Consider the following 57,671-nt stretch of genomic DNA (forward strand, 5'->3'; position numbering starts at 1 on the left):
ACGGAAGAGACGGACGATGAACGAATGGAGTAAGTAAATCGCTAACGTCTGAATCCCGATTTCGTCAAACCGTTCACCGAAGGACCGTCTTGGGACAATCAGGAGGACGGAGAAAATCATGACCGTACTGACGGCATAAAGGAACAGTTGCGTCGCCGCTCCCTTAAGGAGAGAGACCTCAAACTCACCGTACGTATCCCGGTAAAAGAGCCATGCCGTATCAAAACCGTTTTTTGTCCAGATCGCCATAAAAATCGCAATCGTCAGTGAAACGACGAGACCGACGAGTCGTCCGGCAGGCCCCGTCAACCGATCGCGGAAGCCATCATTCGCTAACCAGCCTCGTTCTTTGACGAGATAGCCCATCAAGAAGAACGGATAAAAGCTAATCACCTTTTGGAGCGACAGGAAGTTCGTGATCGCACCCGGGTCTGCATTGATTAAAAGCGCAACAGCGACACTAATCAAGAGCGGGAAACGTAAAATAAGAAACCCGGGCGTGACGATTTGCCAAATGATAATGCCGAGCAGGTACCACAATGTCCAGCTTGGGACGAGCGGATGAAGTAATCCGTCAATCAGTCCTTCGAGCGTCTTATCGTTTGCATACGCAAGGTAGACTTCATGAATCGACTGCCAAATAAAATAGAGAACGACAAACGAAATGATCCGTTTTGGTCGGACTTGTTTGAAGAAGTACCCGCTCATGAAGATGAAGGCCGGCATGTGCAGCAAATAGATGACATTGTAGGCGATTTGAACCGAATCATTGCCGTCAAGATTACGGAACGTCTCGATCAAGTGACCGAAGACAACCGTGAAAATCAACAAAACTTTGTAATTCCCGAGCCAGTGATCGTAAGCCGGCACGGGAATCGGCTTTGGAGCAACCGTCATTTGTTCTCTCCAAGAATGATTTGATCGACGAACCGGGCACTTGATTTCCCATCCTGATGCTCGAAGAAGTACTCGGCGAACGCTTTGACGTTGTCCATTTCAAAGTCTTCATTTTTAATGCGTTCAATCAATTCGTCCGAATTTTTGACGATTGGTCCGGGCACGAATTCTTCAAAGTCGTAGTAGAAGTCACGTTTAGAGATGTAGTCGTCTAAGTCATAGGCGAAGAACAACATTGGTCGGTTCAAGAGTGAAAATTCGAAACATGTCGAAGAATAATCCGTAATCAAAATATCTGAGACGAACAACAACTCATTGATTTCACGGTGATCCGTCAAATCGATGAAGAAATCAGCGTACAGTTCTGGAATTTCCATCCGACGACGAACGAATGGGTGCATTTTTAAGACGAAGACATACTCTTCGTGGAACGCTTCGTACAAAGCATCTAAATCAAGTTGGTCGAAGTCGTAATAAGCACTTTTTGCGCCATTACCGCGGAAGGTCGGTGCAAACATGATGACTTTTTTCGTTTTGAATGTTGGATATTCTTCATAAATCCGTTCTTTCGCAGCAGCGATGTAGTCCTGGTCGAAGAACATATCCGTCCGCGGAATCCCTGTCGCGATGACTTGATCTTCGCGGAGACCGAATCCTTCAGCGTAGTGGCGCGCGACATTATGTGAACTGACGATTGCTTTCGTATAGTTCCGGTGACTGAGCGAGTTGGCGCTTGGACCACCCGGTTTACCGAGACGGCTGTAACCGAACGTCTTGAATGCTCCGACAGCATGCCATACTTGGACAAGATCCGTTCCTTTACGGATTTTGAGTGGATAGATCATCGGATAGAAATCATCGACGAGAATCGTTTTGGCTGTCGCCAGGTGATACGGCAATGTGAATTTATCACGCCAGTCGCGTCGGGATTGAAGATTCGGTTTGAAGAATGTCTTGACGTCGAGGTTCAAATCGCGTCGCTCGATTTCGTCGAGAATGTAGGCGAAGTTTCCGCTGACATCACTCCGTGAGTCGGAAGCGAGCAAGACTTTGTTTTCCGCGATCGGCTGCGTCCATTTCGTGACGTTGTAGATGGCTTTGAACGTAAACCGACGGAATTTAAAGGCACGCTTGCGGAAATCCTTTTTATATTTGTTGTACCGATCGATCATCCGGATGAAACGTTTTGACTCCCCGCGTTTTAGGGAATGGAAACTTAAGGTGTTGCTATACTCAGAATGTTGGACGACGAGTTCATATTCGAGTTTCAGTAACAGATTGCTATGTTTCGTATCGACACGGTAAATGACCGGAATCAGTGCACGTGTGTCGCCGAATGGGGCTTCATGTAAAATCGATTTGCCTTGGACGATTGCGAAGAAGGCATCAAAATAGCCCATTGGTAAAGGACGTCCCGTCGGTGTGATGTGATTGAGATCTAACTGACCGCTAAACGTTTCCTCGGTCCAATCCCCTTCGAACGGGAAGCGGAGGATGAACGTCCGTTTATTCCGTTTATTGCGGAAGACGATGGCACGTTCAAGCGGAATGGCTGCTTCTGGTGCTTCCGATTGAATGTAGTCATCTTCTCGTTCTGTTTCCTGTCCTTCTTGTGCTGTTGGGTTTTCGAAAAGTAATTGTTCTGCTTGCAAGAATTCAGTTAATCCAAACAAGCGTGCCTCAAAGCGGAATGTCGTACCGGCAAGCTCTAAATAGTCGACTTTCGCTTGTAAAGTCGGCATCAGTGTTTCTTCTGTCAAAACAATCTCTCCTCACGTAAATGATTACAATGTATTTACACAAAAGTAATAGGTTTTTAAAATCACCAGGAACATAGTATAGTTGTATTAGAAATCACCAATCATTATATCGTGACAAAGCAAAAAAAATAGTGCTTTGTATATTTTTTTTGTTTTTTTCGTCAAGTGTGATCCGATTATCCGACTCTATTCGAAGATATACCCACATCGCTGGTAGGTGGAAACCAAAAAAGATTTTTGATAAGGGAGGGAAGCAGGTTGTTTCATGACAGCGCCGTCACGCGACGGATGGGACATCTGCGATACAAGATGATTTATGCAGCAATTTTAGCCGGGGGAAAAGGAACACGCATGGGGAACGTCGATCGTCCGAAACAATTTCTTTCAATTGGGGAACGTCCGATTCTCGTCCATACGGTCGAAAAATTCTTATTGAACGATGATTTTGACCGTGTCATCATCGTCACACCAACAGCGTGGATTAACTATACACGCGATATCTTAGAAAAATACATTGGACAAGATGAGCGCATCGTCATCACGGCTGGTGGAAATGACCGGAACGAATCCATCATGGCGGCGATCAACTGGATCGACGAAAAGAATGGCATCACAGATGAAGATATTATCGTAACGCACGATGCGGTCCGTCCATTCCTGACACACCGGATCATTAAAGAAAATATCTCGACAGCACTTGAGTATGGTGCATGTGATACTGTCATTTCAGCCATCGATACAATCGTTGCATCGACAGACGGAAAAACAATCACAGATATTCCGGTCCGTGACCAGATGTATCAAGGGCAAACACCACAAAGCTTCCAAATCACGAAGCTGAAATCACATTATGAAGCCTTGTCTGCTGAAGAGCGTGCCATCTTAACGGATGCGTGTAAGATTCTATTGCTCAAAGGTGAAGATGTCGCACTCGTCACAGGAGAACTCTTCAACATCAAAGTCACGACACCTTATGATTTACGCATTGCTAACGCAATCCTGAAGGAGCGGATTAACCAATGATTAACCAAGTCTATCAACTCGTTGCACCTCGTCAAATCGAGGTGACGTATGATGAGCGGTCGTTAAAATCTGATCGCGTCGTCGTCCGGCCGACTTACTTGTCAATCTGTCACGCGGATCAACGTTACTTCACAGGAAGCCGTAGTGCAGAAGTACTCGCGAAAAAATTACCGATGGCGATGATTCACGAAGGAATCGGAAAAGTCGTTCATGACCCGTCAGGTACGTTTGCGAAAGGGACGCTCGTTGCGATGGTACCGAATACGCCGTCTGAGACAGATGACATCATCGGCGAAAACTACTTGCGGACAAGTCGTTTCCGTTCAAGCGGTTATGATGGCTACATGCAAGATTATGTTTTCATTCAAGCCGATCGTCTCGTCGAAGTACCGGCAGATCTTAACCCGGAAGTCGCAGCCTTTACAGAACTCGTCAGTGTCGCTGTTCACGCCGTGACACGTTTCGACCAAATCGCACATGCGCGTCGGGAAACGTTCGGAATTTGGGGTGACGGAAACCTTGGTTTCATCACAGCACTGTTGTTACGTAAGCTGTACCCGGAAGCGAAATTACTCGTCTTCGGAAAAACACAATCGAAGCTCGATTACTTCTCGTTCGCGGATGAGACGTATCACATCGACCAAATTCCAGAAGGTGTTGCCTTCAATCACGGGTTTGAGTGTGTAGGCGGCATCGGCAGTCAATATGCAATCAATCAAATGATTGACTATATCATTCCAGAAGGAACGATGGCATTGCTCGGTGTATCTGAGGAGCCTGTTTCTGTCAATACACGGATGATTCTCGAAAAAGGATTACGTGTCTATGGTTCGAGTCGCAGTACACCAACGGACTTCGCTCGGACGATGGAACTGTATCAAACGTACCCGGATATTCCAGAATACTTGTCGAACTTAGTCGCAGGTGTATTCCAAATTCGTCAAATCGAGGACATCCATCAAGCGTTCGAAAGTGATTTAACGAACCGTTTCGGAAAAACCGTCATGGAATGGTGCATGTAAAAATTAGTAGGGCAACAGAAGGGATCACTCATGAAACAAAAAATACGTTTAATTCAGCGGCGGACGGTTCATTATTTACTGGTCATGACGTATTGGCTTGCGAGACGCTTGCCGATTGACAAGCAAAAAGTCGTGTTTGCGACCTATCGTTCAGACAAGCTCGTTGATAACTTCCGTGCCGTTTATGACGAACTTGAGAGCCGCGATCTTGGATTCAGCTATGTGTTCCTGCTGAAGCGGTTCCCACAAGGTCTGTTCGGTCAGATTAAATACGTCTTCCACATGATGCGGGCGACGTATGAACTCGCGACTGCCCGCTATTTCATCATCGATGACTACTATTATCCGGTCTATGTCTCGTCACTGCGTCAAGGGACTGAGGTCATTCAACTGTGGCATGCATGTGGCGCCTTTAAAAAGTTCGGTTACAGTGTGCTCGATAAATCCTATTCACCGGACGATGATTACTTGAAGATGGTTCAAATTCACCGAAACTACTCGAAAGTCTATGTCTCGGGAACAGCCTGTATCGAACCGTATGCTGAAGCATTCGGGATGGACGCGGCCCGTGTTCATCCACTCGGTGTCCCACGAACGGATCAACTCTTGAATCCGGCGCGCCAAGCACATGTCGAACAAAAACTGTATGCTGACTATCCGGAGTGGCGTTCGAAGAAAATCATTCTTCTTGCTCCGACTTTCCGGGGCAACGGTCAGACGACGGCACATTATGATGAGGAACTAAATTTCGAACAGTTCCGCCAAGAACTCGGGAACGAGTATATTTTATTGTTACGGATGCATCCGTTCGTGCTTAATCGTCCGGTCGTCCCGGCTGAATTTTCGGACCAAATCATCGATATGACGGATTATCCGGATATCAATGATTTGATGCAGATTTCAGACATTTTGGTCACGGATTATTCGTCTGTCATCTTTGAGTTCGCTTTACTCAAAAAACCAATCATCTTCCTCGTGAATGATTTGACATCCTATAAGGAAGAACGTGACTTTTACTTCCCGTATGAATCGTTTGTCCCGGGGCCGATTGTTTCCTCGTTCAACGAGGTCATCGCTTGGGTGAAACAAGGGCAGTTCGAATCAGAGAAAATTGAGGAATTCGCCCGTCAATTCTTCACGTATCAAGATGGGCAAGCGACAAAACGCATTGTGGATCATCTGTTAGATCATGTGCAGTCGCCTGCCGTGTCACCTGAAAAAACGACAATCGTGTAAATACGATCATCTTGAAGGACATCACACAGTATATAGAGAAACCCGGACGATTCTACTTTTTAAAAAAAGTGAGAATCATCCGGGTTTTTTTGATCGGTTTTCTGACAGGAATGAGGGAAACGTGCAGAAGAAAAAGCGATTATTTGATCAACTTCGTTTGGGGAGGAAGTTGCAAAATAATCGCTTATGACTGTATAAATGGGGCTTGATTGGCGCGAGCAGGGGTAGCTCGCAGGATGCGCACTCCTTAAAAGTGCGTTAACTTTTCGCGGGCAGGTGTCCGTTTTTTTAGTGGTGGAATCATCGCAGGCCAACCGAGTTGGATGACACCGGCGACACGTTCTTCATCATGGGCACCGACGAGTGTCGCATATTCGTCTGTAAACCAATGTTTCCCGCTTTTCCAGCAGCTTCCTAAACCAAGTTCCGATGCGAGCAGTTGGATGTTTTGAATCATCGCAGCAGTCGCAAGTAAATCTTCTGTCTGTTGATCGTCTGTTCCTTGAACGTGATAAAGGACCGTCAAGAACACCGGTACTGCACTTATCTTTTCTTTAAAGGAAAGGCGTTGCTCATCCGTCTTTTGATCGAATTGACCACGTGCTTCAAGGAGCTCCATCAATTGTTCGACATACCGGACTTGTCCTTCACCAATCGCGAGAACGAAACGCCATGGTTCACGTAACTTATGATTCGGTGCATAAATCGCAGCTTCTAAGATTTCTTCAATCATTTCGGATGGAACAGGTTGATCGGTGTAGGAACGAACCGAACGTCGTTCTAAAATGAGTTGTCGTGCATTCATCACTATCATCTCCTGACCTAAGTACTCTTAAAATATAAATGATAACGATTATCATTGTCAATGATAATTCGAAAAATAAAACGAACAGTGACTCGATTTCAACGGAAGTCATCGTTCGTTTCATGTGGTTATTGTTTTTTGCTTGCTGTCGTAGCGAGTTTCTTTTTGACTTGGCGTAATCGCAGTAATGCCATTAAATAATGTGCAAAATAAATTGTGAAACCAAAGAAAATCGGGATCGCAAGTCCGAGTTTTACACCCGGAACAGCCGTCAAGTTAATGTAAAGCAAGACCGTCATCGATAACGTATAAAACGTTGCTTCAAGCAACTGCGGCATGATGTGTTTACGCTTCAAGAAAAACGAGCGGATAAGCGGTAAGATGACGAGGCTGACGAGCCGATCAATTAGACCAATCACGAGCACGCTGATGACGATTGCGAGACCCCCTTCGAACTGTAAGAGGTTCGGAAAGACATAGTACGAGACAAGCACTAACGGACCGACCAGTAAGAAAATCGAGACCGAAGCACGGAAAAAGACGAAGAGACTATTAATACTCGTTAAAAACGCACGCGAGATTTTTTGCGACCAGGAAAGAGATGGTCGTCCGACCTGCCACGCGAAGCAACAGGCGAAAATGAACGCGTAAAATTGAAGGAAGGCAACCATAAAGCATCTCCTTTTGATATGAACTCAATGAACCTAGTGTAGCGATATTAGAGAAGAAGTGCAAAGGTGAACGATTAAAAAGCCAGCTGACGATGTGCCGTCAACTGGCTTTACAAGACGCGTTAATCTAAATTCGGTTCTTTTTTTCCATGAAGGAAGAATGACAAGACGAGTGCGAGAGCAGACAAGACAGTCGCCACCCAAAAGGCATCTGTAATTCCACTGATCGTCGCTTGTTTCGTCAATTGCGTCAACCAGCTAACGGATGCGGCTTGTGGACTACCAAGCTGTTGTCCGAGCTCACCAAGGTGTTGCGAGAGCGTTGGGTCAAGTGTCGTAAACTGGTTGGCATCGTCCGCGAGATGAGCTGTCGTTTGACGGGTCATGACCGTGACGAGGATGGCCGTCCCGATTGATCCAGCGACTTGGCGTAATGTATTTTGTGTCGCGTTTCCGTGAGGAATCATCTTCATCGGTAGAGCGTTCATGCCAGCTGTCATAATCGGCATCATGATGAACGCCATCCCGAAGGACCGGAGCATATAGATGCCCATGATGGAATAGTAAGACGTGTTCAAATCAAGTTGCGTCAATTCCCATGTTCCGTACGTCATCAACGTCAGACCGAAGATGGCAAGCGGTCTGATACCGAAACGATCGAACAGTCGACCGGCGAAGGGACCAGTGATTCCCATGATCAACGAACCAGGCAGTAATAAGAGACCTGAGTCGACGGGTGAAAAACCACGGATGCTCTGCAAGTAAATCGGCAGGAGCAACATCCCCCCGAACAAGGCCATCGTGACGATGACATTGATGAAGAGCGTAAAGGAAAATTCCGGTACTTTTAGGACACGGATGTTGAGCATCGGGTCGTCCATCGCTAGCTCACGCAAAGCGAAGGCGGCAATACCAAGAAGTCCGATCACAATCGTACTGATGACGATAGGGCTGTCCCAACCGTCGTTTCCGGCTTCACTGAATCCGTATAAGAGACTACCAAATCCAATCGTACTAAAGACAACGCCGAGGGCATCGAACTTTGGTTTTGATAACGGTTGGACGAGTTTGAACCAAGCAAATCCAAGTAATAGCGTTAAGAGACCAAAGAAGGCCATTGCATAAAACATGACGTGCCAATCGTAGTTTTGAATGACATATCCTGTGATCGTCGGTCCAATCGCCGGGGCAAGGATCATCGCGATTCCGAGCATCCCCATGGCAGCTCCCCGTTTATGAGGCGGGAACAGCGTCATGAAGACGTTTGTACCGAGCGGCATCAAGACACCCGCTCCGGCGGCTTGGACCACACGTCCGATCATCATGACAGGGAAGTTCATCGCCATCGAACAGATGACGGATCCGAAGAAGAACAACGTCATCGAGACGAGGAACAAGCGACGGAACGTATAGCTCCGCATGAGGAACGCACTGATCGGGATCAAGATCCCGTTGACGAGCATGAATCCGGTCGTCAACCACTGTGCTGTCGACGTCGTGACGTTGAAGTCGTTGATCAAGACAGGAAGAGCGACGTTGATTAATGTCTGATTCAAAATCGCGATGAACATTCCAATTAACAGGACAGTGATGACTTTTGGGATACTGATGTTTTCCGTTGAAATCGTCGCTTGCGCTTGCGGAGCAGGGGCGGCTGGAATCGCGCCAACCGCTTCTGCTTCAATCAACGTTTCATCAAGCGCCGGACCTTCTGCGCCAGCTACCCGCGGTTGACGTGCCCGGCGTGCAATCAAGTTGACCGCAAGGAACGTGACGACCATGAATGCGATATATCCAAAGAGGAAGGTCGTAGACATAAGCGTCCCTCCTTAATCCTTATGAATGCGGACGGTCACATTCATACCAGGGCGAATGTCGAGTGATTTTTCTTGTGAGAGCGACACCTTCACAGGAATCACTTGCGCGACTTTTGTATAGTTTGCGTTTCCGTTCGATGACGGCATCATCGAGAACGTGCCAGCTGTTGTCATCCCGATTTGTTCGACTTCACCCGAAAGTGTTGTATCGGGGTAGCTATCGACATAAACATCGACGGCTTGACCGACTTTGACTTCGTCGATTTCTGTTTCTTCGACGTTTGCTGTGACCCATAATTCATTTAAGTTAAATCCGTAAGCGAGCGGTGTACCAGCACCAACAAAACCGTTCTCTGTCGCCATCGACTGAACGACGGTTGCTTTTGCCGGCATTTCGATTGACGCATCAACCGGCTTTTGACCAGCCTGTGCCATCATGACGTGCCCGAGTGTCGCCCCGTTATCGAGTGTCTGTCCTGTTTTTGCCGTCCAGTCCGTGAGTTTTCCAGCGCCCGGACTAGCGATCGTAATCATCTTACCGTCGATTTTGGCATTTTCTGTTTTGACGTAACTTGTTGCTTGATCGTAGTAATAATAACCGATCGCGCCACCACCAATTAAAACGACGAGCGTTAAAATATTGATGATTAATAATTTCTTCATGTTCATGAGTAAGTTGCATCCTTTCTGTTACTAGCTGATCGCCCCAGTGCGGTCTCATAAAAAAGACTCCTCTGGGGAGGAGTAGTTAATACAGTTAATTATATGGGTGCATAACAAACAAACAACCAACAATTTCCGACAAAATGTTGGAAAAGTCTTTGGTAACGGATACAATACGTAAAAAGGAGCTGAATTTTAAATGAATCAGTCGTGCGATCCACGTCCTAAACGTTCACGTGAACGTATTACGACAGAGCTATTTCATTTACTTGAACACCATTCCTTTTCGACGATCACCGTCAAAATGTTGACGGATGGTGCCGAGGTCAATCGTTCGACCTTCTATGCGCACTATAAAGATAAATATGATTTGCTGGATCAAATCGTTGAGGAACATATGACGTTGCTCGCAGAAGCGATTCGGATTACAGGAAAACAATCGGCCGAGCCTCCGACAGTCGAACGCGTCAGTCGTTACTTTGCACGTTTGTTCATCCACATTGAGCAAAACGAGCGCTTTTACCGGACGATGCTGCTCCAAGGAACAGTCAAGACGTTCATCTCACGTTTCTTGGATACGTTAAAAGAAAACTACCGTCTTGCTTTCCGGGAGACAACAAGTGTCTCTGTTCCGGTGGATCGGGATTTATTACTGAACTACGTCATCGGTGGTCAACTCGGGCTCTTGATGTCGTGGTTACGAAATGATCGTCCGTATTCCTCCGAGTATATGGCAAATCAGCTCAGTCAGATGATCGTCTTCGGAACAGTTGAAAGTATTGGTTTCCCTCAAACACGTCCAGGAACTGTCTAAAGAATGAACTAAAAAGCGCCATTCCGATGTGAGGAAATGGCGCTTTTTGTGCTAGTCGGATATAACGTTAGATTACGCTTGACGGAATTCCAGCTGTTTCGTATAAATCGTACTTTGGTTACGTCCGTGCTCTTTTGAAGCATAGAGTGCTTTATCCGCTTGTTGCAATGCTTCGAGTGACGTATGGGATCCACCCGAATGGGCAATTCCTAACGAAATCGTAATCTGCAAATCAGGTACATGTGCAGTCGGGAACAAGTTACGGGCGACTGTCGTTCGCGCTAACTCAGAGATTTTTTTCGCATCCTTCAATGATGTGTTCGGTAAAATGATCAAAAATTCTTCTCCGCCGTACCGACCGACTAAATCATCCGGACGAACAATAGAGGCAAGTGTCGTTCCGAGTTGACGCAACACATCGTCGCCGGCATCGTGACCATATGTATCGTTAACGTGTTTGAAGAAATCGATATCGATTAGGATTAGTGAATAGCCATTGTCGTCTGATCCGACGAGTGATAGGGAGTCGTCCAGACGTCGGCGATTGGCGAGACCCGTCAAGGCGTCGGTCATCGCAAGTTTTTGCTGGTACTGGATATTTTCAAAGTGGCGTCGCAGTTCCGTCAAGAGACGGAAGGTGACGAGTGCGGCAAGTAAGTTAAAGAAAATATAGGCAATTGAAACCTTAAAGAATGTTCCCCAACTATTTGTCAGCGCGTAGATAGCGGGTAAGGAATAAAGTATCCCGATTCCTGTCATCAATTCAAAAGATGCTAAGGTCATCCGTAAAAATTTACGTGCAATGCCAATCGTCAAGATGAAGAGACTGATGATGACGGACGCAAGGATGGCACCTTCGATTTGGTCAATCGGCGTGATTAAAAACCGTGTCCCGATAATCATGATGCCTGTGATAAGCGCACTTGGCAAACCACCGAAGAACGTGGCAATCACGACGGGGATAATCCGTAAATCAATCCGGGCAACATCGATTTGAATGCTGTTGAACATGAGCAGCACAGCGATGGCACCGGCGACGACACCTAAAATCAGTCGTGTCGCGAGGCTCGCATTTGGTGTGACACGCGGTTGATTACGAAAAGGTAAAAACAAAAGGGTAATCGTTGTAAACAATAGACAAAAATTTATGATGAAGTTATTCATGATTGATAACAAATCCTCCCAACTCCTCCTGCAGTATACTTCCAATTATATACTTTGAGTATACTCGTTCTACTAACGGTATAGGAGGCCTGAATGTTTAGAATAAAAAAAGAAAAACAGTATAAAACACCTGTTTTTCTCTTAATTCTTACTTTATTAATTGGATGAGACGACTTCTTCATCCATTGTTGCGAGGATCTTATCAAATACATGAATCATCACGTTCAGTTCTTCTTCAGACAAAGTGCCGAATCGCTCCTGAAGATATGTGCGACGGACGACTTCGAGATTTCGAAAAGCGGCCTCTCCCTCGTCTGTCAAGGCGAGGACGATGGAACGACGATCTTCCGTCGAGCGTGTCCGTGTCACAAAACCGGTCTTATACAGTTTATCTGTCAAAGCAGTGACTTGGCTTGTCGCGAGTTCGAACTGTTCCGCGAGTAATGTCGGACGCTGGGGGCCGTTTTCAGATAAGCTGCGTAAGATGAAGAATTCACTTCGCGTGGCAGTACCTTCAAACAGTTGATTCAACTCACGGCGCAATGTCCGGAGAATGACACGCATTTGTTCTTCTAATCGATATGTCAATTGGTCATGTTGTTCTTGTCCCATCTGAGCAACATCCTTTCTGTACTACCTTCTACCATTTAGTGTACTAAAAATATCGGAATTTTACTATGAGCACGGTAGGATTCAAAAATATAAATTGACAAACAAGAAACATATTATGTACTATGTCGAAGTAATGAATTAGTAAATCAACTTAATTAGTTCTCACTCAACCAGTGGGATGGAGGTTGCGATTCTTATGAGTCGGGTTACGGATGTCGTCAAGCGGCAGATGAAATAGCTCAAAAGGAAGAATTGCCGAAATCGTAGACTACTTTGAAAGTCAGCGATTGGGATTAGATCAAACAGGTCTAATACTGTCATAAACCGTTTGCGGTTTATGGGGAGCTATCTTTCACGACGGTAGAATGAGACGCATCATCGATATGTTGCGTTCTCATCTTCCTCTTGGAAGGTGAGGGCGCTTTTTTTGTGCCCTCTCAAAAATTATAAAAAGAGAGAAGCGACAGACATGAACAATTTACAACAACAACAACCTCTTGATTCGACAGCAGAAGGGCTACAACGAGGGCTTCAAGCCCGGCATATGTCGATGATTGCAATTGGCGGAGCGATCGGGACAGGACTATTCATCGCGTCAGGTGCTTCAGTCGCTGCGGCAGGACCGGGTGGGGCGTTACTTTCATACTCGATTGTCGGCTTGATGGTCTACTTTTTGATGACGAGCCTCGGTGAGATGGCCGCCTACATGCCGGTCGCAGGATCGTTTTCGACGTACGGGACGAAGTTCGTCGATCCTTCATTCGGGTTCGCCTTAGGATGGAACTACTGGTACAACTGGGCCGTCACGATTGCCGTCGAGCTCGTCGCGGCTCAAATCGTCATGCATTACTGGTTCCCGAACATTCCGGGCGTCTATTTTAGCGCGCTGTTTTTACTTTTAATGATTGGTCTGAATTATTTTTCAGTCAAAGGATTCGGTGAAGCCGAATACTGGTTTGCGATGATTAAAGTCGTCACGGTCATCGTGTTTCTTGGTGTAGGAGTTGCGATGATTTTTGGTCTCTTTACGTCAGAGGCACCAGCAGGGTTCAAAAACTTTGCGTTAGGTGATGCACCGTTCGTCGGAGGAATTCCAGCCGTCATCGGTATCATTCTTGTTGCGGGCTTCAGTTTCCAAGGGACAGAGCTCGTCGGAATCGCAGCAGGCGAGTCGGAAGATCCGGAAAAAAATGTTCCGAAAGCAGTTAAACAGGTATTTTGGCGGATTTTATTATTTTATGTATTTGCGATTTTCGTCATCGGAATGTTGATTCCATACACAAGTCCGAACCTTGTCTCAAATGATATTACGGATGTTGCCGTCAGTCCGTTCACACTCGTCTTCGAAAAAGCAGGACTCGTGTTTGCAGCAGCATTGATGAATGCGGTCATCTTGACGTCCGTCTTGTCTGCCGGGAACTCCGGGATGTATGCTTCAACCCGGATGCTCTACACACTGGCACGACAAGGTGATGCACCGAAACTATTTGCGAAAGTCTCAAAAAACGGTGTGCCGCGGAATGCGTTACTCGCGACAGGGGCGATTGGTGCGCTTTGTTTCTTGACGTCGATGTTCGGTGGACAAGTCTACCTTTGGTTACTGAATGCTTCCGGAATGACAGGATTTATCGCGTGGCTCGGTATCGCGATCAGTCATTACCGTTTCCGAAAAGGTTTCGTCGCTCAAGGGCATGCGTTAAGTAACTTACCGTACGTTGCACCGGCGTTCCCGTTTGGTCCGCTATTCGCATTTGGCCTATGTTTCCTCGCGTTATCGTTGGGCAAAACTATGCCGCGTTCCTCGCTGATCAAATCGACTGGGTTGGGATTGCAGCAACGTATATTGGGATTCCGTTGTTCCTCGTCTTCTGGCTCGGACATAAAGTCAAACACCGGACATCGGTTGTCCGGTATGATGAGATGGAGTTTCCGAAACATCCGAAAAAATAATAGGATAAACTAAAGGACCCTCTCGCTTGTGAGAGGGCAGCGTATAAACAAACTCTTATGAAGAGTTAACTGCTATAACGAGATGCAATCAGTTCGCGCTTCCTTGTCTCGCCTCGCCCGAGGAAAGCAACGAAAAAAGATGCTTGATCTCCCAGGTAGCATGTTGTCTACAGTCTGACCCTCTCACTTGCGAGAGGGTTTTTTGTGTATAAAAGAACCGAGTGGTTTTCCGAAAGATTTTTTTAGTTTCTTTCCGTGATATGTCCCTTCAAGTATGTCAATCCGTAATTGGATTATTTCTTTTTAATATTTTTATTTTTATCTAAAAATATTGTTTCGATAAAGTAAAAATAAGGAATAAATTCTTTACAGTAAACCTACTAAAACAATCGGGATGGAGGAAGTGTGAAATGAGTACATATGAATTGATTTTGACACTTGGTTCGGCAGCGTTCTTCATGGCGCTCGTTGCTTATGTGTCCTATCGCATGACACGAGGCAAGGAACAGGGAGTTGACGAATATTTTTTGGCAGGACGTGGACTAAGTGGAATCTTTATTGCCGGTTCCTTGCTTCTGACTAACCTTTCGGCAGAACAACTGATCGGTTTGAACGGTCAGTCGTTCATGGGGAATATGTCGAGCATGGCGTGGGAAGTCACGGCAGGGTTTGCTGCCATCATCATGGCGATCTATCTGTTGCCTAAGTTTTTAGGGATGGGGATTTCGACGTTACCTGAATTTTTAAGTCAACGCTACGATGAAACGGTCCGGCGAATGACGGTGCTCTTATTCTTACTTGGCTACATGTGCGTGACGATTCCATCGATGCTTTACTCAGGCGGGATTGCCGTCTTACAACTGTTTAACGTACCAGAGTTATTTGGATTGAGTTATACGCAGTCGCTGTGGCTCGTCATTTGGGTTGTCGGGATCATCGGGGCCATCTATGCAATTTTCGGAGGACTACGGGCTGTCGCCGTCTCCGATACATTAAATGGAGTCGGTCTTGTCATCATCGGTTTCCTTGTTCCGATTCTTGGTTTTTTTGCACTCGGGGACGGGAATATGGTCGACGGGATGAAGCGTCTCGCAACGACACACCCTGAAAAATTGAATGCGATTGGGTCGTCAACCGATGCCGTTCCGTTCTTTTCGATTTTTACAGGAATTTTGTTTGCGAATCTCTTCTATTGGTCACTCAATCAATATGTGATTCAGCGCGTGCTTGGAGCAAAGGACTTAAAAGAGGGACAAAAGGGTGTCTTGATGACAGGCTTCCTGAAATTACTTGTTCCCGTCTTCATGTTGATTCCGGGTGTGATTGCATTTCATTTGTATGGAGATAATCTAGCGAGTGGAGATTTAGCCTATCCGAAATTAATCACGGAGTTGCTCCCGGTCTCATTGATGGGATTTTTCTTGGCCGTCTTGCTGGGAGCGGTTTTTAGTTCATTCAATTCACTCTTAAATAGTATCGCGACGTTGTTCGTACTCGATATTTATCGCCCGGTCTTTGCGAAGGAAGCGACCGACCGCCAGCTGATTCGTGTCAGTAAAATCTTCGGAACGATTGTTGCCTTGATTTCATTTGTCGTCGCTCCATTCTTAATGTACGCACCAGACGGTCTTTGGACGTTGATTCGTCAGTTCACAGGATTTTTCAACATTCCGATTCTCGTCATCGTCATGATGGGAATGCTCGTGCGGACGATTCCACCGATTGCTGCCAAAATCGTCATTGTTTTTCATGTCATTGCCTATTACTTCTTTGTTTTCGGACTCAGACAGTTGTTCGGAATCGATCACGGAATCAGCTTTATCCATGGCTATGGTATTTTATTGGTGATCGAAGTGCTGTTCATGTGGTTCATGGGGAAATATCGTCCTGTTATGCAGGTAAATCGTCGTCGACCGGTACGTACGACCGGGATGACACCGTGGAAATATGCGATGCCCGTCTCGGTCTTACTCGTGTCGAGTATCATCTTAATGTATGTCCTCTTCTCGAAAATAGGACTCGCCTATCCGGATGGTATCGTTTCAGGTTGGTTCTGGCCAATCACGCTTGTCTTGCTTGTCGGGACGGTCTTCCTCTGGCGCTTTGCCTTGAAGTCGTGGCATACGCGGTATACGACTTATCTAGAGGAAGAGTACAAACGAGCGGAATAAGTTCACAGTTGACGGCTCAAATCGATTAAGATTAAAGAAAAACGGAGGCGAGCAACGTGAACTATTGGTACCACTTTAAACGGGCATTCATCCCGATCGCGATTTTATTGATTACATTAGCGATTTATCAAATGATTTATCGCATGAACAACATTTGGTATTCGCTCGGCGGATTGATTTTAGTTTTTGCAGCGATTTATTTTGTCATGCGACGCCTGAAGGCAAATCCAGAAGATTGAGTGAGCAAGATAGTAGGGACACGCTTTAAAAAGCAGTAGACTAGAGAGAGAGAAAGAGGAGGGGAAGATAGATGGCAAAAGCAATATTTGCAGGTGGTTGTTTCTGGTGTATGGTCAAACCGTTTCATAAATATGATGGTGTCGACCAAGTGATTTCCGGCTACACCGGTGGTCATACCGAGAACCCGACTTATAAGGAAGTTTGTTCTGAGACGACGGGACATCTCGAAGCAGTCGAGGTGACATATGATCCGTCCGTCATCACATATGAAGAATTACTTGAAGTATTTTGGCGTCAAATCGATCCAACGGACGGCGGCGGTCAGTTTAATGACCGAGGTCAGTCATACGAACCCGCTATTTTTTATGTTGATGAAGCGCAAAAGCAAGCGGCGGAGCAATCAAAAGCAGCACTCGATGCATCTGGTCGTTTTTCAAAACCGGTTGCGGTCGACATCCGTCCGGCAGCACCATTTTGGCCAGCGGAAGAATACCATCAGGACTACTACAAAAAAAATCCGTTCCGCTATCAAATGTATAGTGTCGGATCGGGTCGTGCCAAGTTCGTCAAAGAAGCGTGGAAAGATCACGGTAAGGAACAGGAACTGAAACAACGTTTAACACCTATCCAGTATAAAGTGACACAGGAGAGCGGGACAGAACCGGCCTTCCGAAATGAATACTGGGATGAAGAACGTCCGGGGCTGTATGTCGATATCGTCGACGGAACGCCACTCTTCACGTCAAAAGACAAGTTCAACTCAAGTTGTGGATGGCCGAGTTTCGCGAAGCCGATCGCAGAAGACAAGATGGAAGTAAATCTTGATACGACGCACGGCATGACGCGGACAGAAGTTCGTTCAGCTGATGCTGATAGTCACCTCGGTCATATCTTTGATGATGGTCCAAAAGAGCTCGGTGGTCTGCGTTACTGTATCAATTCCGCTGCTCTTCGATTTATTCCAGTAGAAGAGCTTGATTCTGCCGGATACGGGGAATATAAAAAACACTTCGAGTAAGTAAAATCAAAAGGCAGCAAAACGAATTCGTTTTGGCTGCCTTTTTTAGAAGCAAAAAGGAGGTCATAGGGTGTTTACGACAGTGTATGATGACATTCGACAGATGACGATTGCCAAAGTATTGGACTTTTATGACGATGAAATCCGTCGACTCGATGAAGCATCGCGCAGACAAAAATACGAGAAAATGAGCCAAAGTCCGTTTCTGTTTTTCCGTGGCAGTTCCCATCTGTTTTACTATGATTTGACCCGTATCCCGTTAGGATTCGACACACCGGTTGAGACACCGACATGGATTCAAGGCGATCTCCACTTTGAGAACTTCGGTGTTCATGGAAATGCGAAGGGTGAAATCATTTACGACGTTAATGACTTTGATGAAGGGTATCTCGGATCCTATCTTTACGATGTCATCCGGATGGCCGTTTCGGTCCGTCTATTTGCAGACGAGGTCGCTTACAATCCGGAACCGGCGATTAAGGCCTACATTGAAAACTACTTACACGACCTGCATGAATACGCGAATGGTAAAAATCCGAGTGACATCTGTTTTACGGTCAAGAATACGAAAGGACCGATTCGAAAATTAATTAAAAAAGCTGAAAAAAAGAAAGCGGACTTGCTTGGTGAACGAACCGCTGTGATTGATGGGCACCGGAAGTTTCTTGATCTACCGGATATGAAGCGTGTCGAAAAAGAAACGTACGCAGCAATCGAAGCGATTTGGCCGGATTACATTGCATCAGTCGATGAGAACGATCGAAGAGACGACGCGTTTTATGCAATCAAGGACATCGTCCACAAACTGGATAGCGGAACCGCCTCGATTGGTCTGGAACGCTATTACATTTTGATCAATGGGGAAGGGAAGGAAGAGCCGGACGTCATCCTTGAGATGAAACAAGCACAAACGGCTGTGCCGTCCTTATTCGTTCCTGTTTACCGAGAAGATGTCGAGGCCGTCCATCAAGGATTACGGGTCGTCGCGTCTCAAAAAGCGATGCAAGCGGACGAAGATCCTCATCTCGGATATGTGACGATGCATCAAAAAGAGTATTACATTCGAGAGCGCTCTCCGTACAAAAAGAAATTAAAAGCAAAGCATATTAAAAGCCAGGATGATCTTGAAAATGTATTAGCTCTTCAAGGTCGGATTACGGCGAAAATCCATGCGCGAGCCGATATGGATGCAGGAATTAAGGCGACGGTTCTCACGCATCACGCGGATGTCGCGATTATCGAAGCAATCGGAGAGTCAGAGCAAGTGTTCCTTCAGCAAATTCAACGCTGGTCAAACGCCTATGCGGAAAGAACGAAGCTAGACTTCCACGTGTTTTTGAACTGGATGACGAATCGATAAGAAAATGGTCTTTTGGGAATCGGAAAAAGGCAGGAGACACCGAATTGAACTTCGGCGTCTCCTGCCTTTTTTAGGCTATTTCTTATTTAAGAGGGAACTGAACTTTTTACACGCACAGCGTCAAACTCACGTTTGATGCTTTCATTGGCTTTTGCTTCTTCTTCAGCCGACCAACCGAGTTCGCTACGCATGAGAGCGAGTACGCCGTCAGCATATTTCTCGGCATTTGGATAATCGAAGAAGACGGCGGATGCACGGCGATTCAAGAAGTCACCAGGTTGCATGACGAGCTCGGCTTCGAGTCCGTAAAGCAGTGCACCGAACCAGTGAAGTGGTAACTGGTAACGTTCCGCTTCACTGCCACGTGAACGAATGAGTTCATACACCCGTTCGACGTTCGTTCCGTAGCGTTGGATGAGCCATGTCGTCTCGTCTGGCGAGAGACCGAGGGCTTCGCCTTTCGGTTGTTGCTCTTTCAAGTAGCGGGCGAATCCTTTACTACCATCTTTATGTCCGCCGCCAAGTAAGATATGACGCGTCCGTGATTCAAGATAGATCCGGTCTTCTTCTTTTTTGAATTGTTCGGCGACCATATTGATGATGCGTTCCGCCATTTTCCGGTAACCGGTTAGTTTACCACCAGCAATCGACATCAAGCCGGATTTCGAGACGAAGATTTCATCCTTACGGGACAGTTCACTCGGATCTTTGCCATCTTCATGAATCAATGGACGGAGACCAGACCATGTCGACTCGACGTGCTCCGGACGAAGCTCGATATTGAACATATCATTTGTCGCTTTTAAGATATAGTCGCGGTCTTCTTCCGTGACACCTGGCTCGAGAATGTCACCTTTATAGTTCGTGTCGGTTGTTCCGACGTAGGTTTTCCCTTCGCGTGGGATTGCGAAAATCATCCGTCCGTCTGAGACATCAAAATAAACGGCTTGGCGGAGCGGGAAATCAGCTTGATCGATGACGAGGTGAATCCCTTTTGTCAGGTGGAGCGACTTACCAGATTTTGAACCGTCTTGTTCCCGTAGTTCATCGACCCATGGACCCGTCGCATTGATGATTTTTTTCGCCCGAATCGTATACGTCCGGTCTGTTAAGAGGTCACGGACTTCGACGCCGACAGCTTTCCCGTTATGGTAGACGAGTGATTCTGCTTTCGTATAGTTGACGGGACGACCACCATAACTGATAGCAGATTTTAGGACCTCCATCGTCAAGCGGGCATCATCCGTTTTGTATTCCACGTAGCGCCCGCCACCGACGAGGTGTTCTGAGCGCAGGAGTGGTTCATAACCGAGTGTTTCTTCTTTTGATAACATCGTTCTGCGTTCATTGCGTCGTACACCAGCGAGTTGGTCGTAGACACGTAAACCGATAGAAGTTGAAAAACTTCCGAATGTTCCCCCTTCGACGAGTGGTAACATCATCCATTCCGGTGTCGTGACGTGGGGTGCATTCTCATACACGATTTCCCGCTCTTTTCCGACTTCTGCGACGAGCTTGATTTCGAATTGTTTGAGGTAACGCAGTCCCCCATGAACGAGTTTCGTTGAGCGACTTGATGTTCCTTCAGCAAAGTCTTGCATTTCGATTAAACCGGTACGCATACCGCGGCTTTGTGCGTCGAGCAAAATCCCGGCGCCCGTGATTCCGCCCCCGATGACTAATACATCGAGTAGTTCTTGTCCCATCTCTTCTAACCATGCCGTGCGTTCTGTACTTGAAAACATGAATAGTTCCCCCTGTTCGTTATGAATTGGATTGAATTACTCTACTGATATCCATGTACCCTCTTTTGCACTCTTTTGAGCATAATCAATGATTTTCATGACAAATAACGCTTGTTCTGTCGTCACGACGAGCGGAATTTCGTTTCGGATTGCCCGTGCAAGATCCGTGTAATACGTAGAAGCCGGCTTTAAGAAAGGGCGTTCTTCAGGTGGTTGTTCCGGAAGGCCGAATGTATAGGTCGGATTCTCCGTATCGACCATGTCAACGAAGTAACTTGCTTTCGTTCCGTGCACGCTCAAAGAACGTCCAGACATCGGAACGAGCGAACCGATGTGAAGAATCGCACGCCGTGTTCCGAAGGCGAGAATGAGGTGCGTATAATCGTCGACCGGACCGTCGATCCGCTGAATCGTTTGGTCACAAAAGACACGATCCGGTCGTTCTCCGAATAAAGTCAGAGCCTGATCGATTAAATGGGATCCTAAATCGTACAAGAGACCGGCGCCGGGCACGTCCTGTTCCCGCCAGCGTTCACGGACGGTCGGACGGTAGCGGTCGTAATGGGCTTCGAACGTCTGAACGTCGCCGAGCTGGTCGGTCCGGACGAGTTCCAGTAGCGTTTCGAAGTCTTTTTTGTAGCGACGATTATGATAGACTGTCAGTAAGCGATTTTGTTGACGAGACAGTTCAGTTAATCGTTCTGCTTCAGCGAGCGTCACGGTAAACGGTTTTTCGACGAGCACATGACAATCGGCTTCTAGTGCGAGCCGGGCAAGCGGATAATGTTCCGCATTGGGTGTAGCGATGACGACGAGATCGATCGTTTCCTCGGCGAGTAATGTTTCGAGCGATGGATATACAGGCACGTTTGGGTAGCTTTTTGCAACTGCATCCGGACGACTCGACTGAACAGCGACGAGCTGATAATCAGGCGATGTAATATAGGGGGCATGCAGGTGTTCTCCGGCAAGACCAAAACCAACTAAAGCAGTACGAATCATAAGGACACTTCCTTTTCGGTTAGTCCTTTCAATTTAGCACAAGTGAGGTGAAGAAGATGATTTCAGAACAACATGTTATTGAAAAAATGCGGCAGACGATGGTAAAAATCGAGCAGACGACTGGTACAGCACAAGTCGAACAACTGGCGACAATGAAAGCATACTGTGAGCTGTTACTTGATCAACCGGGCACACCGGCACCAAGCGTCGTGCATCCACAGACAGCTCCGGCAGCAAAACCGGACGTTGATCCGATGCTCGCACGCTTCATGGGCGTTGCACAAGAAGATGAACAAAAAGGTCCGTCATTGCTTGATTTTTGACTAGATACGTAACTTTTTGGGAATAGAAAAGACAGACAAGCCAGAGGGGGAAACAGTATGAAAACAGCAATCATCATTGGAGCAGGTCCAGGAAATGGTGTCGAAATTAGTAAACGGTTCGGGAAAGAAGGTTTCCAAATCGTCTGCGCGGCACGTACACAAGAGACGCTTGCTGCCGTCGTCACGGAATTGAAAGAGCATGGCGTCGAAGCGGTCGGTGTCGAGTGTGACGCATCACGCAGAACGGATATCGCATCACTTGTCGAATGGACGAAAGAACAGTACGGGCAAGTCGACGTCCTCGTCTACAATGCATCGATTCTGCATCAGTCATCGGTTCTCGACGTCTCAGCAGAACAAATCACGAAAGAATTTGAAATCGATGTCCTCGGGGCACTCGATGCCGCGCAGCTCGTCGCACCGGACATGGTGGAACGAAAAGACGGTGCCATCTTAATCACGGGTGGCGGGGCTGGAATCCATGCGATTAAATCATTACCCGGATTATCGATTGGAAAAGCGGGTGTCCGTCAATTGACACATATGCTGCATGACACGCTAAAAGAAAATAACGTCTACGTCGGGACGGTCACGATTGCAGGAGAAGTGAAGCGGGGGACGGCGCTCGATCCGGCGAATGTCGCTGAAGCCTTCTACACACTGTATTCGAACCGGACGGATGTCGAAAAAGTCTTGTCTGCAGAATGAAACAGTTAATCGTCTACTACGATGGTCTCTGTCCACTCTGTCAAAAATCAAAACGGCTGCTTGAGCGTGTCGATCGTTTCCGGCAGTTGACGTTTTCCGATGCGCGACGGATGCCGGTGGAACAACAACCACGACTGCTTGAACGGATGCATGTCGAAACCGAGCAAGGAGTCCGGTACCCTGGAATCGAAGGGATTCGTCTGTTGACGAAGACACTCCTATTCCTTTTACCGCTAGCTCCATTCGTCTCGTTAGCGATTGGTTTACGAATCGGCGCACCACTCTATGACCGGGTCGCGAAAAACCGCGTCATTCCAATAAGTTGTACGACGGAGTGTTCCATCAACTGATACATTTAGCGAAGCGCCGGCGCATAAGGTCGGCGTTTTTTGAGTGGACTGGCTAACTAAAAAGGAGGGGCATGATGAAGTTTTGGATGCAGGCATTGTTGCTAGTCGGACTCATGTTCAGTACAGGCTGTGCCTTAGAGGAAGAGCCGGAAACGGAAATGAAGTTCGGAATCGCACAACCGGATGATACAAAAGCCACACAAGTGACCGTCGAGCGGGTCGTCGACGGGGATACGATTAAAGTCCGCTTACCGGACGGGAAGATTGAAGACGTCCGTTTTTTGTTAATCGATACGCCAGAAACGGTAAATCCGGAAAAACCGGTTCAACCGTTCGGACCGGAAGCTTCGAGCTTTACGAAAGACCTCTTACCAAAAGGGAGCGAGATCGTCATCGAGCGAGATCACTCAAAGGCGGATCGTTACGGTCGACTTCTAGCGTATGTCTGGATTGATGGCAAGATGGTCAATCAAGAGTTGTTACGTCAAGGACTTGCGCGTGTCGCCTACGTGTACGAACCGGATACGCGGTATGTTAAGACGTTCGAAGACATTGAACAAGAAGCAAAAGCAGCGAAAAAAGGGATTTGGGAAACAAAAGGCTATGCGACGAATCGTGGATTTGACGAAACGGTCTTGACGAAGGAATCGACTTCTTCGGCAAAAGGTGAGTGTGAAGACATCAAAGGAAATATCAACCGGCAAGGGAATAAGATTTATCATGTCAGAGGCGGTCGCTCATACGAGGACGTCAAGCCTGAAGAAATGTTCTGTAGCGAACAGGAAGCGAAACAAGCAGGTTTTCGACGCGCTGCGAATTAACGCACGTTGCTTAATTTAGTGAAAACCTTAAATAACATATCGTACTAGAAAAAAGAGTTGATTCAAAAGTCGCTCTAAAATCAATCTTGGTGACGGACGGTTCCGTCCTGTACGTACGAAACGCCGATGATCCCATTTTTCATGGAATCATCGGCGTTTTTTGTGCGGGCTCTTCTCGTTTGTGATGACAGATTTAAATCTGAGGAGCACATGTGAAACCCCTTGTCCTTCAAAAAGGTGCCCGCTGTTTGTGGTTACTCCCTTTTATTCTGAAGGCGGGGAGGGTTTATAATGTGGAATTTGATCATCCTCATCAAAGGCAATCGTGACGTCGGTCACGCCTTTTAAAATCCGGATTTGCAGTTCGAGGCGGTCTTTGATGTCATCGGCTTGCGCGATTGTCATGCCACGGTCGACTTCGATTTCAAGATCGACGTGGAAGTGATCGCCTTCTTTGATGACTTCAAGTTTTTCGATGTCACGGACATCTTTGTCGCGGAGTAAAATCTCTGCGATTTTTGCTGTCAAGACTTCATCACTTTCACCGAGCGCACCGGCTGCATTTTGGATGAAGACGTTATAGACGACGTAAAACATCATCAATCCGATTAAAACAGAAGCAATCCCTTCTGCTTGATAAAACGATGTATAGTGCGAAATGAGGACGGCGATAATGGCAATCAGACCACCCAGTGTCGCAACTAAGTCTTCCATAAAGACGAGGCGCGTCGCTGGTTTTGCTTGTCCGAGCTTCGAAAAACTTTCGCGAACGAGCGTGAATCCACGCGATTTCAGACCGGTTTCATGAGCGATTTCAATCATGGCTTTATAAAAGACACCCATTTCAAGGACAACTCCGATTCCGAGCGCTGTTAAAATGATCCACAGTCCGCTTGTTTGTTCTCCTGGAGCATGTAGAATATGCAACACGCCTTCACGGATCGTCTCATACGCTAAAATGGCGACGACGATAATTGCTGCGAGCAGGACGAGGTTGACGAGACGACCGAATCCATTCGGGAAACGTTTGGTCGGTGCTTTTTTACTTAACGCAGAGCCGACATAAACGAACATTTGATTGGCGGCATCACCAATCGTATGCATCATTTCTGCGAACATGGCGATGTTACCGGTTAAGATATAAGCGATGAATTTAATAATGGCAATAATCGTATTGACGATAGCGGCAGCTAAAGCAGATTTATTACCACGCCTCATTAGTGAGAAAAAGTTGGCCATAGTTGTGATCCTCTCCTTTTAAAAAAGCAGGAAAGCGGAATTAACCGCGTCCTGCTTGGAATGATGGATAAAGTGACATGCCGCCATCTGCAAATAGTGTGATACCGGTCACGTAACTGGATTCGTCAGAAGCAAGCCATGCGGCAACAGCGGAGATTTCTTCCGGTTTACCGATATTGCCCATTGGAATCATGCTTTCGACTTCTTTACGTTGTTCTGGGTCTTCAAATTTCTCTGCATTGATTGGTGTGTTGATCGCTCCCGGTCCAATTGCATTGATTCGAATTCCTTTTGGTGCGTACTCCATCGCGAGCGTCTGCGTCATCAGTTTGACGCCACCTTTACTTGCCGCATAGTGAACAAATGTTGGCCATGGAATGATTTCGTGAACGCTCGACATATTAATGATGTTCCCTTTAATGTCGTTCTCGACAAAGTATTTCAAGGCTTCACGTGCTCCGAGGAATGAACCGGTTAAATTGACATCGATGACTTTTTGCCAGTCTTCGAGGGACATTTCGTGCGATGGTGACGGCATTTCGACACCGGCATTGTTGACGAAGATATCGAGTCGACCAAAGTGGTCAACTGTTTCTTTAACAAGACGAATCATATCGTCCTCTTTTGATACATCTGCTTGAATCGTAATGGCTTCTCCGCCGGCTTGCTTGATTTCTTCTGCAATCTGATCTGCTTCTTCCGGATGGCTCCGATAGTTGATGACGACCTTTGTACCTTCTTCCGCGTAACGACGGACAACGGCTTCACCAATCCCCATTGAACCGCCTGTGACGATAGCTACTTTTCCAGTTAAACTGTTATACATGAAAATCGACTCCTTTAAAAGTTATTGTTTTGTAAATCCAATCATGATACCACCGGCGACAACGAGAATACAGCCGATGATAACGAAGGTCATTTCTTTTTTCGTTTTTGATTCTTTTAACAAGAGGACACCACCGATGGTCGAGATGACGACACCGGTTTGTGAGAGTGAAAAGCTCGTTGCGACGCCGACACGTGCCGTTGCGAAGAGCAGGGCGATGTTACCGACAGCCCACATGATTCCGGCAATTCCGTTTGTGAACGTTTGTTTCGCAAACAAATTCCCTTTGCGTAATGAGAGCAGAATGGCACTGACGACCATCCCGATTGCTTGTGGTAAGACCGCTTCCCAACCGTTGATGTTAAACCAACGGGCGATGACGACATAGCCGACATAACCGACCGTTGAGATAACGAGGAGAAGTAATCCTTTTCCAATGTTTTCATCTTTTTTACTTTTATCTTCCTTGTACGACGTAAAAGCGGCACCCGCAACGATCAGGACGAGCGCGCTAATTCCGAGAATAAGTGCAGATGTGCTCGACCACTCACCGAAAGCGAGCACGCCGAATAGTGACGTTCCGACGAGCTGCATCCCAGTTGAAATCGGCATCGTTTTCGAAACACCCATCTGTTTGAAAGCAGCGAATTGGTTCATTTGACCAAGCGCCCAAAAAGCACCGGAGAAAAGACCGGCAACCCAAGCAGTCGTTGACATTTCCGGACTGACGAAGAAAAACGTGACAAGAGCAAATGCTAATGCACCGAGTGTCGTCCCGATAATTTGTTGTTCGGTGGAACCGCCGAGTTTTGACACGACGAGTGGCAATGTCCCCCACATCAAGGCAGGAACGATGGCAATTAAAATATCAATCAAGTGATTCACCTCTTCCATTTGTTCTATCTACTTGAAGTTGTACCCGATGATTCCTCATGAAAAACATCAAAAGCATACATAAAGTTATTTCGAAATAAAAAACGCCCCACGAATGGGACGTTAAAATCATTTAAACGGTTCGTCGGCGATGCGGACGATTTGTCGACCGATTCTTCGGGCGTTCCATAATGCAACGACGGCAATCGTTAAGGAAATCCCCATTAAGTCATACTGACTTAAGAAATAGCCACCGTAACTGACAGGTAAGCTGACGATTCCGACGAGTGAACTGGTCCACTGGCGGATTTTAAGCGATTCCATATTCGCGACGCGCGAGAATTTTTGCTGTTCGAATAACCGCCAGCGTGTTGGTTCACTGAGGGCATCATTGACTAGGCGAGGAAAGGCGAGAAGACGTGCGCCGTAAGACCCTGCAATCTGTAAGTAACGATTCTGGTTTTTTCCTTCTTCGTCCAGCCAACGCCGGACCATCGGTTTCGCAAGTTCAAGTAAGTTGATTTTTGGTGAGAGGATTTGCAGGATACCAAGGATTGTTGACGCGGCACGACCAAAAAAGGCAAACTCGGCCGGTAATTGAATCGGTTCATTCCGAACGAGTAATTCGATATCAGACAGGACTTTTTCAATCAATTTCGTATCGACGTTCTCCATATCGCTTTCAAGGTAAAAGTTGACGGCTTTTTCAATCGCTTGACGGATATTTTGTTTATTTGCGTTCGGCAAGAGGAACCGGAGGTCTTCAAGACCATCGACAATCGCATCATAATCGAGTGTGACGAATGATTGCAAAATGCCTTGGATTGCCCGCATGTCGTCCGGGGTCGTCGCACCGATCATCCCGAAGTCGAGTAGGACGATTTTTCCATCCGTCTGGACCAAGACGTTACCGGGGTGAGGATCAGCATGGAACTTCCCACCGAACAGCAACTGTTCACCCGCATTGAGGAAGAGGTTCCGCGCGAGTTCGTCACGATCGATTTGATGTTCTGCTAAAAACTCGAGGTCCGTGATTCGTGTACCGTCAATCCACTCCATCATCAAGACGCGATTCGTACAGTGTTCTTCATAATAGTCTGGGATGTAGATGACAGGGTTCGTTTCATACATCTTTTTAAAGTAGAGACCATTTTTTAATTCAGTCCGGTAGTTCAGTTCATCTCCGATGACGAAGACCATTTGGCGATAAAGACTTTGGAGGTCAGTCGATTTATTGAGTGACGTCCGACGGAGCATCGCAATGACAAGACGCATCGCACGGAAATCCGTTTTAATGATTTGTTCGATGTTGGGACGCTGGACTTTGATTGCGACTTTTCGCCCGTTCGATTTGAGTGTCGCACTATAGACTTCTCCGATGGAAGCGGATGCGATGGGTCGAGGACTGATGTTATCGACGACGTCTTCGATCGGCATGCCCCAGTCTTCCTCGATGATTTTTCGAGATTCCCCGAGTTTGCTCGATGGGACCTTATCGACGAGTTCAGTTAATTCCATTAAAACGGTTGGTGGGAATAAATCGGCACGAATCGATAAAAACTGCCCGAGTTTAATGAGGAGTCCTTCGAGACGCAGTGCTTTCTTCTTATAATCACGCGCGATCGTAATCATAATGCGCTCGAATTCTTCAGTATTCGTACCTGGTCGGTTTTTCCGGGTGAATCGATAGATAGTCCAAATATAACGAGCGAACATCGTCACGATGACGAAAATCCGGTAGAGCGCCCAACGTTTCATACGGTCACCTAGCTTCCTGTACAGTTTGTTTCAGTATAGGTTACTTTACCTAAAAACGTCACTTACAAACGGCTGAAAAAAGAATCGTAAAAATAAGGTGGACGCGACGCAAAAAGAGAGTATAGTAAGTAATGGAATTTCAATGTGGAAAGGTGAAATGTGTGCATGTCCTGGGACTTATTAAATATCATCGGCACGGTCGCATTTGCGATGAGTGGCGCGATCGTTGCGATGGAAGAAAAATATGATTTGTTTGGGGTTTGGTTATTGGCATTGATTACGGCATTCGGAGGCGGTGCAATCCGAAATTTGTTGATTGGTGTACCCGTCTCGGCACTTTGGTCGCAAGGTGGATTGTTCTTGATTGCGATTTTAGTCGCATTATTAATCTTTGTTTTACCACAATTATTTTTACCACATTGGTCACGGTGGGGCGTACTTGCCGATGCACTCGGTTTATCTGCATTTGCGATTCAAGGTGCACTTATGGCATCTGCAAAAGGCTTACCTCTTTCAGCAACGATTTCAGCAGCTGTTTTAACAGGTGTCGGCGGTGGTGTCATCCGGGATTTACTGGCCGGACGCAAACCACTTGTCCTGCATAAGGAAATCTATGCGATGTGGGCCGTCATGGCCGCGCTCGTCATCGATCGGTTCCAACTGACGAATCCGCTGCATTTGTTCACATTACTCGGACTCATTACGATTTTACGTATGCTATCTTATTATTATGAATGGAATTTACCAGCACGACGTTTAGGGGGAGAATGACATGAAAGTATTGATTATGATTGGTTCTTTATCGATGATGGTAGCGGTCGCACTCGGTGCGTTCGGAGCGCATGCGCTAAAAGATATGTTATCTGAGAGGATGCTTGCGAACTGGCAGACGGGTGTCCTCTATCAGATGGTCCACTCACTTGGGATTTTGGCACTGGGTGGGATGTTACTGAAAGTTTCGATTTCACAATTTTCGCTTGCAGGTTGGTTGATGCTCGCCGGAATCGTCTTCTTCTCTGGCAGCTTATATGTCATGGCGCTGACAGGGATTACAAAGCTCGGTGCAATCACACCGATTGGCGGCGTTCTGTTCATCGCAGCATGGATTTTTGTCGCAATTGGTGCGTATAAAGGGTTATGATCGATCGACTGACTTGAAAGTTGGTCTTTAAACGAAAGTAAGGGAGTGGCTTTTATATTCACTCTCCGTGATATCGGGAGTTAAAAGCGTCTTTTTTCGTTGCTTTCCTCGGGCGAGGCGCAAGCCGTTGCTCCTTCGTCCTCACGGACAATGAGCAGGGTCTTGCCCGCCTCTGAAAGTGCGTTTTTAACGCACTTTTTCCCGCAGGAGTCAACGAAACGTGACGCTTTTTAGGTAACACTATGACGGAAATTCAGTCATGCAGACGCTTTAGAGCGCAATCCGTCTCGAATCGCTTAGAACCGCGAAAAGCAATCGGTCGCGACCCTGCAGCTTTGCTGTAGCGGCGCGGACGGTTGCCGCTTTGAAGACGAGGCGAGACAGGGAAGCGCGACCGGATTGTCTCTCGTTATCGCATGTTCACGATTCATAAGAGTTTGTCTACACGCTGAGTGGATGTATATCCACTCTCTTTTTTTGTCTTTTTACGACAATTACGCCATCGAAAGACAAAAAAATCGGTCAAGAGACATCACTGCCACTTGACCGATTACGATTTAGAGTAATTGAAGCGCTTGCTTCAACGCTTTGTAGGTTGTGTTTTATTTAACTTCGATAATGCTTGCTCATAGCGATCCAGCACACGTTCTGCGACTGGCTTTAGCTCTTTTGAAAGCACAGCGAATTGCAACTCACGCGATCGCGTTGATCGGTTCATAGCATTCCCCATGATCATTCCTCCTTAACGTATAAAACGTACATCTTTTATGGCCGCAAAGAGTATATTCCCATAGGGTTTTTCTATGAAACGTCTTTTAGCATATTAAAGCGCAAAATGTGTTTCGAGTTCGCTTGACTCGAGACGGTTACCGATGAAGAACTCACCGAATTCACCGTATTTTGCACTCACTTCGTCAAAGCGCATTTCATAGACGATTTTTTTGAACTGGAGGATATCATTCGCGAACAAGGTGACGCCCCATTCCCAATCGTCGAAGCCAGTTGATCCACCGATGATTTGTTGAATCTTCCCAGCGTAGCTCCGTCCGATCATACCATGACGGTACATGAGCTCTTTCCGTTTCTCCATCGAAAGTGTGTACCAGTTATCGCCATCGCGACGTGATTTACTCATCGGGTAGAAACAGATATGCTTCGATTTCGGCAAGATTGGATAGAGACGGTCGCGGACGTATGGGTTTTCATATGGATTCCCTTCGCCAGATCCACGGTATGTGCCAAGTTCGACGACGGAGACGTATGAATACGTCGGGATGAGGTAGTCATACAAATCGAGTTTTTGCATCTTCACTTCAACGGCTTGAATGTCTTCCATCGTCGGACGGAGGACCATCAAGACGAGGTCAGCCTTTTGACCAATGATCGTGTAAAGGGCGTGGCTGCCTTCTTTTTGTTCTTCGACTTGTCCGAGTTCAACTAAGAACGTTTGGAATTCGTTAATCATGTTTGTCCGTGTAGCTGCGTCGACTTGTTTTAAGCGTGACCAGTCAATCCGACGGAAATCATGTAATGTATACCAGCCGTCGAGTGTCTCGGCGGCTTGCTGTGTAGCAGTTGGTTCTGATGTTTGATGTTCCATGAAAAAACCTCCTGAAATCTATAATGAAAAGTACATTCTCCATTGCTAATCTTATCATAGATCGGACGGTTCATCGCAACAAAACAACCGTCCCTCATTGGAGATAGAGACATGAAGTAACACGAATCGGGGTATGAAGTAAAAGGGTGTGATGAAACGCGTTAAGCGCCTTCTGTACTATTCCTAGAAATAACTGTAATAGTGATGAAATTCCGCTTCGTGTAATGGGTAAAAGAAGTTTTTTGCAAATTGTTTTAATAACGAAACAGAACTGTGTATAATGAACGATGGAATGTATAAGGAATAGAAACCGACACTTGATTGATATAAAAGGAGAGAAAATCATGCAATTATTTGAAATGCTTGAGACAAAAGTAAAAGCACACCAACCATCAATCGTTTTCCCAGAAGGAATCGACGCACGTGTTCTTGGTGCTGCTGTCCGCCTGAAAAAAGATGGTCTTGTCACACCAATCGTCATCGGACCACGCGTGAAGATTGAAGAAACGGCTTCAGCGAATGGAATCGATGTAACAGGTCTTGAAACAATCGATCCTGCTTCGTACGAAGCCATCGAAGAACTTGTTGCCTCTTTCGTCGAACGCCGTAAAGGAAAAGCGACAGAAGAACAAGCACGTGAAGTCATCTTAAAAGACGTCAACACATTCGGAACGATGCTCGTGCATACAGGTAAAGCAGAAGGTCTCGTCTCGGGTGCGATGCACGCGACTGGCGATACAGTCCGCCCGGCACTTCAAATCATCAAAATGCAAGAAGGCTATAAGAAAACATCTGGTGTCTTCATCATGGTTCGTGACGATGAGCAGTATGTCTTCGCTGACTGCGCGATTAATATCGCACCTGACGCAAACGACTTAGCTGAAAATGCGATCGCATCAGCAAAAACAGCAAAAACATTCGGGATTGAACCGAAAGTGGCATTGCTTAGCTTCTCGACAAAAGGTTCAGCAAAATCACCTGAAACAGAACGCGTCGTCGAAGCAACACGCCTCGCAAAAGAACGTGCGCCTGAACTTGCAATCGATGGTGAGTTACAGTTTGATGCAGCGTTCGTCCCGAGTGTCGCAAAATCAAAAGCACCAGAATCAGATGTTGCGGGTCAAGCTAACGTCTTTATCTTCCCAAGCCTTGAGTCAGGGAACATCGGTTACAAAATCGCACAACGTCTTGGTGGATTTGAAGCGATCGGACCGATTCTCCAAGGTCTCAACAAACCGGTCAACGATCTTTCACGTGGCTGTAACGAAGAAGATGTCTACAAACTTGCGATCATCACGGCAGCTCAAGCAGTTGAAGCAAACGCTTGAAACGGAAAAGTCTTTACTTTTTCAGAGAACATCGTAAAATGAAACACATCATGCACGAATCATAAACGTATAGCAACGCTCGTATAATAGTGGGAATTGGCCCACGAGTCTCTACCGGATCGCCGTAACGATCTGACTACGGGTGGTGAGTTACTGCTCTCTTTTTTGGCGTACAGTGGCTGCCCCCGGGGTAGCGCTGTACGTTTTTTTTCGTCAATAAAGGAGAACTCAGCTATGAAACGTTTAGAAGAAATGATTAACAAAGAAGGAATCGTCCTGTCCGATCAAGTCTTGAAAGTCGATGCATTCCTTAACCATCAAGTCGATCCGACATTGATGTGGGAAATTGCTTATGAATTCATGAATCGGTTTCAAGACGCCGGCATTACGCGGATTTTAACGATAGAAGCAGGTGGAATCGCACCGGCGATGATGACAGCACTTCGTCTTGGTGTCCCGATGGTCTATGCACGAAAAACGAAGTCACTGACGTTAAACGAAGGAACGATTTCAGCAGAAGTCTACTCGTTTACGAAACAGCAGACGAGTACGATCACAGTCGCTGAAAAATACTTACAGCAAGGTGAACGTGTGCTGATCATCGATGACTTTTTAGCGAACGGGGAAGCGGCGTTCGGTCTTGCTAAATTAGTCGAACAGGCAGGAGCAGAAGTCGTCGGTATCGGAATCGTGATTGAAAAATCATTCCAACCGGGGCGCGAGAAATTGGTTCAGGCAGGGTTCCGCGTCGAATCGCTCGCACGAATTGAAAAATTAGAGAACGGGAAGGCGACGTTCGTCCGCTCGGTGAACGTATGAAATCCTTATCGAATCTTAAAGCGGCAGGGCTCGGACTCCAGCATGTCCTTGCGATGTATACGGGAGCAGCCATCGTTCCATTGATCGTCGGCAGTGCAATCGGCTTATCCGGGGAAGGACTCGCGTATCTTGTCGCGATTGACCTATTCATGTGTGGAATCGCGACGTTACTCCAAGTCTTCGTCACGAAGTATACCGGTGTCGGACTGCCGGTCGTGCTCGGATGTACGTTCACGGCAGTCAGGCCGATGATTGCGATTGGTAGTCTGCAAGGTATCACGGCGATTTACGGCGCATTAATCGCAAGCGGCATCATCATTTTATTAATTTCCGGACTCTTTAGCCGGATTGCGATTTTATTTCCGCCGGTCGTGCTCGGATCCGTCGTGACGATCATCGGAATATCACTCATTCCGGCAGCCATCAATGATATCGGTGGCGGACAAGGCGTTCAAGATTTTGGTGACTTCCGATACCTCGGTCTCGCCGGATTAACGATTGCTTTAATCTTGATTTTAAATCGTTACGGCACCGTTTTTTCGAAGGCGGCGGCTGTCTTGATTGCGGTGCTCATCGGAACACTTGTCGCGTTCGGCATGGGGATGATTGATTTTAGTCCAGTCGCTGACGCCTCGTGGTTCCAAATGGTTACACCGTTTTACTTTGGTGCACCGACGTTTAATATCACGGCGATTTTGACGATGACGCTCGTTGGTCTCGTCTCAATGGTTGAATCGACAGGCGTCTTCTTGACGCTTGGTGAAATCACGGATAAAAAACTCTCGAAGCAAGACTTAGCACGCGGTTACCGGGCAGAAGGTGCTGCGACAATCATCGGCGGGATTTTTAACAGTTTTCCATACACGACTTACAGTCAAAATGTCGGGCTTGTTCAACTGACGGGCGTCAAGACACGAAAAGTCATCGTCTTTGCCGGGTTGTTTTTGGTCATCCTCGGTTTCTTGCCGAAAGTCGCCACCTTTACGACACTGATTCCGAAACCAGTTCTTGGCGGAGCAATGCTCATCATGTTTGGGACGGTTGCAGCAAGCGGAATTCGAATTCTGTCTCGCGTCGACTTCGCCAAAAACGACCACGTCTTGACAGTCGCCTTATCACTTGGCGTCGGACTTGGCATCAGTATGAACCCGGCGATTGTGTCCGGTTTACCGGAACAAATCCGCGTCTTGACGGATAGCCCGATTGTCGCCGGTTCGTTGACGGCATTGCTTCTCAATGGTTTGTTCCGTTTAGCTGATCGCAAGCAGCGTACAGAAGACGAACAATTTGCAAAAGCTGAGTAAATAGTAGAACAATTGTGTTACGAGCAGACCTGCATCTTCGGATGGAGGTCTCTTTTTTGTGATGAGACGACGTTACACAAATCAGAATATTTCGAGTATGGGAAGAAAGTGGTAAATCTCACTTGAAAACGTTTACAAATCAGACACCACTTCTTTATACTGACAACGTAGCGGTTTGGGGAACTGCTAAGAACGATCGAGAGACAGGAAGGACGTCGTACAGATGAAGCAACAGACAGAGCTAAATCGGGGACTGGAAGAGCGTCATATTACGTTGATGTCGCTGGGGGCGGCAATCGGTGTTGGACTTTTCCTAGGCTCGGCAAAAGCCATTCAGTTGGCAGGACCAGGGATTCTGATTGGTTATTTAATCGGCGGTATCATCATCTTCATCATCATGCGGGCACTTGGGGAGCTCGCGGTACGTGAACCGGTGGCGGGAAGCTTTGCTGAATACGCCCGGAAATATGTCAGTCCACTCGCTGGATTTTTGACCGGGTGGAATTATTGGCTTCTGTGGATTTTTACATGTATGGCAGAAATCACAGCAGTCGGAATTTATATGCAGGAATGGTTCCCGCAGTCGGAACGCTGGATTTGGGCGCTTGCGGCATTATTACTTATGACGAGCATTAATTTCATTGCCGTCAAATTTTATGGCGAATTCGAATTTTGGTTCGCCTTGATTAAGATCGTTGCGATTGTCGCGATGATTATTCTTGGAACGTTGACGATTGTCGTCGGACTTGGTAACGGAGGCACACCGGTCGGGATTTCAAATCTTTGGTCGCACGGTGGATTCTTGCCAAATGGATTCGGGGGAGTCCTGCTTGCGATGCAAATGGTCATGTTTGCGTTCTTAGGCATTGAAGTGATTGGGGTCACAGCTGGGGAAGCTAAAAATCCGAAGAAAACGATTCGTAAGGCGGTCAACAACGTCTTTTTACGAATTTTGATTTTCTACATCGGTGCGCTGTTCGTTATCTTGTCGATTTATCCGTGGGACCAAGTTGGACAAAATAACAGTAGCCCATTCGTCTTATTGTTTCAGCAGCTCGGTATTCCGGCAGCAGCCGGTATCATCAATTTTGTTGTACTGACAGCAGCCTTGTCGTCATGTAACTCGGGGATTTTCTCGACAGCACGGATGATGATGAACCTGGCACAAAACGAAGAAGCACCCAAACGCTTCGCGAAGATTTCGAAGAATGGTGTCCCGGCAATCGCAACAATTCTTTCAGGGATCGCGCTGCTCGTCGGTGTTGCCTTAAACTATTTCTTACCGGAAAACGTTTTTGCGATCGTGACGAGTATTGCGACGTTCGGAGCGGTCTGGACGTGGGCGATGATTTTGATTTCGCAAATGCGGGCCCGCAAGGTGTATGGTACGGCAGAATTCGGCGTTCCGTTTTTCCCGGTCGTGAACTACATCGCCTTACTTGCACTGGCTGGCGTCATCGTCTTGATGGCGTTTGATGCGAGTACACGCATCGCACTGATTGTTGGACCACTCTGGTACGTGATTTTGATTGCGGTCTACTATGCACGGGGGATGCATAAACAGACACGACGCTCGTTCGACCGGGCATCAGGGGAATGAATCAGAGAGACCGGCTTCGGGCGGTCTCTTTTGTTCTGTTTCGACGTCAGCTTTGCTACACTGAACAAAGATGAAACAAGAGGAGGAACTTACGATGAAAACAATCCATGTCGATCAGTTACAAGAAAAGCTTGAAGCCGGTGAAGTACTCCACGTCGTGGACGTGCGCGAACAAGATGAATATGACGCAGGTCATATCCCGAATGTCCGCTTCTTACCGATGTCTGAAATCGGTGAACGCTATACGGAGCTGCAAGAAGGTGAAACGTACTACCTGATTTGCAAAGCAGGTGGACGCAGCGAGAACGTCGGACGTTTCCTCGAACAGTATGGCTACGACATCGTCAACGTCGAAGGTGGGATGATGAACTGGAAGGGCGATCAAGAAGCGTAAAGCGATAGTGTTCTTTTCTCAAACGTTCTGTTCGCGAAGTTATACCGCATCACTTTATAGGTAGTCCAAGAAGGTAATTCATGAAAATGGATTACCTTCTTTTTTATTTAGTTGTGAAAAATGACACGTTCTGACCGATATATAGATTAGAACAACGAGTTTACATATCGGGAAGAGGAGTCATGTATGGAACAGACAAAAAAACGAACGATTAGCATCAAGCAGAAACTAATTATCACATCTTTGCTCTTATTATTGATTCCATCGTTATTGATTGGTTTTGTTGCATACAATCAAGCGAAACAGAAAATCACAGATCAAATCCTGCAATCAGCACATGCCGGTGTTGACCGGATGAACGATGAAATCACCAATATCATTGATCCAGTACGACGCGATGTCGCGTTCTTTGCGGACCGGATTGATGGAATGCTCTATCAAAAAGGGAAACAAAACTTAGCATTGAAAGAAAAGATGACAGAATATCTCGATACACATCCGCAAGCGGCAAATATTTATTACGCGACGACGGAAGGTGATATGACCATCTATCCGGAACAAACGATGCCAGACGATTATGATCCACGAGAACGTTCGTGGTATCAGGCAGCGGAAGACGCCGGTGGGAAAGTCGTCATTACTGATCCATATGTCGACGCAGCTTCAGGGAAGATGATGGTCACCCTTTCACAAACGGGTGGGAATGGACGTGGCGTCATTGCCATCGACGTGGATGTCGATCGAATTTCTGAAATCGCTAAAAAAGTTAAAATCGGTCAAGAAGGCTATGTTACGATTCTCGATTCCAATAAGAATTTCGTCACCCATCCGACGAAGAAGGCTGGAGACAAGGCATCTGGAGACTGGGTTACATCTCTTTATGCCGGGAAAAATGGTCAGTTCTCTTATGAGTTTGAGAATCAAGGTAAGAAAATGGATTATATGACGAACAATCTGACGGGATGGAAAGTCGCCGGAACACTGTACGATAAAGAAATTACAAATGAAACATCGGGCATTCTTTGGACGACGCTTGCCGTCATCGCTGGAACGTTCTTGTTGGCAACTGTCTTACTCTACTTTATTCTCCGTTCGATTCTCCGTCCGTTAAATCGTTTGACGGAAAGTGCCGATCGGATTAAAGAAGGTGATTTGACGGAGCAAGTCGTCGTCGAATCCAATGACGAAATCGGTCAGGTGGCTCAAAGTTTTAATGTCATGGTTACATCACTGCGGTCGATCGTGACGAACCTCGATCAATCGATTGGACAAGTTGCGGCGTCTTCAGAAGAATTGATGGCGAACGCAGCGCAAACGACAGCAGCTTCCGAGCAAATCGCAGGTTCCGTCCAACAGATGGCAGCAGGTGCTGACCACTCGAAACGTCAACTCGAAGGAAACGCGGTATCACTCCAAGCGATTACGTCAGGTGTCATGCGAATCGCCGAGAGTTCGACGAACGTCTCCGAGCTATCACGGGCAACGGCACTTGAAGCAGAAGACGGGACGATTGCGGTCGGGAAAAATGTGACACAGATGAAAGCGATTGATGCATCGGTCGAAAACTTCGGTGAAGTCATTCAATCCTTGGCGCATCGATCGAATGAAATCGGAAAGATTGTCGATGTCATTAACGGGATTGCAGCCCAAACGAACTTGCTCGCCTTGAATGCAGCGATTGAAGCAGCACGGGCCGGCGAAAATGGCAAAGGATTTGCGGTCGTCGCGAGTGAAGTTCGGAAGCTAGCCGAACAGTCACAAGAGTCGACAAAACAAATTTCGGGCCTGATTACAAACATCAAGCAGGAAACAGAACGGTCGGTTTCCTTGATGAAAGAAGTATCGCATCATACGAAAGCCGGACTTGAGACGACAGAAGATTCAGCGGAACGGTTCAAGAAAATTATGTTACGGACCCAAGAGATGACGCCACGAATCGAAGATGTCACAGCGACGGTCGAAGAAATCGCGGCGAACGTCCAAGAAGTGTCGGCTTCGGCAACGGAAATCGCTCATATTGCGGATGAAAATTCGACAGCATCCGAACGTGTTGCGACGACGACGGAAGAACAGCTCGGTTCGATGGAAGAAATTTCACAATCCGCGAAAGCATTGTCGGATATGGCAGAAGAACTACAAGAAATGGTGACGCAATTCCGCGTTTAAACCAGATGAAGGCGACTACGTCAGCGAAACTGAGCTGGACGTAGTCGCTTTTTTTATTGTGAATTTGCTTGAAGCGATAGGAAAACGGGAAAAATATAAGTGTAGTGTTGAGTTCTAGGAGGTGGAAAGATGGCGCGATTGACGAAGTTGAAAGAATGGCAGGAAGCAGGATTGCTGGATGCGGAGGTCGTCCAGCGGATTGAAGCGTATGAGCAAACACGTCATGCAAAAAATCGGACACCGCTGCTATTGATTGTTGGCTTGACGCTTGTCGGCTTGGCCTTACTCAGTTTTTTAGCGGCGAATTGGCAAGTCATTCCGGCATTGGTCAAAATCGGACTCGTTCTTGTCATCATGATCAGTTGTTATGTGCTAGCTGATATTTCCGAACGCCGGACGATTTGGAATCCCGTGGCGTTCCGGATACTCGGGATTCTCGCATTGCTCGGTGCATTGATTGTCACGGTCCAAAGTTTTCATATGTCGCTTGAAAGCTCATTCATTGCCTGGATAATCTTTCTTATGGCACTCGGTCATTTTTTCGTTTGGCGTCACGCTGCCTACGCTGTCGTCGCTTTTTTGGCGGGATTGAATATTTTTACGGGAATCGGCAGCTTCGGGAGCGAGTACGCGACGTTTCTCGACTGGACATCATTTGTTTGTTTGATTCTGATATCCGTAGCCTGGTTCTATTTCAGTCAAACGTTTCCATCACTAATTTTTAGCTGGTTGCTCCTCTACTTCGCAGGGTTGGAATTGTTTTTCCTCGTGTCATACGAAGGCATTCTTTGGCCGATTTGGACTTTATTTTTACTCGTTCCATTGCTGTTACTTGTTCGGGAGGAACAAAAGCGCCCGCTCCTTTACGCACTTTATTTAGTCACGGCAGCCATTAACTCACTGGTCTATCTATCTGTCCGTGCAGAAACGACAACTATTCCGGTTTCGCTCGTCGAAGCGATTTTACTTGTACTTGCCGCAGTCGCGGTCGGAAGTTTGATTTATGCACGTTACCGTCCGCTCCTTTTCATCGTACCACTTGGGTTGATTGGACTCTTATGGTTCGAGGAACAAGCGATTTTAATAGCGATTTTAGTTGAGGTCATGGCATTCATCTATTTAATTGAGCGGGAACGGACAGGGCACCGTTTACTGATTCCATTCATTTATTTTATTGCCGTCCAACTAACGATTTACTTCATTTATGCGTGGAACCGGCTCAATATGTCACTCTTTTTCTTAGTCGGTGCCTTACTCGTATTCCTGATTGCCGCTGTACTCTGGTGGATGCAACGACGTCGTGAAGGAGGTCAACCCTCATGAAAAAGTATGGGTTTGCGGTTATCCAGACACTGATTGTTTTGCTAGTCGTGCTCAGCTTTTACGCGATTTCGTGGTTCGGTGAAAGTTATCGTTTTCGGGCAGAGCCGTTTGATCCATTTGATCCGCTTTACGGGGAGTACGTCATGTTGCAGTATCCGGATTTAAAACCGGATGCTTCCGTCAAACAAGGACTTGTCTACGTTACATTTATGACGGGGGAAGATGGATATGCAAGAATTGATAAAATTTCGAATGACCGCTTTTTCGGTTCGGTTGCTGGTGAGTATTACGATGAATACGTGACGATTTCTCAGCTGACTCAATATTATGTCGAACAAGGTACAGGGAAAGGGTATGAGGATGCGGAAAAATTAGAAGTCAAAGCTGATGTTTCGCCATGGGGAACCGTTCGGGCGACGGACTTATTGCTCCGAAACGAGTAAAAAAACAAAATGAGAGGATGGACCGTTACTAGGTCTTTCCTCTCATTTTTAATGTTGTTTCAAGTCATGCCGATTCCTTCATTGCTTCCAGGCTTTTCAAAAAATAGTGCATCCGGTTAATGAGTAAAAAAACGCCCTAGACAACGAAGAGGTCATCTAGGGCGAGGGTGGTATAGGACTTATTGTGCGTCTTTATCAAACGTGATTCGAGCGATGGCATCATGTTGGTGAATCGTTTCTTCGTTTCGGCATTCGACGAAGAACGTTGCGATTGCATCCATTTCGTAGAGATCGGCCGCGATTAAGCGGACCATGTCTTCGACGAAACGTGGGTTTTCGTAAGCCATCTCCGTGACACGTTTTTCATCCGGGCGTTTGAGGACCGGGTGGAGTGGTGCTGAAGCGTTAGACTCAGCAGCATCAAGTAGTTCTTGTTTCCAATCGAAGTCGTCTGCCTCGTCACGAAGCGATGCTTCCATCGTGACGTAACCACGTTGGTTATGGGCACTGTACTCACTGATTTCTTTTGAACATGGGCAGAGCGTCGTGACATTGATCGTTAACCCGACCGTCAACGTTGCTTCATTCGTTTCCGTATCGACACTGACCGTTTGCCAGACTTCGGCATTCATCAGACCGCTGAGTCCAGTTGCCGGTGCTTTACGCGTGAAGAACCATGGGTAGCGAATCGTTAATTGACCTTCAGACTGCTCCATCCGCTCGGCTAAATCGCGCGCGAACTGAATCAGTGATTCGTTCGTGACGACCCATCCTTCTTGATGGTACTGATCGAGTTGCTCTGTTAAGCGACTCATGTTGATGCCTTTACGGTCTTGAACGAGTGATGTCGAAAGCTCGAACGTCGCGACAGTGGCCTGCGTTTTATCACCATCTTGGATGACGACAGGATGTTTGACGTTTGAAATACCGACTGCATCAAGTGCAAATAAGAAATTCTTTGGTGTATTTTGAAGATCAACCATTTTATCTTTTTCAGTAGGTTTTGTTCCTTTAACAGGGGGAACAGAACCGAAAAGCTTATGACGCTCTTCTTTTGTTGGTAGTGTAATCGGGTAGGTAGACATTTCAATTGGCCCCTTTGTCCTTTTGTATTTTATCAATAGTAATAACATGACAGGAATGCTAGAGACGAGCAACTCTGATGATTCCGCAAATGTGTTTGCACTATGTTGAACTGTTGATATGAATTTTATCATGAACTGCTAACAAAACGAAACTAGCAAGGCTCAGAATCAACAGTTTGCTAAACTCATCATAAGGGACACTTGCAAGTCTGTACTGAATCGGATAGTATATGTTCATATGAACGTGTAAATCTTTTTTTAGTTAATACCTTTGTGAAACTTATAAGATAGGAAGGAATGAAGTAGATGGATTGGCAGTTAGTACTTCAATATGCCTGGGTCGTCGTCGTTTTAATCGCACTCGAAGGACTACTTTCGGCAGATAATGCACTCGTCCTCGCCGTCATGGTAAAACACTTACCAGGCGAACAACAGAAAAAGGCTTTATTTTATGGATTGGCAGGAGCGTTCGTCCTCCGCTTCGCGGCATTGTTCGCGATTTCGTTCCTCGTTGATATTTGGCAGATTCAAGCACTTGGTGCGGCATACCTGCTCATCATGGGGCTACGGCATATTTATAAAACGGTCAAGGCGCGACGGCTCGGTGAAAACCATGGGGCAGACAGTGAGCTCGATCAAGAACCGGAATCGGATGAACCCGTCTCAAAAGCGGAGTTTTGGAAAACAGTCGTTAAAATCGAATTCGCTGATCTTGCATTCGCCGTCGATTCGATTCTCGCAGCGGTCGCCCTCGCCGTCGCATTACCTGACTGGGGGACAAATGAAATTGGTGGATTGAATGCTGGACATTTCGTCGTCATCCTGACAGGTGGTTTGATGGGGGTCGTCTTGATGCGTTTTGCAGCGCGTGTCTTCGTCAGACTACTCGCAGAACGTCCTGGACTTGAAACAGCGGCATTCGCAATCGTCGCTTGGGTCGGAGTCAAGCTCGCCGTTCTTGCCCTTGAGCACCCGAAATATCATGCATCAATCGAAGGAACAATCTTCGAAGCGATGAAGTTGCCGGAAGGCTTTGCTCACAGTACGCCATGGCAAGCGTTCTTCTGGACGGTCATGGTTGGTCTCGCAGTTTGGGGTTGGTTCTCTTCACCGAAAACAAAACCGAATCCAGATGCTGAGAAAAAAGTGGATCAACATCTTTAAGCGAAAGGCTCTCCAACTGGAGGGCCTTTTTTAGTGTGAACTCCGAAAAAAGGGGGAAGATAGAAACACAGGATTCAAGTCTTCCGTCTTTTTCTTTTCTGAATGTGGCATTATAATGAACCTAGTGAACAAAAAGGGGATTCGTTTTTATGGATATTGGATTAATTACGCAGTATGCGACGGTCGGGCTCGTCCTGATCATCTTACAAGGATTGCTGTCGGCTGATAATGCGATGGTCATGGCGGTACTCGTTCGTCCTTTACCGGATGATCAACGAAAAAAAGCGTTGTTTTACGGACTAATCGGGGCACTCGTCCTTCGTTTCATCGCGATTTTCTTTGCATCGTACTTAGCGACTGTTTGGGAGTTACAGGCACTTGGTGCAGCGTATCTCTTTTATGTCGCCTTTAAAGGAATTGTCGAAGCACGATCAAACAAACATCAAATACCGGATGCGATGACATCCAAAAAAGAATCGCCGAATTTTTGGTGGACGGTTGTCAAGGTCGAACTATCTGATTTAGCGTTTGCCGTCGATTCGACACTCGCGGCCGTTGCCATGGCGACGACATTACCGATGGTCGGCGGGATGATTGGTGGACTGAATACGGGACAATTTTGGGTCGTCTTCTTCAGTGGGATCATCGGACTTGTCATCATGCGATACTTCGCAAGCTGGTTTGTTGTTTTACTTCAAAAACGACCAGGGATTGAAGAAGCAGCGTTTTGGCTCGTCGCTTGGGTCGGAGTTAAGCTCGTCATCATGACGCTTGCACACCCAACCATTCATGTCTTACCGCACGAGTTTCCGGAAAGCACGCTCTGGCAGACGATTTTCTGGGTCGTTCTCGGACTGATTCTTGTCATCGGCTGGTTCAGAAGTGGTGTCAAAGAAGAAAAATAATACAAAAATTGGACAGGGTCACAACTCCTCTGTCCTTTTTGATTTTGGGGGAGATTTCATGCAAAACGGTAACTTTATTCGGATGCTGACACGGATGCAGAACGTACCACGTTGGGATGAGTATGCTCCGCGTTTTCAAGACAATGCTGCGAGCCATAGTTTTCGCGTCGCTCTATTTAGTTTAATGGCGAGCTATATCGAACAAGAGCAGCAACCGGTTGAAATCGATCGCCTGCGCTTATTAGGGAAAGCACTGTTTCACGATATGAACGAAGTGATCACCGGTCCAATCAAACACCGGACGAAAAAAGAGCCGACACTTCATGATCACATTCAGGCAATGGAGCAACAGGCGAGTGAGAAGCTCGTCGCTTTACTGTCGAAATCGCTTCAAACAGAATTTACAGACTATCTCGTCCATGCCGAAGATGACACGATTGAAGGGCAAATCGTTAAAGCGATTGATACGTTCGACGCGATGTTGTTCGCAAGACGGGAAGCACGGATGACGGCGTCACCGTTCTTTGAAGCAAAAACGCTTGAACTGAAAAACTATTTACTCGCACACCCGTTACATTCCATCCGTCGTTTGACGACATCCGTCTTTGCCGAAGACGAGATGGCACATTTCATTGACAATGCCTTGATGATGGATACGATCCGACGCTGGAAAGGCCGCTTCAATACGATTGATGACAATGACGCGACACATGCGTTTCGGGCGGCTTCACTCGGTCTGTTTAACGGTTTGATCGAGTCGAAAAAGTACGGGGTTACGATCGATACGGCTGAAGTCGTGTCGCGTTTGCTCTGTCACGATTTAGTCGAAGGGACGACAGGGGATGTCCTCGGGCCGGTCAAACATGCGACACCAATCACGGCAGCTGCCTTTGAGGCTTACGAACGGGCAGAAGGGGAGACGTTGATTGGATTATTACCTGACGTGATGCGAACGGAATTCCATCGTTTTCTCGTCGAAGCGAAAGATGATACGTATGAAGGACAGATGGTAGACGTCGTCGATAAGCTCGATGCGTTGATTAAAATGAACATGGAGCGCAAATTGAACGGAGTGGAGTATGAGACAGGCTACCGGGCGCAACTGAAGAAAGTCCAGACGGCGTACGAAAATCCATCTGTCGTCTTTTTCCTCGCCTACGTCTTGCACGACTTGGATTATGTAACGACTTAAGGAGGAAATCGGATGGCAGATGTTTCACTCGTAAAAACGAAACGGCTTACCTTGATTTTGATTTTAGGATCGCTGGCGTCTCTCGGTCCACTTTCGATTGACATGTATTTACCGGCTTTCCCTGATATGTCCCGATCGTTCGGGACGAGCGCGTCGATGATTCAATTGAGTTTGACGGCATGTATGCTTGGCATGGCACTCGGTCAATTGATTGTCGGACCGCTTAGCGATGTCCGTGGACGCAAACGTCCATTGATGCTCGCACTTGTCGCGTATCTCCTCGCTTCGCTGGCGTGCGCGTTTGCTCCGACGATCGAGGTGTTGATTGCACTTCGTTTTGTGCAAGGAGCGGCTGGTGCTTCCGGCATCGTCATCTCGCGTGCGATCGTCCGTGATTTGTTTGAAGGACCGGAACTAACAAAGTTCTTTGCTGCTTTATCTCTCGTCAACGGGACGGCTCCGATTTTAGCACCAGTCATCGGTGGACAAATTTTACGGTTCGGTGATTGGCATGTGGTGTTTTATTTACTGGCTATCTTAAGTACGATCATGCTGCTTGCCGTTGCTTTCCGGCTACCGGAAACACTGCCGGTGCATCACCGGGTCGAAGGAAACCTCGCGACGACGGTTCGGACGTTCGGTCGTTTATTAACAGACCGTGTGTTCATCGGTTACGCCTTTGCCCAAGCGTTCGTCATGGGGGCGATGTTCGCCTATATCTCCGGTTCGCCGTTCGTTTTACAAAACATTTACGGTGCGAGTCCGCAACAGTTTAGTTTCCTGTTCGGTCTGAACGGGATTGGAATCATCATCGCGGCTCAAATCGCCGGACGACTCGCCGGTCGCGTCGATAGTGAAAAATTGATGCGGATTGCCTTAATGATTGTTGCGACGGCAAGCATCTTGTTGTTCCTCGGCCTGACCGTATCCGATGCTTTAATTTTTGTCATGATTCCATTATTCTTTGTCGTCTCGAGCGTCGGTCTGATTTCGACGCTTGGTTTTACACTTGCGATGCAAAACTACGGGAAGACGGCAGGGAGTGCATCTGCTTTGCTCGGTCTCTTGCCGATGCTCGTCGGCTCGCTCGTTTCACCACTCGTCGGAATCATGGGCGAGGACTCGGCTTTACCGATGGGGTTGATCATTATGACACTCGATTGTGCAGCACTCGTCATCTATTATGTTTTGATTGTTAAACGGAAAAAGTAAACGGATTAAAACCGAGGAGCATTGCTCTTCGGTTTTTTTGTTTATTTGCGTGATAAATGGAAAAAGGAAATTGGTTTTTGAAACCATTTCCAAAAACTAGCGTACATAAAACTGAACGGATTAAACAGGAAAGGAGCACGAAGATGAGAAAACGACGTCAACCTGTCGCGGCCACGCCAAGTCAAGGAGCACTCGAAAGTTTGCTAGCGCGTCATTACGCGGCACAGAAAAAGTATGCACGACGTTTGCAAGAAGACACCAGTCCGCGTGAGCGTGAGCTGGCACACCTGCTGTATGAAGAAAATCGGCATGAATACAAACGGATTTATCATCAGCTGTATGGCTCGAGTGCTTTTATCGAGGTGACAGAAGATGGACGTTAGTACGTTGTATCTCTATGCACTGGCAGCAGCAGGATGTGGCGTTTTGTTATCGGTCGTGTTCTCGGACCTGGTTCCGGGCGTCGATCAAATTTTTCATCCGACGTTGATTTTATCATTCGTCATTTTAACATCTGCTTTCGGATTCGGACTCGAGCATTTAACAGCCATGAGCTCATTGATGATCTTATTGCTCAGTGGATTCATTAGTCTTATTTTGACGACCTTAGTGCACTTGTTCATTTTTGTACCGCTTGCCGAAGCCGAGCAGTCGCTAGGTTTTTCCGAGCAGATGCTAGAAGGTAGAAGTGCAACGGTCGTTTTATCAATCCCGAGTGACGGATATGGAGAAATTTTAGTCGATGACGTCTCCGGACGGATTTCAAAATCAGCCGTTTTATTTGAAGGACCACCACTCGACCAAGGAACGAAAGTCATCATCATTGAAATCAAACAAGGGGTGGCGCACGTCATGACCTACCCGAACCAATGGAAAGAGGAGATGTTTACGTGAATCCAGTTATTATTGTGGCGATTATCGCCGGCGCGCTCATTTTAGCGCTTGTTGCTCTATTTATCACGAAGTATCGGACAGTGGGACCAGAAGAAGCGTTAATCGTGTCGGGGAGTTATCTCGGAAATAGTCCAAGTGTCAATACCGACGAATCCGGTAACCGCGTTAAAATCATTCGTGGTGGCGGAGCATTCATCCTGCCTGTCTTTCAACAGGCGACACCGCTCAGTTTACTGTCGAGCAAGCTCGAAGTAACAACGCCGGAAGTTTATACGGAGCAAGGTGTTCCGGTCATGGCGGACGGAACGGCAATCATTAAAATTGGCAGCTCGATTTCGGAAATCGCGACGGCAGCCGAGCAATTCCTCGGGAAATCAAAGGAAGACCGTGAAAGTGAGGCGCGGGAAGTCCTCGAAGGTCACTTGCGGTCGATTCTTGGATCGATGACGGTCGAAGAAATCTATAAGAACCGCGATAAATTTTCGCAAGAAGTGCAACGTGTCGCGTCACAAGATCTCGCGAAAATGGGACTGATCATCGTCTCGTTCACGATTAAAGATGTCCGCGATAAAAACGGTTATCTCGAATCACTCGGGAAACCACGCATCGCGCAAGTACGCCGTGACGCTGATATCGCGACGGCGGATGCTGAAAAAGAAACGCGGATCAAGCGGGCGGAAGCTTCAAAAGATGCGAAAAAAGCAGAGCTCGAGCGCGCGACTGAAATCGCGGAAGCGGAAAAAGAAAACCAGCTGAAGATGGCAGACTATCGTCGCGAACAAGACATCGCGAAGGCGAAAGCCGACCAAGCGTACGATCTTGAAAATGCACGCGCGCAACAAGAAGTCACAGAGCAGCAAATGCAAATCAAAATCATCGAGCGGCAAAAACAAATCGAACTCGAAGAACGTGAAATTCTCCGCCGCGAGAAACAGTACGACGCAGAAGTTAAAAAACGTGCCGATGCCGATCGGTACTCGATCGAACAGGCAGCACAAGCGGACCGGGCGAAACAATATGCAGAAGCCGATGCGACGAAATACCGGATTGAAGCGTCAGCGAAAGCCGATGCAGAACGGATTCGCCTTGATGGTCTAGCGAAAGCCGACGCCGAGCGGGCACAAGGGGAAACAGAAGCGGACATCATCCGCCTGAAAGGTCTTGCGGAAGCAGAAGCAAAAGAGAAGATCGCCCAAGCGTTCGAACAATTCGGACAAGCGGCGATTCTCGACATGGTCATTCGCATGATGCCGGAATATGCGAAAGAAATCGCAGCACCACTCGGTAACATCGATAAGATCACCGTCGTCGATACAGGCAGCGGAGAAGGTGGCGGTGCGAACCGTGTGACGGGTTACGCGACGGACTTGATGGCGTCACTTCAAGAGACGTTGAAGGCTTCTTCCGGAATCGATGTCAAAGAATTGATTGAGAACTTTTCTGGAAAAGGGACAGCCAAACCGTTGACGGTCAACTTGAATCAAGGGGAACCGGTGACGGCAGGAACAAAAACAGAAGGATAAGAAGATTGATTGGCTATTCGAAAAAAAGCGACTCGTGCACTTCAGGTGTGCGAGTCGCTTCAGCATATAGATAACGTAGTAGGGGGATAAAACCTTCTTCCATCTAAAGACTGTAGACAACGTGCTATCGGGAGATCAATCGTCTTTATTCGTTGCTTTCCTCGGGCGAGGCGCAAGCCGTTGCTCCTTGGTCCTAACGGACAACGAGCAGGGTCTTGCCTGCCTCTGAAAGTGCGTTAAAAACGCACTTTTCCCGCAGGAGTCAACGAAACGTGACGCTTTTTATGCAACACTATGACGGAAAGCCAGTTATGCAGACGGTTTAGGACGCAATCCGTCTCGAATCGCTTTTAAAGCGAAAAGCAACCGGTCGCGACCCTGCAGCTTCGCTGTAGCGGCGCGACCGATTGCCGCTTTGAAGACGAGGCGAGACAGGGAAGCGCGACACAACAGCAGACCGAAGAAAACCTTCACTTTTCATAAGCGGTTGTCTACAACATAAAGACTCGCTCACTCATTCGAGTAGGCGAGTCTTTATGTTGTAAAAGAAAAAATGAATGCAACTTAAGCTGGTAAATCATACGCAATGACGATGAGACCCGGTCCAGTATGGGAACCGATGGCAGCACCAGCGAAGGTAATGAGAATCTCACTCGGATGAAACTGGGCTTCAATCAATTGTTTGAGCATCTCGGCCCGTTCAATCGAGTCACCGTGACCGATGATGATGCGGTGTCCGTCAATCATCGGACGCGCTTCTTCCATCCATTCGACAATCCGGTTCATGACTTTTTTCTGACCACGGATCTTTTCTTTCGGAATCAACTTACCGTCTTCAACCGTCAAGAGCGGAAGAATCGACAATAATCCACCGATGAAGGCACTCGCACGGGATACACGACCACCACGCATCAGGTACTCGAGTGATTCGACCGTGAACAAGTGACGGATCGAATTCACTTTTTGTTCCGCATAGGTCTTTGTTTCTTCAAACGTATGTGTTTTTGCGAAGTCCGCGACGTCGAGGACGAAGAGTCCTTGACCGGTCGATGCTGTTTTCGTATCAATGACGGCGTACGGAACATCGGGATATTGTTCGGCGAGTTCTTCTGCGAGCATCGTTGCCGTTTGATAGGTGCCGGATAAATCACTTGAAAAGGCGAGATAGAGGAACGGTTCTCCTTGTTCGAAGTGCGCTTTGAAGACTTCCACGATTCGCGTGACCTCGACTTGGAAAGTTTTTGGCGCAGCACCGTCACGCATTTTAGCATAGAGCTCTTCCGGCGAAATCGTTTCGCCGTCAAAATACGTGTCGTCTCCAATCAATACACCGAACGGCATGATTGTGATGTCATGGGCATCTAATAATTCTTGCGGTGCATCGGCACCACTATCGGTAATAAATCGTACCATTGTGTTCTCTCCTTTACTTACCTAGGGCTTTTTCGTTTCGTTCGAGCATCCGGCCCAGGTTTACACCGAATCGTTCATTTTCGACTTCATCGAGGACGGACGGGACTAACTGTGTGCCGAGTGCCATCAAAGCACGGTAAGCACGGAGTAAACAGTCTTCGACCGTAAGCGGAAGTTGAAGTAACTCTTCAAGAGAAGCCATCGTGTCCGGAATGATGACGGGATACGTGAATTTTGTTTCTTCGCCTTGCAGGGCGGCTTCATAAAAGTCGCGCACGAGCGCTGCGCGTTTGCTCCCGCTTCCGTTGACACATAAATAAATCTGAACGGCGACACCCCCGCGGACACGTCGTTGCGAAATCCCGGCGAACTTTTTACCGGATATCGAAAGATCGTAAGAGCCGGGGCAATATGAGCCGACGACTTCGCCAGCGACGATTGCGTCGGTTTCGTCTCTGAACATGTGCTGGACGAGGGCGAGCATTGCTTCGTAGCCGCTGTCGATATCGATGCCGCCCCGTTCTGGTAGGACAAGCGAGATGTTCAAGACACCTGCGTCAAGAACGACCGCGAGTCCGCCCGAATTTCGGACGACGGGGTGAAAACCATGCGCACGCAAGACGTTGATTCCTTCTGTTAAGTGAGGCAGACGGGCGTCTTGAATTCCGAGGACGACCGTTTCGTGGTGCACCCAAGAACGAATTGCCGCACCTTCTGTCGCGACGGAGGCGCAAAGTGTGTCGTCCATTGCGAACGATTGGGTGGCATGAAATGTCGTTCCGAGTGACGTTTGATCAAAAATACGATATTGTTCTTGTTTTAAGAGTTCGATTCCCATTGGCTCGTTCCTTTTTTTGTAGATTTGCGACATCATTATAGCACAGCCGGTGTAAACTTTATGTAATAAGCGGATGGTCTGACAGGAACAGACTGCCCCTAAATTGAAAACAACGAAGAGAACGACCAGACAAAGGGGAGAATGACATGTATCAGTCACTAGGTCAATTAAGAGAAACGAAGGTCTTTAAAGATCCAGTTCATCGTTATATTTATGTCAGCGACCAATTGATTTGGCAACTGATCGGAACGAAGGAGTTTCAACGCCTCCGCAGGATTAAACAACTCGGTACATCCTTTTTGACATTTCACGGAGCGGAGCATACGCGGTTTCATCATTCGCTTGGTGTGTATGAGATTACACGTCAACTGATTGATGTCTTTAATGGCCGGGCTGACTGGGATGACCAATACCGCGAGCTGACGCTCGTCGCCGCCTTGCTTCATGACGTCGGGCACGGACCGTTTTCCCATGCCTTCGAAAATGTCTTTGGTGTCGATCACGAGGAGTGGACGGAACGGATCATTCTCGGGGATACGGAAATCAAACGAGTCCTCGATCAAGTTGGCGAAGGGTTTGCGGAAGAAGTCGCCTCCGTCATCAATAAGACGCATCCGAACCAGTTGCTCGTGACGATGATCAGTTCGCAACTCGACGTCGACCGGATGGATTACTTATTGCGTGACGCCCATTTCGCCGGTGTCAGTTACGGGAAGTTTGATTTAGAACGCATGTTGCGTGTCTTACGTCCGGCACACAATCAGATGGTCGTCAAACAATCAGGCATGCACTCGATTGAAGACTACATCATGCGTCGGTATCAGATGTACTGGCAAGTCTATCTGCACCCGGTCACACGATCGAGCGATTACTTATTAAAAGCGATTCTCGAGCGGGCGAAGGAACTGTATACCTCGGGTTATGTGTTTGACATCCATCCGGTTCATTTGATTCCGTTATTCGACCGGACGATGGCGTTGAAGAATTACCTGGCGCTTGATGAAACGATTGTTTATTTCTATTTCCAACAATGGATGGAAGAACACGATGCGATTCTTAGTGACTTGTCCCGTCGGTTCGTCAATCGAAAATTATTTAAGTACGTCGACTACCCACCAGAAAAACGGGAAGCAATCCATGAAAGACTAGCAGAACTGTTCAATAAAATCGGACTCGATCCGGCATATTACTTGTTAGAAGATAAATTAAGTCGCCTTCCGTATGATTTATATGGAGAGAACGGAGAAATTAGTAAACAGCCGATCATGCTCCAAATGAAAGACGGGCAGAAAAAAGAAATCTCACAAGTCTCCCCACTCGTCGAAGCGATCGCGAATTCAAGACAGACGGATGAAAAATTGTTTTATCCGCAAGAAATCTTGTATGACTTACGTGAGTTCGCTAATGAAAAGATGCAGATTGATCAACTGTTGCTCGGAGGATACTCAAATGAAACGAGTCATTGAGCAGATTTTAGAACAGGTCGGGTTATCCGGAATTGAGACGGAAGTTTTACCCGGGGCGACCTCGTCGCTCGTCGTACGGGCGGGCGACAGTGTTATCCGGATCCATACCAACCAAAACTGGCTGCAACAAGAACAAGACCTCGTCGCGCACGAGGTCTTTGCTTTAAAAGCAGCGGGTTCGCTTTCACCAAACGTTCTCAATTATCAAGAGGAGTGGGAGGGTGAGATACCACCTTGGCTTCAGATGACGTATGTCCAAGGGGTGGTGCAACTTACGCCACTTGACGATCTGTACGTGGAGCGACTGGCACGGACATTAGTCGCAATTCATCGCTTACCGGTCCCAAAAACTTCGTATGTATATAAACCCTATAGCAATACCCGTGACGTTCCGACCTGGGCAACCGAAATCGCCGCCTGGGACTGGGCAAGTGCAACAGCACCAGCGTCTAGTGAACAGATTCGGTTCATCCATCGTGATTTTCATCCGGTTAATGTGTTATACGATTCAAAGGAAAAGTATAACGTAGTTGATTGGGTGAATGCATGTGTTGGACCGATTGAAGCAGACGTGGCGCATTGTCGGCTGAACCTTACTTTACTCGAGTCTGTCGAAGTTGCGGACCGGTTTTTAAAATTTTATCAGGCGATGAGCGGGCTTACTTACGATCGGAGATGGGACTTAAGTGCTGTTTTTGATTTTGGACCCGAAACAATTACTGTTTTTCCGGGGTGGGAGGCATATGGAAAGCGAAACCTCAGTCAGGACAATGTTCGGAAACGCCTGGAAAACTTTGTCTTGAAAGTTTATGAAAATAACGAAAGCGGTTACTAAATGAACTTTACCTATTGCAGTTCTGACGAATGTTGATTATTCTAGTACTTGGGACAGAGATTAAACGTCAGACATCGTACTTATGTACAACTGATAAACAACTAATAGATTGAGGGGTACTTCATGAAATATTTAATCGCGTTACTCGGACTGGTCGTCGTTTTTGGACTAGCTCTACTCGTCAGCAGCAATCGTAAAAGTATCAAATTGAAACCGCTTGCGGTCATGCTAGTGCTTCAGCTCGTTCTCGGATTCATCTTATTGAACACGTCGTTCGGTTATATTATCATCCGCGGTGTAGCGAGTGTCTTTGAAAAGTTACTTGGTTATGCAGCAATCGGAATTAACTTTGTCTTTGGTGGACTTGCGAATGAAGGGGCACAGCCATTCTTCATCAACGTTCTTCTTCCTATTGTTTTTATCTCAGCATTGATCGGAATTTTACAGTTCACAAAAATCCTCCCGCTCTTAATGCGCGGAATCGGATTTGTCTTGTCGAAGATTAACGGCATGGGACAACTTGAATCATACAACGCCGTCGCCTCGGCAGCGATCGGTCAATCTGAAGTCTTCATCACAGTCAAAAAACAAATCGGTAAATTACCGGCAAACCGTCTCTATACATTGTGTGCGTCGGCGATGTCGACCGTTTCGATGTCAATCGTCGGTGCTTACATGACAATGGTGGAACCAAAATATGTCGTTACGGCCATCGTCTTGAACCTCTTTGGTGGATTCATGATTGTTTCAATCATCAACCCGTACACAGTCGATCCAAACGAAGATATCTTGGAAATCGTCGAAGAGAAACAAACGTTTTTCGAGATGCTCGGCGAATACATCTTGGATGGATTTAAAGTCGCGATCATCGTCGGTGCGATGTTAATCGGATACAACGCATTGATTGGGATGGTCAACGACATCTTCTTGATGGTTCTTGGTATCTCGTTCCAAGAAATTCTCGGCTACATCTTTGCACCATTCGCTTTCATCATGGGTGTTCCATGGGCAGAAGCAGTCAGTGCTGGTAGCATCATGGCAACGAAATTGATCACGAACGAATTCGTCGCGATGCTCAGTCTTCCTGAATACACGAAAGAATTCTCAGAGCGTACACTCGGAATCGTATCGGTCTTCTTGATTTCATTCGCGAACTTCTCGTCAATCGGGATTATCGCGGGTGCAGTTAAAGGACTCGACGATCGTCAAGGTAGTGTCGCTGCGAGCTTTGGTCTTAAATTATTGTATGGTGCGACGCTCGTCAGCGTACTGACAGCAATCGTCGTCAGTGTCATCATCTAATGAGAACTTAACATACCCGCTGACATCGTTGTCGGCGGGTATTTTAGATTGTGGAAAAAGTCGATCTTCGGAACTACAAGCGTCTTTATTCGTTGCTTTCCTCGGGTGAGGCGCAAGCCGTTGCTCCTTGATCCTAACGGACAATGAGCAGGGTCTTGCCTGCCTCTGAAAGTGAACTGCTCCCCGTCAAGTAGACAGGTCAAATAATATAAATTTTTTAAACGGCTTGAGCCCTGAATTCCAGCGGACTTAAGCCGTTTAATCGTTTTTGATACCGCAGCTCATTATAAAATCGAATGTAGCGTCGGATTGCATCGTGGAGTTCATCGAACTCCTCGAATGTATGAAGATAGTAGCTTTCACACTTTAGCGCTCCCCAAAAAGATTCGATTGGACCATTATCGATGCATTTACCGGCACGGGACATGCTTTGTGTGATCCCAGCTTGTTGAGTCATATGATGAAAGGCATTTGACGTATATTGAAACCCACGGTCACTATGAAGAAGAGGGAAGCTACCAGGATCATCATCCAAGGCGAGTTTTAGCGTATCGAAGACGAGCTGACTGTTATTCGAACGACTTAGCACAAATGAACGAATTGATCCATCATACAAATCGAGAATTGCACTTAAATAAGCCTTTTTTGAGGTGCCGTATTTGAATTCCGTGATATCTGTTAACCATTTCTGATTCGGTTTTTCCGCATGGAATTCACGATTCAGAAGATTTTCTGCCGTTTGTCCGGGTATGGTTCTCATATATTTCGGTCGTGTTCGACGAATGACGCAACGAATGCCGGCGATTCGCATCAAGCGACGAACCCGTTTATGATTAACCGTTCTGTTAAATTGGCGATCTAGATTCAAGACCATTCGTTCACATCCATAGACTCCATCTACCGACTCATGAATAGATGTCAGCTCTTCAATGATCATGATGTTCTCTTCTTCGCGTACCGTCGGTACACGATTTAACCATTTATAATAGGCAGCACGGGATACGTCCGCAAAACGACAGAGGGCGACAATCGAATAGCCGAACTGGTCCGCCAACGATTGTATAGCCTTGTACTTATCCAAATTTCGGACTTGGTCTAACCTCTCCCCCTTTCGAACTCCTCTAGCTTTTTTAAGAACTCATTTTCCATTCGAAGAAGCTCGTTCTCTTGCTCAATCTTTTTCATCTCGATGGAGAGGCGTTCCACGTCCGTCAGTTCCTCAAACGGTTTCGTACGTCCACGGCTATCCATCAGTCCGTCAATCCCATTCTTTTCATACTTTTGAACCCACTTGTAGATTTGTTGGTAGGAGACCCGGTGGGTCTTCGCAGTTTCTTTATACTTCTTTCCATTTTTAAGACAGTCGCTGACTATACTAACGCGTTCTTCGAATGTCGTGATTCTTCCTCTGGTCATAGCGAATCGCTCCTTTAGTAGTGTGTCTTCACTACGACCATTATAGTTTGAAATCCAACGTCTGAGTACGCTTGCACTGGAGATGTTTAATTTTATGATGACGTCCATGACGGGCTCACCTTTTTCTAGCACGTCGCGTACGGCTCGCTCTTTAAACTCATTGGAATACTTCGTGCATACCGACCGTTTCTCCAAAGCTGAGATACCGCCTTGACGATACATCTGTCTCCATCTGAGTAGGGTCGATTGTGTGACCCCGAAGAGTCTTGCGACTTCCCACAACGTGGACACTCCTTCTTCATAAGTTTGGATGGCATATAGTTTTTCACTAGCGGAACGCTTGAATTTGGACATAGAAAAAAGCTCCTTTCAAAAGTAAACAGTTTTTCTTATTTCAACTGTCTACTTTTTGGGGAGCATATCAAAGTGCGTTAAAAACGCACTTTTCCCGTAGGAGTCAACGAACCGTGACGCTTTTTAGGGAATACCATGTGGGAAAATCGAGGAACGCAGACGGTTTAGCGTACAATCCGTCTCGATAGCGAATGTTCACGCTTCATAAGAGTTTTTCTACCCGCTGACATCGTTGTCGGTGGGTATTTTAGATTGTGGAAGAAGAAATTGTGGGCCAGACAAGCGTCATCTATTTTCGTTGCTCTCCCCAGTCTTACCTGGAAAGCAAGGATGTCGGAAACATCCGTCACAAGAATTGATTTGGTTAGACTCATCTTGGTTTGCGGAGAAGGGGATGGTGGAAATAAATAGTACATCATCGCAGAGACTTTCGAGAAGGGAGATGCTGAACGTGCTATTCATGTTGATCGTTAAAGGATCAAAGCGTGCAGAAGCGGGTGAGCGTCCAAGTCCTGAGCTTATGGAAGCGATGTCCGAGTACAATCAAGCGTTACGCGATGCAGGGGTACATGTGATGGCGAAAGGACTCCATCCGAGTTCGAACGGGATGCGCTTTTCTTATCGTGGACCTGGAGATCGACCGATCGTTACGGAAGGGCCATTCATGCAAACAGAGGAATTGATTGCTGGATTTATTTTGATCGATGTTGCGTCACGAAAAGAAGCAATCGACTGGGCGATGCGGATGCCGGATCCGCAAGGACACGGTGAAGGGGAAATTGAACTACGACAAGTGTTTGATTGAAAGTAAGCAAACTAAAACATGACGATGAATCCAGTGCGCCGTCAGGCATGCTGGATTTATCGTCATGTTGATTTTTGAAATCATTGATGGGAAGCAATCCCCACGCGCTTACGACTGAAGAGATGTTCGTGATAGGCTTCAAAAGCAAAACGGGCGACGTTGCGGCGAGGAATCGGTCCTGTCTCCTGTGTGAAGCGGGGTGCTTCAATTAAGAGATCATTGATTTCATCGTCTTCCGTCAATTGAGTCGGACAGATGACAGTGAAGTCAACGTCAGCATC

55 protein-coding genes, 1 pseudogene and 2 riboswitches (2 of these 58 running past the window's edge) are annotated in these 57,671 nt (G+C 46.9%); of the genes and pseudogenes, 34 read left to right on the forward strand and 22 right to left on the reverse strand.

Annotated features, from left to right (window positions below; all coding sequences use genetic code 11):
• On the reverse strand, positions 1 to 897 hold the 5' portion of the coding sequence (locus tag P403_RS0109115; protein ID WP_029332334.1) for an acyltransferase family protein. It extends 165 nt beyond the left edge of the window; only the first 897 of its 1,062 coding nucleotides appear in the window; it begins with the start codon at positions 895 to 897; its stop codon lies beyond the left edge, outside the window.
• Complete coding sequence (locus tag P403_RS0109120; RefSeq protein WP_235195189.1) at positions 894 to 2,657, reverse strand: CDP-glycerol glycerophosphotransferase family protein; 1,764 nt, start codon at positions 2,655 to 2,657, stop codon at positions 894 to 896. Before P403_RS0109120 ends, P403_RS0109115 begins: the two co-directional genes overlap by 4 nt.
• A 309-nt stretch (positions 2,658 to 2,966) precedes the next feature.
• Here P403_RS0109120 and P403_RS0109125 point away from each other — a divergent pair, with 309 nt between their 5' ends.
• Genes P403_RS0109125 through P403_RS0109135 form a run of 3 tightly spaced genes read left to right on the forward strand, consistent with a single transcriptional unit; the run spans position 2,967 to position 5,938 of the window.
• A complete protein-coding gene (locus P403_RS0109125; protein ID WP_029332336.1) occupies positions 2,967 to 3,680 on the forward strand; it encodes an IspD/TarI family cytidylyltransferase in 714 nt (237 codons plus the stop codon).
• Positions 3,677 to 4,702 carry a ribitol-5-phosphate dehydrogenase gene (locus tag P403_RS0109130; protein ID WP_029332337.1) on the forward strand — a complete coding sequence of 342 codons (1,026 nt, stop codon included), beginning with the start codon at positions 3,677 to 3,679 and terminating at the stop codon, positions 4,700 to 4,702. Before P403_RS0109125 ends, P403_RS0109130 begins: the two co-directional genes overlap by 4 nt.
• 30 nt (positions 4,703 to 4,732) lie before the next feature.
• Positions 4,733 to 5,938 (forward strand): CDP-glycerol--glycerophosphate glycerophosphotransferase, encoded by a 1,206-nt coding sequence (locus P403_RS0109135; protein ID WP_029332338.1) that lies wholly within the window; start codon positions 4,733 to 4,735, stop codon positions 5,936 to 5,938.
• A gap of 247 nt (positions 5,939 to 6,185) precedes the next feature.
• Here the strand turns inward: P403_RS0109135 and P403_RS0109140 are convergent, their stop codons facing one another.
• The 4 genes from P403_RS0109140 to P403_RS0109155 form a co-directional block, all read right to left on the reverse strand.
• Positions 6,186 to 6,743 (reverse strand): nitroreductase family protein, encoded by a 558-nt coding sequence (locus P403_RS0109140; RefSeq protein ID WP_029332339.1) that lies wholly within the window; start codon positions 6,741 to 6,743, stop codon positions 6,186 to 6,188.
• 128 nt (positions 6,744 to 6,871) lie between these two features.
• Entirely contained in the window at positions 6,872 to 7,414 is a 543-nt protein-coding gene (locus P403_RS0109145; protein ID WP_029332340.1) for a hypothetical protein, read from the reverse strand.
• A gap of 122 nt (positions 7,415 to 7,536) precedes the next feature.
• On the reverse strand, positions 7,537 to 9,231 hold the full coding sequence (locus tag P403_RS0109150; protein ID WP_029332341.1) for a DHA2 family efflux MFS transporter permease subunit: 1,695 nt from the start codon (positions 9,229 to 9,231) through the stop codon (positions 7,537 to 7,539).
• Positions 9,232 to 9,243: 12 nt separating this feature from the next.
• A complete protein-coding gene (locus P403_RS0109155) occupies positions 9,244 to 9,900 on the reverse strand; it encodes an HlyD family secretion protein (protein ID WP_029332342.1) in 657 nt (218 codons plus the stop codon).
• 193 nt (positions 9,901 to 10,093) lie between these two features.
• Between P403_RS0109155 and P403_RS0109160 the strand changes: the two genes are divergently transcribed.
• On the forward strand, positions 10,094 to 10,708 hold the full coding sequence (locus P403_RS0109160) for a TetR/AcrR family transcriptional regulator (RefSeq protein ID WP_029332343.1): 615 nt from the start codon (positions 10,094 to 10,096) through the stop codon (positions 10,706 to 10,708).
• Between the two features lie 72 nt (positions 10,709 to 10,780).
• On the opposite strand, the gene P403_RS0109165 is transcribed toward P403_RS0109160, so the two are convergent.
• Positions 10,781 to 11,884, reverse strand: a complete 1,104-nt coding sequence (locus P403_RS0109165) for a GGDEF domain-containing protein (RefSeq protein ID WP_034801094.1) — start codon at positions 11,882 to 11,884, stop codon at positions 10,781 to 10,783.
• 144 nt (positions 11,885 to 12,028) lie between these two features.
• Positions 12,029 to 12,484 (reverse strand): MarR family winged helix-turn-helix transcriptional regulator, encoded by a 456-nt coding sequence (locus P403_RS0109170; RefSeq protein WP_029332345.1) that lies wholly within the window; start codon positions 12,482 to 12,484, stop codon positions 12,029 to 12,031.
• 171 nt (positions 12,485 to 12,655) lie between these two features.
• Positions 12,656 to 12,840: riboswitch (Lysine riboswitch) on the forward strand.
• 113 nt (positions 12,841 to 12,953) lie between these two features.
• Here P403_RS0109170 and P403_RS16045 point away from each other — a divergent pair.
• From P403_RS16045 to P403_RS0109195, 5 genes and pseudogenes are all read left to right on the forward strand, one after another.
• Positions 12,954 to 14,434: pseudogene (locus P403_RS16045) on the forward strand (amino acid permease).
• A gap of 410 nt (positions 14,435 to 14,844) precedes the next feature.
• Entirely contained in the window at positions 14,845 to 16,605 is a 1,761-nt protein-coding gene (locus P403_RS0109180; RefSeq protein WP_029332346.1) for a solute:sodium symporter family transporter, read from the forward strand.
• 56 nt (positions 16,606 to 16,661) lie between these two features.
• Complete coding sequence (locus P403_RS0109185) at positions 16,662 to 16,844, forward strand: hypothetical protein (protein WP_029332347.1); 183 nt, start codon at positions 16,662 to 16,664, stop codon at positions 16,842 to 16,844.
• Between the two features lie 71 nt (positions 16,845 to 16,915).
• Positions 16,916 to 17,863, forward strand: coding sequence for a peptide-methionine (S)-S-oxide reductase MsrA (gene msrA, locus P403_RS0109190; RefSeq protein WP_029332348.1), 948 nt, complete (start codon positions 16,916 to 16,918; stop codon positions 17,861 to 17,863).
• Between the two features lie 70 nt (positions 17,864 to 17,933).
• Complete coding sequence (locus tag P403_RS0109195) at positions 17,934 to 19,223, forward strand: DUF2252 domain-containing protein (RefSeq protein ID WP_029332349.1); 1,290 nt, start codon at positions 17,934 to 17,936, stop codon at positions 19,221 to 19,223.
• Between the two features lie 86 nt (positions 19,224 to 19,309).
• Here P403_RS0109195 and P403_RS0109200 read toward each other — a convergent pair whose 3' ends face one another.
• Positions 19,310 to 20,968, reverse strand: a complete 1,659-nt coding sequence (locus P403_RS0109200) for a glycerol-3-phosphate dehydrogenase/oxidase (protein WP_029332350.1) — start codon at positions 20,966 to 20,968, stop codon at positions 19,310 to 19,312.
• A gap of 36 nt (positions 20,969 to 21,004) precedes the next feature.
• Positions 21,005 to 21,970, reverse strand: a complete 966-nt coding sequence (locus P403_RS0109205) for a Gfo/Idh/MocA family oxidoreductase (RefSeq protein ID WP_029332351.1) — start codon at positions 21,968 to 21,970, stop codon at positions 21,005 to 21,007.
• 56 nt (positions 21,971 to 22,026) lie between these two features.
• On the opposite strand from P403_RS0109205, the gene P403_RS0109210 reads away from it, so the two are divergent.
• The 4 genes from P403_RS0109210 (at position 22,027) to P403_RS0109225 (ending at position 24,172) form a co-directional block, all read left to right on the forward strand.
• Entirely contained in the window at positions 22,027 to 22,293 is a 267-nt protein-coding gene (locus P403_RS0109210; protein ID WP_029332352.1) for a DUF5327 family protein, read from the forward strand.
• 57 nt (positions 22,294 to 22,350) lie between these two features.
• Positions 22,351 to 23,001 carry an SDR family NAD(P)-dependent oxidoreductase gene (locus P403_RS0109215; RefSeq protein ID WP_029332353.1) on the forward strand — a complete coding sequence of 217 codons (651 nt, stop codon included), beginning with the start codon at positions 22,351 to 22,353 and terminating at the stop codon, positions 22,999 to 23,001.
• Positions 22,998 to 23,351, forward strand: a complete 354-nt coding sequence (locus P403_RS0109220) for a DCC1-like thiol-disulfide oxidoreductase family protein (RefSeq protein ID WP_029332354.1) — start codon at positions 22,998 to 23,000, stop codon at positions 23,349 to 23,351. The genes P403_RS0109215 and P403_RS0109220 overlap by 4 nt, the downstream gene beginning before the upstream one ends.
• A gap of 74 nt (positions 23,352 to 23,425) precedes the next feature.
• Positions 23,426 to 24,172, forward strand: a complete 747-nt coding sequence (locus P403_RS0109225; RefSeq protein ID WP_034801099.1) for a thermonuclease family protein — start codon at positions 23,426 to 23,428, stop codon at positions 24,170 to 24,172.
• A 264-nt stretch (positions 24,173 to 24,436) separates the two neighbouring features.
• On the opposite strand, the gene P403_RS0109230 is transcribed toward P403_RS0109225, so the two are convergent.
• From P403_RS0109230 to P403_RS0109245, 4 genes are all read right to left on the reverse strand, one after another.
• On the reverse strand, positions 24,437 to 25,411 hold the full coding sequence (locus P403_RS0109230) for a cation diffusion facilitator family transporter (protein WP_029332356.1): 975 nt from the start codon (positions 25,409 to 25,411) through the stop codon (positions 24,437 to 24,439).
• Between the two features lie 40 nt (positions 25,412 to 25,451).
• Positions 25,452 to 26,237: a glucose 1-dehydrogenase gene (locus P403_RS0109235; RefSeq protein ID WP_029332357.1), complete on the reverse strand. Its 786-nt coding sequence runs from the start codon at positions 26,235 to 26,237 to the stop codon at positions 25,452 to 25,454.
• 21 nt (positions 26,238 to 26,258) lie between these two features.
• Positions 26,259 to 27,110 (reverse strand): GRP family sugar transporter, encoded by an 852-nt coding sequence (locus P403_RS0109240; RefSeq protein WP_029332358.1) that lies wholly within the window; start codon positions 27,108 to 27,110, stop codon positions 26,259 to 26,261.
• Between the two features lie 129 nt (positions 27,111 to 27,239).
• Positions 27,240 to 28,868, reverse strand: coding sequence for an ABC1 kinase family protein (locus P403_RS0109245; protein WP_029332359.1), 1,629 nt, complete (start codon positions 28,866 to 28,868; stop codon positions 27,240 to 27,242).
• 165 nt (positions 28,869 to 29,033) lie between these two features.
• On the opposite strand from P403_RS0109245, the gene P403_RS0109250 reads away from it, so the two are divergent.
• Positions 29,034 to 29,639 carry a trimeric intracellular cation channel family protein gene (locus P403_RS0109250; RefSeq protein WP_029332360.1) on the forward strand — a complete coding sequence of 202 codons (606 nt, stop codon included), beginning with the start codon at positions 29,034 to 29,036 and terminating at the stop codon, positions 29,637 to 29,639.
• A 1-nt stretch (position 29,640) separates the two neighbouring features.
• On the forward strand, positions 29,641 to 30,009 hold the full coding sequence (locus P403_RS0109255; protein WP_029332361.1) for a DUF423 domain-containing protein: 369 nt from the start codon (positions 29,641 to 29,643) through the stop codon (positions 30,007 to 30,009).
• A 580-nt stretch (positions 30,010 to 30,589) separates the two neighbouring features.
• Here P403_RS0109255 and P403_RS16665 read toward each other — a convergent pair.
• A complete protein-coding gene (locus tag P403_RS16665) occupies positions 30,590 to 30,739 on the reverse strand; it encodes a hypothetical protein (protein WP_167331093.1) in 150 nt (49 codons plus the stop codon).
• A 93-nt stretch (positions 30,740 to 30,832) separates the two neighbouring features.
• Positions 30,833 to 31,609, reverse strand: a complete 777-nt coding sequence (hemQ, locus tag P403_RS0109265; RefSeq protein ID WP_029332362.1) for a hydrogen peroxide-dependent heme synthase — start codon at positions 31,607 to 31,609, stop codon at positions 30,833 to 30,835.
• A 344-nt stretch (positions 31,610 to 31,953) separates the two neighbouring features.
• Here hemQ and pta point away from each other — a divergent pair, with 344 nt between their 5' ends.
• From pta to P403_RS0109305, 8 genes are all read left to right on the forward strand, one after another.
• Positions 31,954 to 32,937, forward strand: coding sequence for a phosphate acetyltransferase (gene pta, locus P403_RS0109270; RefSeq protein ID WP_029332363.1), 984 nt, complete (start codon positions 31,954 to 31,956; stop codon positions 32,935 to 32,937).
• Positions 32,938 to 32,996: 59 nt separating this feature from the next.
• Positions 32,997 to 33,096: riboswitch (purine riboswitch) on the forward strand.
• Positions 33,097 to 33,171: 75 nt separating this feature from the next.
• Positions 33,172 to 33,756 carry a xanthine phosphoribosyltransferase gene (locus P403_RS0109275; RefSeq protein ID WP_029332364.1) on the forward strand — a complete coding sequence of 195 codons (585 nt, stop codon included), beginning with the start codon at positions 33,172 to 33,174 and terminating at the stop codon, positions 33,754 to 33,756.
• Positions 33,753 to 35,060 carry a nucleobase:cation symporter-2 family protein gene (locus P403_RS0109280; protein ID WP_029332365.1) on the forward strand — a complete coding sequence of 436 codons (1,308 nt, stop codon included), beginning with the start codon at positions 33,753 to 33,755 and terminating at the stop codon, positions 35,058 to 35,060. The genes P403_RS0109275 and P403_RS0109280 overlap by 4 nt, the downstream gene beginning before the upstream one ends.
• A gap of 223 nt (positions 35,061 to 35,283) precedes the next feature.
• On the forward strand, positions 35,284 to 36,660 hold the full coding sequence (locus P403_RS0109285) for an amino acid permease (protein WP_029332366.1): 1,377 nt from the start codon (positions 35,284 to 35,286) through the stop codon (positions 36,658 to 36,660).
• A 94-nt stretch (positions 36,661 to 36,754) separates the two neighbouring features.
• A complete protein-coding gene (locus P403_RS0109290) occupies positions 36,755 to 37,054 on the forward strand; it encodes a rhodanese-like domain-containing protein (protein WP_029332367.1) in 300 nt (99 codons plus the stop codon).
• Between the two features lie 186 nt (positions 37,055 to 37,240).
• Positions 37,241 to 39,220: a methyl-accepting chemotaxis protein gene (locus P403_RS0109295; RefSeq protein WP_029332368.1), complete on the forward strand. Its 1,980-nt coding sequence runs from the start codon at positions 37,241 to 37,243 to the stop codon at positions 39,218 to 39,220.
• 129 nt (positions 39,221 to 39,349) lie between these two features.
• Positions 39,350 to 40,543 (forward strand): DUF2157 domain-containing protein, encoded by a 1,194-nt coding sequence (locus P403_RS0109300; RefSeq protein WP_029332369.1) that lies wholly within the window; start codon positions 39,350 to 39,352, stop codon positions 40,541 to 40,543.
• The gene (locus P403_RS0109305) at positions 40,540 to 40,986 is read left to right on the forward strand and encodes a GDYXXLXY domain-containing protein (protein ID WP_029332370.1); all 447 of its coding nucleotides are present in this window, start codon (positions 40,540 to 40,542) and stop codon (positions 40,984 to 40,986) included. The genes P403_RS0109300 and P403_RS0109305 overlap by 4 nt, the downstream gene beginning before the upstream one ends.
• Positions 40,987 to 41,165: 179 nt before the next feature.
• Here the strand turns inward: P403_RS0109305 and folE2 are convergent, their stop codons facing one another.
• On the reverse strand, positions 41,166 to 42,071 hold the full coding sequence (gene folE2, locus P403_RS0109310) for a GTP cyclohydrolase FolE2 (RefSeq protein ID WP_029332371.1): 906 nt from the start codon (positions 42,069 to 42,071) through the stop codon (positions 41,166 to 41,168).
• Positions 42,072 to 42,377: 306 nt separating this feature from the next.
• Between folE2 and P403_RS0109315 the strand changes: the two genes are divergently transcribed.
• The 7 genes from P403_RS0109315 to P403_RS0109345 all read left to right on the forward strand — a co-directional run bounded on the left by P403_RS0109315 (position 42,378) and on the right by P403_RS0109345 (position 48,961).
• The gene (locus P403_RS0109315) at positions 42,378 to 43,235 is read left to right on the forward strand and encodes a TerC family protein (protein WP_029332372.1); all 858 of its coding nucleotides are present in this window, start codon (positions 42,378 to 42,380) and stop codon (positions 43,233 to 43,235) included.
• Between the two features lie 149 nt (positions 43,236 to 43,384).
• Positions 43,385 to 44,140, forward strand: a complete 756-nt coding sequence (locus tag P403_RS0109320) for a TerC family protein (protein WP_029332373.1) — start codon at positions 43,385 to 43,387, stop codon at positions 44,138 to 44,140.
• Positions 44,141 to 44,198: 58 nt separating this feature from the next.
• Positions 44,199 to 45,332 carry a YfbR-like 5'-deoxynucleotidase gene (locus P403_RS0109325; protein ID WP_029332374.1) on the forward strand — a complete coding sequence of 378 codons (1,134 nt, stop codon included), beginning with the start codon at positions 44,199 to 44,201 and terminating at the stop codon, positions 45,330 to 45,332.
• 12 nt (positions 45,333 to 45,344) lie between these two features.
• Positions 45,345 to 46,544: a multidrug effflux MFS transporter gene (locus tag P403_RS0109330; protein WP_029332375.1), complete on the forward strand. Its 1,200-nt coding sequence runs from the start codon at positions 45,345 to 45,347 to the stop codon at positions 46,542 to 46,544.
• Between the two features lie 143 nt (positions 46,545 to 46,687).
• Positions 46,688 to 46,927, forward strand: coding sequence for a hypothetical protein (locus P403_RS0109335; RefSeq protein ID WP_029332376.1), 240 nt, complete (start codon positions 46,688 to 46,690; stop codon positions 46,925 to 46,927).
• Entirely contained in the window at positions 46,917 to 47,438 is a 522-nt protein-coding gene (locus tag P403_RS0109340) for an NfeD family membrane protein (protein ID WP_029332377.1), read from the forward strand. The genes P403_RS0109335 and P403_RS0109340 overlap by 11 nt, the downstream gene beginning before the upstream one ends.
• Positions 47,435 to 48,961, forward strand: coding sequence for an SPFH domain-containing protein (locus P403_RS0109345; protein WP_034801109.1), 1,527 nt, complete (start codon positions 47,435 to 47,437; stop codon positions 48,959 to 48,961). Before P403_RS0109340 ends, P403_RS0109345 begins: the two co-directional genes overlap by 4 nt.
• A gap of 564 nt (positions 48,962 to 49,525) precedes the next feature.
• On the opposite strand, the gene P403_RS0109350 is transcribed toward P403_RS0109345, so the two are convergent.
• Complete coding sequence (locus tag P403_RS0109350; protein WP_029332379.1) at positions 49,526 to 50,374, reverse strand: DegV family protein; 849 nt, start codon at positions 50,372 to 50,374, stop codon at positions 49,526 to 49,528.
• 13 nt (positions 50,375 to 50,387) lie between these two features.
• Positions 50,388 to 51,212: an octanoyl-[GcvH]:protein N-octanoyltransferase gene (lipL, locus tag P403_RS0109355; RefSeq protein WP_029332380.1), complete on the reverse strand. Its 825-nt coding sequence runs from the start codon at positions 51,210 to 51,212 to the stop codon at positions 50,388 to 50,390.
• Between the two features lie 146 nt (positions 51,213 to 51,358).
• Here lipL and P403_RS0109360 point away from each other — a divergent pair, with 146 nt between their 5' ends.
• The 3 genes from P403_RS0109360 (at position 51,359) to P403_RS0109370 (ending at position 54,815) form a co-directional block, all read left to right on the forward strand.
• Positions 51,359 to 52,678 (forward strand): HD domain-containing protein, encoded by a 1,320-nt coding sequence (locus tag P403_RS0109360; protein ID WP_029332381.1) that lies wholly within the window; start codon positions 51,359 to 51,361, stop codon positions 52,676 to 52,678.
• Complete coding sequence (locus tag P403_RS0109365; protein WP_029332382.1) at positions 52,662 to 53,513, forward strand: phosphotransferase family protein; 852 nt, start codon at positions 52,662 to 52,664, stop codon at positions 53,511 to 53,513. The genes P403_RS0109360 and P403_RS0109365 overlap by 17 nt, the downstream gene beginning before the upstream one ends.
• Before the next feature lie 123 nt (positions 53,514 to 53,636).
• Positions 53,637 to 54,815: a NupC/NupG family nucleoside CNT transporter gene (locus P403_RS0109370; protein WP_029332383.1), complete on the forward strand. Its 1,179-nt coding sequence runs from the start codon at positions 53,637 to 53,639 to the stop codon at positions 54,813 to 54,815.
• 217 nt (positions 54,816 to 55,032) lie between these two features.
• On the opposite strand, the gene P403_RS16845 is transcribed toward P403_RS0109370, so the two are convergent.
• The gene (locus P403_RS16845) at positions 55,033 to 55,896 is read right to left on the reverse strand and encodes an IS3 family transposase (protein ID WP_235195150.1); all 864 of its coding nucleotides are present in this window, start codon (positions 55,894 to 55,896) and stop codon (positions 55,033 to 55,035) included.
• Between the two features lie 14 nt (positions 55,897 to 55,910).
• The gene (locus P403_RS16850; RefSeq protein ID WP_029330182.1) at positions 55,911 to 56,585 is read right to left on the reverse strand and encodes a helix-turn-helix domain-containing protein; all 675 of its coding nucleotides are present in this window, start codon (positions 56,583 to 56,585) and stop codon (positions 55,911 to 55,913) included.
• A 460-nt stretch (positions 56,586 to 57,045) separates the two neighbouring features.
• On the opposite strand from P403_RS16850, the gene P403_RS0109385 reads away from it, so the two are divergent.
• Positions 57,046 to 57,390 carry a YciI family protein gene (locus P403_RS0109385; protein ID WP_235195249.1) on the forward strand — a complete coding sequence of 115 codons (345 nt, stop codon included), beginning with the start codon at positions 57,046 to 57,048 and terminating at the stop codon, positions 57,388 to 57,390.
• Between the two features lie 80 nt (positions 57,391 to 57,470).
• Here P403_RS0109385 and P403_RS0109390 read toward each other — a convergent pair whose 3' ends face one another.
• A protein-coding gene (locus P403_RS0109390; RefSeq protein WP_029332385.1) for an NAD(P)-dependent oxidoreductase crosses the window boundary here: on the reverse strand, positions 57,471 to 57,671 show its 3' portion. The gene runs 429 nt beyond the window's last position; the window shows 201 of its 630 coding nt (coding positions 430–630); its start codon lies off the right edge, out of view — the gene reads right to left on this strand; its stop codon occupies positions 57,471 to 57,473.

Origin of the sequence: Exiguobacterium oxidotolerans JCM 12280, assembly GCF_000702625.1 — a bacterium.
Lineage (GTDB): Bacteria > Bacillota > Bacilli > Exiguobacteriales > Exiguobacteriaceae > Exiguobacterium_A > Exiguobacterium_A oxidotolerans.

What these genes read in the sequence shown, in the direction of transcription:
- P403_RS0109125 (WP_029332336.1), top strand. Translation starts at nt 2,967, where the DNA reads ATGATTTATGCAGCAATTTTAGCCGGGGGAAAAGGAACACGCATGGGG.
- P403_RS0109130 (WP_029332337.1), top strand. Translation starts at nt 3,677, where the DNA reads ATGATTAACCAAGTCTATCAACTCGTTGCACCTCGTCAAATCGAGGTG.
- P403_RS0109135 (WP_029332338.1), top strand. Translation starts at nt 4,733, where the DNA reads ATGAAACAAAAAATACGTTTAATTCAGCGGCGGACGGTTCATTATTTA.
- P403_RS0109140 (WP_029332339.1), bottom strand. Translation starts at nt 6,743, where the DNA reads ATGAATGCACGACAACTCATTTTAGAACGACGTTCGGTTCGTTCCTAC.
- P403_RS0109145 (WP_029332340.1), bottom strand. Translation starts at nt 7,414, where the DNA reads ATGGTTGCCTTCCTTCAATTTTACGCGTTCATTTTCGCCTGTTGCTTC.
- P403_RS0109150 (WP_029332341.1), bottom strand. Translation starts at nt 9,231, where the DNA reads ATGTCTACGACCTTCCTCTTTGGATATATCGCATTCATGGTCGTCACG.
- P403_RS0109155 (WP_029332342.1), bottom strand. Translation starts at nt 9,900, where the DNA reads ATGAACATGAAGAAATTATTAATCATCAATATTTTAACGCTCGTCGTT.
- P403_RS0109160 (WP_029332343.1), top strand. Translation starts at nt 10,094, where the DNA reads ATGAATCAGTCGTGCGATCCACGTCCTAAACGTTCACGTGAACGTATT.
- P403_RS0109170 (WP_029332345.1), bottom strand. Translation starts at nt 12,484, where the DNA reads ATGGGACAAGAACAACATGACCAATTGACATATCGATTAGAAGAACAA.
- P403_RS0109180 (WP_029332346.1), top strand. Translation starts at nt 14,845, where the DNA reads ATGAGTACATATGAATTGATTTTGACACTTGGTTCGGCAGCGTTCTTC.
- msrA (WP_029332348.1), top strand. Translation starts at nt 16,916, where the DNA reads ATGGCAAAAGCAATATTTGCAGGTGGTTGTTTCTGGTGTATGGTCAAA.
- P403_RS0109200 (WP_029332350.1), bottom strand. Translation starts at nt 20,968, where the DNA reads ATGTTTTCAAGTACAGAACGCACGGCATGGTTAGAAGAGATGGGACAA.
- P403_RS0109205 (WP_029332351.1), bottom strand. Translation starts at nt 21,970, where the DNA reads ATGATTCGTACTGCTTTAGTTGGTTTTGGTCTTGCCGGAGAACACCTG.
- P403_RS0109210 (WP_029332352.1), top strand. Translation starts at nt 22,027, where the DNA reads ATGATTTCAGAACAACATGTTATTGAAAAAATGCGGCAGACGATGGTA.
- P403_RS0109215 (WP_029332353.1), top strand. Translation starts at nt 22,351, where the DNA reads ATGAAAACAGCAATCATCATTGGAGCAGGTCCAGGAAATGGTGTCGAA.
- P403_RS0109220 (WP_029332354.1), top strand. Translation starts at nt 22,998, where the DNA reads ATGAAACAGTTAATCGTCTACTACGATGGTCTCTGTCCACTCTGTCAA.
- P403_RS0109225 (WP_034801099.1), top strand. Translation starts at nt 23,426, where the DNA reads ATGAAGTTTTGGATGCAGGCATTGTTGCTAGTCGGACTCATGTTCAGT.
- P403_RS0109230 (WP_029332356.1), bottom strand. Translation starts at nt 25,411, where the DNA reads ATGGCCAACTTTTTCTCACTAATGAGGCGTGGTAATAAATCTGCTTTA.
- P403_RS0109235 (WP_029332357.1), bottom strand. Translation starts at nt 26,237, where the DNA reads ATGTATAACAGTTTAACTGGAAAAGTAGCTATCGTCACAGGCGGTTCA.
- P403_RS0109245 (WP_029332359.1), bottom strand. Translation starts at nt 28,868, where the DNA reads ATGAAACGTTGGGCGCTCTACCGGATTTTCGTCATCGTGACGATGTTC.
- P403_RS0109250 (WP_029332360.1), top strand. Translation starts at nt 29,034, where the DNA reads ATGTCCTGGGACTTATTAAATATCATCGGCACGGTCGCATTTGCGATG.
- P403_RS0109255 (WP_029332361.1), top strand. Translation starts at nt 29,641, where the DNA reads ATGAAAGTATTGATTATGATTGGTTCTTTATCGATGATGGTAGCGGTC.
- P403_RS16665 (WP_167331093.1), bottom strand. Translation starts at nt 30,739, where the DNA reads ATGGGGAATGCTATGAACCGATCAACGCGATCGCGTGAGTTGCAATTC.
- hemQ (WP_029332362.1), bottom strand. Translation starts at nt 31,609, where the DNA reads ATGGAACATCAAACATCAGAACCAACTGCTACACAGCAAGCCGCCGAG.
- pta (WP_029332363.1), top strand. Translation starts at nt 31,954, where the DNA reads ATGCAATTATTTGAAATGCTTGAGACAAAAGTAAAAGCACACCAACCA.
- P403_RS0109275 (WP_029332364.1), top strand. Translation starts at nt 33,172, where the DNA reads ATGAAACGTTTAGAAGAAATGATTAACAAAGAAGGAATCGTCCTGTCC.
- P403_RS0109280 (WP_029332365.1), top strand. Translation starts at nt 33,753, where the DNA reads ATGAAATCCTTATCGAATCTTAAAGCGGCAGGGCTCGGACTCCAGCAT.
- P403_RS0109285 (WP_029332366.1), top strand. Translation starts at nt 35,284, where the DNA reads ATGAAGCAACAGACAGAGCTAAATCGGGGACTGGAAGAGCGTCATATT.
- P403_RS0109290 (WP_029332367.1), top strand. Translation starts at nt 36,755, where the DNA reads ATGAAAACAATCCATGTCGATCAGTTACAAGAAAAGCTTGAAGCCGGT.
- P403_RS0109295 (WP_029332368.1), top strand. Translation starts at nt 37,241, where the DNA reads ATGGAACAGACAAAAAAACGAACGATTAGCATCAAGCAGAAACTAATT.
- P403_RS0109300 (WP_029332369.1), top strand. Translation starts at nt 39,350, where the DNA reads ATGGCGCGATTGACGAAGTTGAAAGAATGGCAGGAAGCAGGATTGCTG.
- P403_RS0109305 (WP_029332370.1), top strand. Translation starts at nt 40,540, where the DNA reads ATGAAAAAGTATGGGTTTGCGGTTATCCAGACACTGATTGTTTTGCTA.
- folE2 (WP_029332371.1), bottom strand. Translation starts at nt 42,071, where the DNA reads ATGTCTACCTACCCGATTACACTACCAACAAAAGAAGAGCGTCATAAG.
- P403_RS0109315 (WP_029332372.1), top strand. Translation starts at nt 42,378, where the DNA reads ATGGATTGGCAGTTAGTACTTCAATATGCCTGGGTCGTCGTCGTTTTA.
- P403_RS0109320 (WP_029332373.1), top strand. Translation starts at nt 43,385, where the DNA reads ATGGATATTGGATTAATTACGCAGTATGCGACGGTCGGGCTCGTCCTG.
- P403_RS0109325 (WP_029332374.1), top strand. Translation starts at nt 44,199, where the DNA reads ATGCAAAACGGTAACTTTATTCGGATGCTGACACGGATGCAGAACGTA.
- P403_RS0109330 (WP_029332375.1), top strand. Translation starts at nt 45,345, where the DNA reads ATGGCAGATGTTTCACTCGTAAAAACGAAACGGCTTACCTTGATTTTG.
- P403_RS0109335 (WP_029332376.1), top strand. Translation starts at nt 46,688, where the DNA reads ATGAGAAAACGACGTCAACCTGTCGCGGCCACGCCAAGTCAAGGAGCA.
- P403_RS0109340 (WP_029332377.1), top strand. Translation starts at nt 46,917, where the DNA reads ATGGACGTTAGTACGTTGTATCTCTATGCACTGGCAGCAGCAGGATGT.
- P403_RS0109350 (WP_029332379.1), bottom strand. Translation starts at nt 50,374, where the DNA reads ATGGTACGATTTATTACCGATAGTGGTGCCGATGCACCGCAAGAATTA.
- lipL (WP_029332380.1), bottom strand. Translation starts at nt 51,212, where the DNA reads ATGGGAATCGAACTCTTAAAACAAGAACAATATCGTATTTTTGATCAA.
- P403_RS0109360 (WP_029332381.1), top strand. Translation starts at nt 51,359, where the DNA reads ATGTATCAGTCACTAGGTCAATTAAGAGAAACGAAGGTCTTTAAAGAT.
- P403_RS0109365 (WP_029332382.1), top strand. Translation starts at nt 52,662, where the DNA reads ATGAAACGAGTCATTGAGCAGATTTTAGAACAGGTCGGGTTATCCGGA.
- P403_RS0109370 (WP_029332383.1), top strand. Translation starts at nt 53,637, where the DNA reads ATGAAATATTTAATCGCGTTACTCGGACTGGTCGTCGTTTTTGGACTA.
- P403_RS16850 (WP_029330182.1), bottom strand. Translation starts at nt 56,585, where the DNA reads ATGTCCAAATTCAAGCGTTCCGCTAGTGAAAAACTATATGCCATCCAA.
- P403_RS0109385 (WP_235195249.1), top strand. Translation starts at nt 57,046, where the DNA reads ATGTTGATCGTTAAAGGATCAAAGCGTGCAGAAGCGGGTGAGCGTCCA.